Annotated in this window: 53 protein-coding genes and 1 pseudogene (1 of these 54 only partly in view); 31 read left to right on the forward strand and 23 right to left on the reverse strand. The window is 72.7% G+C overall.

Annotation, left to right across the window (positions count from 1 at the left end; genetic code table 11):
- Positions 1-160: 160 nt before the first annotated feature.
- Complete coding sequence (locus tag V1634_RS33185; protein WP_331205637.1) at positions 161-976, forward strand: SigB/SigF/SigG family RNA polymerase sigma factor; 816 nt, start codon at positions 161-163, stop codon at positions 974-976.
- A 78-nt stretch (positions 977-1,054) separates the two neighbouring features.
- Here V1634_RS33185 and V1634_RS33190 read toward each other — a convergent pair whose 3' ends face one another.
- Together V1634_RS33190 and V1634_RS33195 are read right to left on the reverse strand one after the other, a co-directional pair.
- On the reverse strand, positions 1,055-1,486 hold the full coding sequence (locus V1634_RS33190) for a VOC family protein (RefSeq protein ID WP_331211582.1): 432 nt from the start codon (positions 1,484-1,486) through the stop codon (positions 1,055-1,057).
- Complete coding sequence (locus V1634_RS33195; protein WP_331211583.1) at positions 1,483-1,953, reverse strand: AraC family transcriptional regulator; 471 nt, start codon at positions 1,951-1,953, stop codon at positions 1,483-1,485. The genes V1634_RS33190 and V1634_RS33195 overlap by 4 nt, the downstream gene beginning before the upstream one ends.
- Positions 1,954-2,323: 370 nt before the next feature.
- Between V1634_RS33195 and V1634_RS33200 the strand changes: the two genes are divergently transcribed.
- The 11 genes from V1634_RS33200 to hrpB all read left to right on the forward strand — a co-directional run bounded on the left by V1634_RS33200 (position 2,324) and on the right by hrpB (position 10,640).
- Entirely contained in the window at positions 2,324-3,217 is an 894-nt protein-coding gene (locus V1634_RS33200; protein ID WP_331211584.1) for a hypothetical protein, read from the forward strand.
- Between the two features lie 209 nt (positions 3,218-3,426).
- Complete coding sequence (locus tag V1634_RS33205; RefSeq protein ID WP_331211585.1) at positions 3,427-4,344, forward strand: SRPBCC family protein; 918 nt, start codon at positions 3,427-3,429, stop codon at positions 4,342-4,344.
- On the forward strand, positions 4,341-4,733 hold the full coding sequence (gene gvpJ / locus V1634_RS35600; protein WP_331211586.1) for a gas vesicle protein GvpJ: 393 nt from the start codon (positions 4,341-4,343) through the stop codon (positions 4,731-4,733). The genes V1634_RS33205 and gvpJ overlap by 4 nt, the downstream gene beginning before the upstream one ends.
- A 1-nt stretch (position 4,734) precedes the next feature.
- Positions 4,735-5,517 (forward strand): GvpL/GvpF family gas vesicle protein, encoded by a 783-nt coding sequence (locus V1634_RS33215; RefSeq protein WP_331211587.1) that lies wholly within the window; start codon positions 4,735-4,737, stop codon positions 5,515-5,517.
- Between the two features lie 15 nt (positions 5,518-5,532).
- Positions 5,533-5,775 (forward strand): gas vesicle protein GvpG, encoded by a 243-nt coding sequence (locus V1634_RS33220; protein ID WP_331211692.1) that lies wholly within the window; start codon positions 5,533-5,535, stop codon positions 5,773-5,775.
- 1 nt (position 5,776) lies between these two features.
- Positions 5,777-6,352, forward strand: coding sequence for a gas vesicle protein GvpO (gene gvpO / locus V1634_RS33225; protein WP_331211588.1), 576 nt, complete (start codon positions 5,777-5,779; stop codon positions 6,350-6,352).
- A gap of 11 nt (positions 6,353-6,363) precedes the next feature.
- Complete coding sequence (locus V1634_RS33230; protein ID WP_331211693.1) at positions 6,364-6,696, forward strand: gas vesicle protein; 333 nt, start codon at positions 6,364-6,366, stop codon at positions 6,694-6,696.
- Positions 6,693-7,487 carry a GvpL/GvpF family gas vesicle protein gene (locus tag V1634_RS33235; RefSeq protein ID WP_331211589.1) on the forward strand — a complete coding sequence of 265 codons (795 nt, stop codon included), beginning with the start codon at positions 6,693-6,695 and terminating at the stop codon, positions 7,485-7,487. The genes V1634_RS33230 and V1634_RS33235 overlap by 4 nt, the downstream gene beginning before the upstream one ends.
- Positions 7,484-7,690 carry a gas vesicle protein gene (locus V1634_RS33240; RefSeq protein ID WP_331211590.1) on the forward strand — a complete coding sequence of 69 codons (207 nt, stop codon included), beginning with the start codon at positions 7,484-7,486 and terminating at the stop codon, positions 7,688-7,690. The genes V1634_RS33235 and V1634_RS33240 overlap by 4 nt, the downstream gene beginning before the upstream one ends.
- Positions 7,684-7,980 (forward strand): gas vesicle protein K, encoded by a 297-nt coding sequence (locus V1634_RS33245; RefSeq protein ID WP_331211591.1) that lies wholly within the window; start codon positions 7,684-7,686, stop codon positions 7,978-7,980. The genes V1634_RS33240 and V1634_RS33245 overlap by 7 nt, the downstream gene beginning before the upstream one ends.
- 134 nt (positions 7,981-8,114) lie before the next feature.
- A complete protein-coding gene (gene hrpB, locus V1634_RS33250) occupies positions 8,115-10,640 on the forward strand; it encodes an ATP-dependent helicase HrpB (RefSeq protein ID WP_331211592.1) in 2,526 nt (841 codons plus the stop codon).
- A gap of 94 nt (positions 10,641-10,734) precedes the next feature.
- On the opposite strand, the gene V1634_RS33255 is transcribed toward hrpB, so the two are convergent.
- The gene (locus V1634_RS33255; protein WP_331211593.1) at positions 10,735-11,463 is read right to left on the reverse strand and encodes a PP2C family protein-serine/threonine phosphatase; all 729 of its coding nucleotides are present in this window, start codon (positions 11,461-11,463) and stop codon (positions 10,735-10,737) included.
- Positions 11,464-11,795: 332 nt separating this feature from the next.
- Here V1634_RS33255 and V1634_RS33260 point away from each other — a divergent pair, with 332 nt between their 5' ends.
- Positions 11,796-14,888: a glycoside hydrolase family 9 protein gene (locus V1634_RS33260; RefSeq protein ID WP_331211594.1), complete on the forward strand. Its 3,093-nt coding sequence runs from the start codon at positions 11,796-11,798 to the stop codon at positions 14,886-14,888.
- A 55-nt stretch (positions 14,889-14,943) separates the two neighbouring features.
- Here the strand turns inward: V1634_RS33260 and V1634_RS33265 are convergent, their stop codons facing one another.
- Entirely contained in the window at positions 14,944-16,368 is a 1,425-nt protein-coding gene (locus V1634_RS33265; protein WP_331211595.1) for an Nramp family divalent metal transporter, read from the reverse strand.
- A 68-nt stretch (positions 16,369-16,436) separates the two neighbouring features.
- Here V1634_RS33265 and V1634_RS33270 point away from each other — a divergent pair, with 68 nt between their 5' ends.
- The gene (locus V1634_RS33270) at positions 16,437-17,087 is read left to right on the forward strand and encodes a GNAT family N-acetyltransferase (RefSeq protein ID WP_331211596.1); all 651 of its coding nucleotides are present in this window, start codon (positions 16,437-16,439) and stop codon (positions 17,085-17,087) included.
- A 12-nt stretch (positions 17,088-17,099) separates the two neighbouring features.
- Here V1634_RS33270 and V1634_RS33275 read toward each other — a convergent pair whose 3' ends face one another.
- The 3 genes from V1634_RS33275 to V1634_RS33285 form a co-directional block, all read right to left on the reverse strand.
- Positions 17,100-18,077, reverse strand: a complete 978-nt coding sequence (locus V1634_RS33275) for a TIGR03885 family FMN-dependent LLM class oxidoreductase (protein ID WP_331211597.1) — start codon at positions 18,075-18,077, stop codon at positions 17,100-17,102.
- 100 nt (positions 18,078-18,177) lie between these two features.
- Complete coding sequence (locus V1634_RS33280; RefSeq protein WP_331211598.1) at positions 18,178-19,593, reverse strand: NADP-dependent succinic semialdehyde dehydrogenase; 1,416 nt, start codon at positions 19,591-19,593, stop codon at positions 18,178-18,180.
- A gap of 69 nt (positions 19,594-19,662) precedes the next feature.
- On the reverse strand, positions 19,663-19,932 hold the full coding sequence (locus V1634_RS33285; protein ID WP_331211599.1) for a DUF6343 family protein: 270 nt from the start codon (positions 19,930-19,932) through the stop codon (positions 19,663-19,665).
- A gap of 114 nt (positions 19,933-20,046) precedes the next feature.
- On the opposite strand from V1634_RS33285, the gene V1634_RS33290 reads away from it, so the two are divergent.
- Both V1634_RS33290 and V1634_RS33295 read left to right on the forward strand, forming a co-directional pair.
- Positions 20,047-20,469, forward strand: coding sequence for a PPOX class F420-dependent oxidoreductase (locus V1634_RS33290; protein ID WP_331211600.1), 423 nt, complete (start codon positions 20,047-20,049; stop codon positions 20,467-20,469).
- A 223-nt stretch (positions 20,470-20,692) separates the two neighbouring features.
- Entirely contained in the window at positions 20,693-21,574 is an 882-nt protein-coding gene (locus tag V1634_RS33295) for a GDSL-type esterase/lipase family protein (RefSeq protein ID WP_331211601.1), read from the forward strand.
- Positions 21,575-21,593: 19 nt separating this feature from the next.
- Here V1634_RS33295 and V1634_RS33300 read toward each other — a convergent pair whose 3' ends face one another.
- From V1634_RS33300 to V1634_RS33310, 3 genes are all read right to left on the reverse strand, one after another.
- Complete coding sequence (locus V1634_RS33300; RefSeq protein WP_407951897.1) at positions 21,594-22,340, reverse strand: EcsC family protein; 747 nt, start codon at positions 22,338-22,340, stop codon at positions 21,594-21,596.
- Positions 22,341-22,485: 145 nt separating this feature from the next.
- Positions 22,486-22,632, reverse strand: coding sequence for a hypothetical protein (locus V1634_RS33305; protein WP_331211602.1), 147 nt, complete (start codon positions 22,630-22,632; stop codon positions 22,486-22,488).
- 190 nt (positions 22,633-22,822) lie between these two features.
- Positions 22,823-24,112, reverse strand: a complete 1,290-nt coding sequence (locus V1634_RS33310; protein WP_331211603.1) for a hypothetical protein — start codon at positions 24,110-24,112, stop codon at positions 22,823-22,825.
- A gap of 293 nt (positions 24,113-24,405) precedes the next feature.
- Between V1634_RS33310 and add the strand changes: the two genes are divergently transcribed.
- The 4 genes from add to V1634_RS33330 all read left to right on the forward strand — a co-directional run bounded on the left by add (position 24,406) and on the right by V1634_RS33330 (position 27,774).
- Positions 24,406-25,449 (forward strand): adenosine deaminase, encoded by a 1,044-nt coding sequence (gene add / locus V1634_RS33315; RefSeq protein ID WP_331211604.1) that lies wholly within the window; start codon positions 24,406-24,408, stop codon positions 25,447-25,449.
- Between the two features lie 36 nt (positions 25,450-25,485).
- Positions 25,486-26,406, forward strand: a complete 921-nt coding sequence (locus V1634_RS33320) for a proteasome assembly chaperone family protein (protein ID WP_331211605.1) — start codon at positions 25,486-25,488, stop codon at positions 26,404-26,406.
- A gap of 120 nt (positions 26,407-26,526) precedes the next feature.
- A complete protein-coding gene (locus tag V1634_RS33325) occupies positions 26,527-27,312 on the forward strand; it encodes an exodeoxyribonuclease III (RefSeq protein WP_331211606.1) in 786 nt (261 codons plus the stop codon).
- A gap of 123 nt (positions 27,313-27,435) precedes the next feature.
- Positions 27,436-27,774 (forward strand): antibiotic biosynthesis monooxygenase family protein, encoded by a 339-nt coding sequence (locus V1634_RS33330; protein ID WP_331211607.1) that lies wholly within the window; start codon positions 27,436-27,438, stop codon positions 27,772-27,774.
- 32 nt (positions 27,775-27,806) lie between these two features.
- Here V1634_RS33330 and V1634_RS33335 read toward each other — a convergent pair whose 3' ends face one another.
- Genes V1634_RS33335 through V1634_RS33345 form a run of 3 tightly spaced genes read right to left on the reverse strand, consistent with a single transcriptional unit; the run spans position 27,807 to position 29,547 of the window.
- A complete protein-coding gene (locus tag V1634_RS33335) occupies positions 27,807-28,244 on the reverse strand; it encodes a hypothetical protein (RefSeq protein ID WP_331211608.1) in 438 nt (145 codons plus the stop codon).
- Positions 28,245-28,299: 55 nt separating this feature from the next.
- A complete protein-coding gene (locus V1634_RS33340) occupies positions 28,300-29,025 on the reverse strand; it encodes a class F sortase (protein ID WP_331211609.1) in 726 nt (241 codons plus the stop codon).
- 18 nt (positions 29,026-29,043) lie between these two features.
- Positions 29,044-29,547: a hypothetical protein gene (locus tag V1634_RS33345; RefSeq protein WP_331211610.1), complete on the reverse strand. Its 504-nt coding sequence runs from the start codon at positions 29,545-29,547 to the stop codon at positions 29,044-29,046.
- A gap of 260 nt (positions 29,548-29,807) precedes the next feature.
- On the opposite strand from V1634_RS33345, the gene trmB reads away from it, so the two are divergent.
- From trmB to V1634_RS33370, 5 genes are all read left to right on the forward strand, one after another.
- A complete protein-coding gene (gene trmB, locus V1634_RS33350) occupies positions 29,808-30,521 on the forward strand; it encodes a tRNA (guanosine(46)-N7)-methyltransferase TrmB (RefSeq protein WP_407951901.1) in 714 nt (237 codons plus the stop codon).
- Positions 30,522-30,622: 101 nt separating this feature from the next.
- On the forward strand, positions 30,623-33,121 hold the full coding sequence (locus V1634_RS33355) for a DEAD/DEAH box helicase (RefSeq protein ID WP_331211611.1): 2,499 nt from the start codon (positions 30,623-30,625) through the stop codon (positions 33,119-33,121).
- Between the two features lie 72 nt (positions 33,122-33,193).
- Positions 33,194-33,997: an inositol monophosphatase family protein gene (locus V1634_RS33360; RefSeq protein WP_331211612.1), complete on the forward strand. Its 804-nt coding sequence runs from the start codon at positions 33,194-33,196 to the stop codon at positions 33,995-33,997.
- Positions 33,998-34,034: 37 nt separating this feature from the next.
- Positions 34,035-35,282 (forward strand): FAD-dependent oxidoreductase, encoded by a 1,248-nt coding sequence (locus V1634_RS33365; RefSeq protein ID WP_331211613.1) that lies wholly within the window; start codon positions 34,035-34,037, stop codon positions 35,280-35,282.
- 8 nt (positions 35,283-35,290) lie between these two features.
- Positions 35,291-35,779, forward strand: coding sequence for a MarR family winged helix-turn-helix transcriptional regulator (locus V1634_RS33370; protein WP_331211614.1), 489 nt, complete (start codon positions 35,291-35,293; stop codon positions 35,777-35,779).
- A gap of 172 nt (positions 35,780-35,951) precedes the next feature.
- Here the strand turns inward: V1634_RS33370 and V1634_RS33375 are convergent, their stop codons facing one another.
- Entirely contained in the window at positions 35,952-36,815 is an 864-nt protein-coding gene (locus tag V1634_RS33375; RefSeq protein ID WP_331211615.1) for an arginase family protein, read from the reverse strand.
- An 85-nt stretch (positions 36,816-36,900) separates the two neighbouring features.
- Positions 36,901-37,434 carry a GNAT family N-acetyltransferase gene (locus tag V1634_RS33380; protein ID WP_331211616.1) on the reverse strand — a complete coding sequence of 178 codons (534 nt, stop codon included), beginning with the start codon at positions 37,432-37,434 and terminating at the stop codon, positions 36,901-36,903.
- 71 nt (positions 37,435-37,505) lie between these two features.
- Here V1634_RS33380 and V1634_RS33385 point away from each other — a divergent pair, with 71 nt between their 5' ends.
- A complete protein-coding gene (locus V1634_RS33385) occupies positions 37,506-38,093 on the forward strand; it encodes a TetR/AcrR family transcriptional regulator (RefSeq protein ID WP_331211617.1) in 588 nt (195 codons plus the stop codon).
- Between the two features lie 80 nt (positions 38,094-38,173).
- Here the strand turns inward: V1634_RS33385 and V1634_RS33390 are convergent.
- Positions 38,174-38,296: pseudogene (locus V1634_RS33390) on the reverse strand (Tn3 family transposase); the annotation flags it as partial.
- A 555-nt stretch (positions 38,297-38,851) separates the two neighbouring features.
- Between V1634_RS33390 and V1634_RS33395 the strand changes: the two are divergent.
- Positions 38,852-39,508, forward strand: a complete 657-nt coding sequence (locus V1634_RS33395; protein ID WP_331211619.1) for a hypothetical protein — start codon at positions 38,852-38,854, stop codon at positions 39,506-39,508.
- A gap of 154 nt (positions 39,509-39,662) precedes the next feature.
- On the opposite strand, the gene V1634_RS33400 is transcribed toward V1634_RS33395, so the two are convergent.
- Both V1634_RS33400 and V1634_RS33405 read right to left on the reverse strand, forming a co-directional pair.
- The gene (locus tag V1634_RS33400) at positions 39,663-41,930 is read right to left on the reverse strand and encodes a S8 family serine peptidase (RefSeq protein WP_331211620.1); all 2,268 of its coding nucleotides are present in this window, start codon (positions 41,928-41,930) and stop codon (positions 39,663-39,665) included.
- Between the two features lie 172 nt (positions 41,931-42,102).
- A complete protein-coding gene (locus V1634_RS33405) occupies positions 42,103-44,781 on the reverse strand; it encodes an MGH1-like glycoside hydrolase domain-containing protein (RefSeq protein ID WP_331211621.1) in 2,679 nt (892 codons plus the stop codon).
- Positions 44,782-44,957: 176 nt separating this feature from the next.
- Here V1634_RS33405 and V1634_RS33410 point away from each other — a divergent pair, with 176 nt between their 5' ends.
- The 4 genes from V1634_RS33410 to V1634_RS33425 all read left to right on the forward strand — a co-directional run bounded on the left by V1634_RS33410 (position 44,958) and on the right by V1634_RS33425 (position 51,509).
- A complete protein-coding gene (locus tag V1634_RS33410) occupies positions 44,958-46,892 on the forward strand; it encodes an amylo-alpha-1,6-glucosidase (RefSeq protein ID WP_331211622.1) in 1,935 nt (644 codons plus the stop codon).
- Positions 46,893-47,038: 146 nt separating this feature from the next.
- Positions 47,039-48,355, forward strand: a complete 1,317-nt coding sequence (locus tag V1634_RS33415; RefSeq protein ID WP_331211623.1) for a glycosyltransferase family 4 protein — start codon at positions 47,039-47,041, stop codon at positions 48,353-48,355.
- Positions 48,356-48,474: 119 nt separating this feature from the next.
- Positions 48,475-50,412, forward strand: a complete 1,938-nt coding sequence (locus V1634_RS33420) for a serine/threonine-protein kinase (RefSeq protein WP_331211624.1) — start codon at positions 48,475-48,477, stop codon at positions 50,410-50,412.
- 287 nt (positions 50,413-50,699) lie between these two features.
- On the forward strand, positions 50,700-51,509 hold the full coding sequence (locus V1634_RS33425; RefSeq protein WP_331211625.1) for a metal-dependent hydrolase: 810 nt from the start codon (positions 50,700-50,702) through the stop codon (positions 51,507-51,509).
- 96 nt (positions 51,510-51,605) lie between these two features.
- Here V1634_RS33425 and V1634_RS33430 read toward each other — a convergent pair whose 3' ends face one another.
- From V1634_RS33430 to V1634_RS33450, 5 genes are all read right to left on the reverse strand, one after another.
- Positions 51,606-52,205, reverse strand: coding sequence for a nucleotidyltransferase family protein (locus V1634_RS33430; protein ID WP_107262974.1), 600 nt, complete (start codon positions 52,203-52,205; stop codon positions 51,606-51,608).
- A 119-nt stretch (positions 52,206-52,324) separates the two neighbouring features.
- Positions 52,325-54,079 carry a bifunctional 3'-5' exonuclease/DNA polymerase gene (locus tag V1634_RS33435; protein WP_331211626.1) on the reverse strand — a complete coding sequence of 585 codons (1,755 nt, stop codon included), beginning with the start codon at positions 54,077-54,079 and terminating at the stop codon, positions 52,325-52,327.
- A 5-nt stretch (positions 54,080-54,084) separates the two neighbouring features.
- Entirely contained in the window at positions 54,085-54,690 is a 606-nt protein-coding gene (locus tag V1634_RS33440; protein WP_331211627.1) for a GNAT family N-acetyltransferase, read from the reverse strand.
- A 246-nt stretch (positions 54,691-54,936) separates the two neighbouring features.
- A complete protein-coding gene (locus tag V1634_RS33445; RefSeq protein WP_331211628.1) occupies positions 54,937-55,857 on the reverse strand; it encodes a carbohydrate ABC transporter permease in 921 nt (306 codons plus the stop codon).
- 12 nt (positions 55,858-55,869) lie between these two features.
- Positions 55,870-56,259, reverse strand: partial view of a carbohydrate ABC transporter permease gene (locus tag V1634_RS33450; RefSeq protein WP_331211629.1) — the 3' portion only. 519 nt of this gene lie beyond the right edge of the window; only the last 390 of its 909 coding nucleotides appear in the window; its start codon lies beyond the right edge, outside the window; it ends in the stop codon at positions 55,870-55,872.

Consider the following 56,259-nt stretch of genomic DNA (forward strand, 5'->3'; position numbering starts at 1 on the left):
TCCGTTTTATACATCAGCCGTTCGGCTAGCATCCGCCGATACCAACGGGCTAAGGTGATGCCTGAACAGCCACACGACACCTCCACCACCCGACCACCACATAACCAACCTCCACCACCGAACAACTCACACCCCCGCCCACCCAGCAGGGAGGACCACCATGACAACCACCACAGCCCCCACCACCACGGCCCCGGCCACCACCCGGACCACACACCCCACCCCCAACGACACCGCCACCGAACTCCTGCACGCCATGACCGCCCTACCCACCCACCACCCCTCCCGACCCGCCCTCCGCGACAAGGCCATCGAAGCCTGGCTCCCCCTGGCCCACCACCTCGCCCACCGCTACAGCGGACGCGGCGAACCCACCGACGACCTCACCCAGACCGCCGCCGTCGGCCTCATCAAAGCCATCGACAAATGGGACCCCACCCGCGGCGTCGATTTCGCCGGCTACGCCATCCCCACCATCATCGGCGAACTCAAACGACACTTCCGCGACCGCACCTGGGACATCCGCGTCCCCCGCCGCCTCCAGGAACTCCGCCTCGCCATCAGCGAAGCCAACAGCAACCTCCTACAAACCCTCGGCCGCTCCCCCACCATCACCGACATCGCCACCCACCTCAACCTCACCGAAGAAGAAGTCCTCGAAGGACTCGAAGGCGCCCGCGCCTACAACGCCGTCTCCCTGTCCACCCCCACCGGCGACGGCGACCGCACCACCGAACTCGGCGACCTCCTCGGCGCCGAAGACAACGAATACGAACTCGCCGAACTCCGCGTCGCCCTCGGCCCCGCCCTCGCCACCCTCGACGAACGCGAACAGAAAATCCTCACCCTCCGCTTCTACGGCAACCTCACCCAATCCCAGATCGCCGAACAGATCGGCGTCTCCCAAATGCACATCAGCCGCCTCCTCACCCGCGCCCTCACCAAACTCCGCGGCCAACTCGCCGACACGTACTGAGCGCAGGCACACCTCCGCCCTACCCGGCGGCCCGAGCGGACGACCGCGCCGGCCACCGGGTAGGGCGGTGGTGTTTGTTCAGCCGAACTCGGCGGCGGAGTACTCCCGAGGCTCGACCAGCACGATCCAGTTGCCCGAGTTGTCCCGAGCGACCGCCTCGACGCCGTACGGACGCTCCTCCGGGGTGTGGATGAACTCGACGCCCCTGGCGCGAAGCTCGTCGTACGTCCGACGGCAGTCGTCCACGTGCAGGCCGAGCCCGAACATCCCGCCGGAGTCCATCTCCCGGTCGATCGCGCTCACCATCTCCGGCGAGTACGGCGGACCCGGCACGGTCAGGTGTACCTCCAACTCAGGCTGCTTGGGGTGCTTGACGGTGCACCAGCGGTAGGAGCCGTCCGCGAGGGTGATGTCGGTGTGCTCCTCGAAGCCGAGCACGTCGAGGTAGAACGCCTTCGAAGCGTCGATATCCTTCACGAACACGCTGGTGATCGAGATGTTGGTGATCATGCGACCAGGCTAGGAGCGGTCGCCGGAACCGGCTTCTCCCCGGTTGCGGAGCCGCGCCGCTCGGCGAGTCCCCACATGAACACGAAGCAGCCCGGGATCCGGGGAGCACCGCTCGCCGCCCAGCGGCGCTGGAATTCGCTCGGCGTCTCGCCGACCAGCTCGCGGAACCGGCTGCTGAACGAGCCCAGGCTGGTGAACCCGACCGCGTGGCAGACCTCCGTGACGGTGAGGTTGGTGGACCGGAGCAGATCCTGGGCCCGCTCCACCCGCCGTCGGCTCAGGTGCACCGCCGGGGAGACCCCGTACGTCGCCGTGAAGAGGCGCTGGAAGTGGTATTTGCTGATCCCGGCGACCGCCGCCAGGGTGCCCAGGTCCAGCGGGTCGGCGTAGTGCAGGTCCGCGTGGTCGCGCGCCCGACGCAGGTGCACCAGCAGGTCTCCGGGGGCCCGGCGCGGCGGCACGCTCATGGCGGCCCAGTCTAGGGCATCGAGTCGCCGCCGGGACGACAGTCGGAGAATCGATCCTCTGCGCGAGGAATGGGCGTTCGTGTCCATTCCGCCCCCGACGGGTTCGCTCTCCCTCTCCCTTTCTCGCTCTGCCGTTTACTGCCACCGATCGCCCTTCGCGCCATTGTCGCCGGGCTGCGCCCTCTCAACGAATCCGCAGCTCATCAGCGGTATGTGCACGGTTCTCCCCCGGTCGCACGTGGCCTCCGTCACAGCAATTCGAAATGGCGTTTTCCTTCGACGGCGCCCCGGGTACGGCCTGCCGCTGACGAGGAAATGACTATGACCGAATGGCCGGCGCGCCACGGGTTCACCGAAGGGAATGACGAGAATGAACAGAGCGACGCAGATCGCCTTGGGGGCCGGCGTCGGCTATCTGGTCGGACGGCACCGGAAGCTGGGGCTGGTCGCAATGCTGGGCGGCGCGGTGGTGGCCGGCCGGTTCAGCGGTGATCGCGGGCTGCTGACCCGCGGGGTGAAGCTGCTCGGCGACTCCTCCGAGCTGGGCCGGATCGCCGAGTTGGGCGCCCCGCTGGTAGCGGCGACCCGAGCCGCCGCGACCAGCGCGGTCACCCGGCGCATCGACTCGGTCAGCGCCGGGCTGCGCGAGCGTACCGACCCGGGGCGGGCAGCCGGACCGGGGCGACCGGACGAGCCGGACCAGGCGGACGAGCCGGACCAGGCGGACGAGCCGGACCAGGCGGACGAGCCGGACCAGACGGACGAGCCGGACCAGGCGGACGAGCCGGACCAGGCGGACGAGCCGGACCAGGCGGACCGGGCGGACCGGGCGGACCAGGCAGAGCAGCCGGTCAAGCGGTCCCGCCGCAGGCTGTCCGACATCCGGACGTCGGCCCGCCGAGGTCGCCGGCCGGCGGACGACGAGGAGGAGGACGACCTCGACGAGTTCGAGGACGACGAGTTCCTCGACGACGACTCCGTCGACGAAGGACCGGAGTCCGGCGCCGACCTCCGGGACGACGACATCGAAGGTCCGGACGCCGACGAGGACGGCGCCGACGAGGACGCGGACGACAGCGACCCGGACGACGACACGGACGACAGCGACGCGGACGACGACAGCGACCCGGACGGCCCCGCCCGGCAGCGCACGGCGGCCGAGCGGGCAGGCGACCGGAGGCGGCCCAGGGCCACGTCCGGGCAGCAGCCGGCCCGGCGGCGAGCCTCGACCGAGGCCGCTCCGGTACGACGGAGGACCCGATGAACCCGGCTGACAGTGCGGCAAAGACCCGTCCCGGCCGCGGACGGGCGACCCGCTCGACCGACGGCGGAGCGGCGCCCCGGCGCAACTCGACCACCTCGACCGGACCGACGGGATCGGCTGGCTCGGCAGGATCGGCAGGACTGACCGAGGCGCTCCGGGGTCTGGCCGGCGCGGCCGGCGAACGCGTCGTCACGGCCGCGACCGGTCGGATGGGTGCTACCACCGAACGACTCGTCCGGTACGCCGAGCGCGGTGGGCCGACCGGGGCGGCCGCGAAGGCCGGCGCCGGACGGCTGGCCGAAGGTGCCTCCCCCGCGAAGGCGGGGCTGGCCGCCGGACTCGCCGCCGTGAAGGAGCGGGTACGGACCGCGCTGGGCCGGGGCGGCGGCGCGAAGGAGAAGCTGAAGGTGACCAACATCGTCGAGTCGATCGAGGTCGGCGTGCCCCGGCGGGTGGCGTACGACCAGTGGACCCGGTTCGAGGACTTCCCCCGGTTCATGAAGAAGGTGGAGCATGTCGAACGGACCTCGGCCGAGGAGCTGACCTGGAAGGCGCAGGTCTTCTGGTCGCACCGTAGCTGGCGCTCCAGCACCATCGAGCAGGTCCCGGACGAGCGGATCGTGTGGCGGTCCACCGGCGACAAGGGCTCGGTGGACGGGACGGTGACCTTCCACGAGGTCACCCCAGACCTGACCCGGATCCTGCTGGTGCTCGAGTACCACCCGCAGGGGCTCTTCGAGCGGACCGGCAATCTCTGGCGGGCCCAGGGCCGCCGGGTACGCCTCGAACTCAAGCACTTCGTCCGGCACGTGATGACCGAGACGATCCTGCACCCCGACGAGGTACAGGGCTGGCGCGGCGAGATCCGGGACGGGCGGGTCGTCCGCGACGGTGACCCGGCCGAACCGTCGAACGACGACGACGCCCGGCGCCGCCGTGGCGCGTCGCAGCCGTCCGGGGCCACCCACCGGTCCGGGACCAGCCGCGACGGCGGAGCCGGCAGCCGGGGTGAGGGCGGACGCACCGGGCGTACCGGCACCGGAGGCAGCAGCGGTGGCGGCGCGGAACGGGCCAGGGGCGAGGCCGAACAGGCCGGCCGGAGCAGTCGGGGAGGACGAGGGCGATGACCGACATCGTGCGACGGACCGACGGCGGCGGGGGCGGCGCGTCCGGCGGGGGCGGCTCGGACCTGGCCGAGGTGGTCGGGATGATCCTGGACAAGGGTGTGGTCATCGACGCCCACCTGGCGGTCAGCCTGGTCGGCATCCGGCTGCTGACCGTCGACGCCCGGGTCGTGGTCGCCAGCGTCGACACGTACCTGCGGTTCGCCGAGGCGACGAACCGGCTCGACCTCTCGGCGACCCGGGACAAGGGCCTGCCGGACCTGGTCTCCGGCCCGAAGGCCGGACTGGTGGAGAAGGCCGGCGACGCCCTCGGCGAGATCGTCGGCAACAGCGGCAACAGCGGCCGGGACCGGGAGCGGGTTCCTCGCCGCCGTCGCCGGGAGGAGGACTGAGATGACTTCACCGTCCATGGTGGACGCCGATGCTGGCGTCGGGCAGTTCGTCTACGGGCTGGTGCCGGCGGACGTCGAGGTGACCGCGCAGGCCCGGGGTCTGGGTGACCCACTCGGACCGGTAACCACGATCCGGCACGGCGACGTCGCGGCCCTGGTCAGCGAGACGCCCCTGGACGTACGACTGGGACGTCCCGAGGATCTGGTGGCCTACCGCGACCTGCTGGACGGCGTCGCGGTGACCGCCGAGGTACCGGTACTGCCGGTACGGTTCGGCACGGTTCTGCCGAGCGCGGCGGCGGTCACCGAGCTGCTGGGGCTGCGCCACGACGAGTACCGGGCCGCGCTGGCCGAGCTGGACGGCCGGGTCGAGTACGTCGTCCGGGCCCGGTACGTCGAGCGGACGCTGCTGGCCGGCGTACTGGCCGACGAGCCGGAGGCCGCCGACCTGCGCGACCGGTTGCGTGGCCGGCCCGCGGACGCCGATGTCGACCTGCGGATCCGGCTCGGTGAGATCGTCGCCCGGGCGGTGGAGGCACGCCGGGCGGCGGACACCGAGCGGCTGACCGAGGCACTCGCCCCGTACTGCCTGGCCGAGGCGCCGCTGCCGCCGCAGCACGAGCAGGACGCCGCCCGGGTCGCGTTCCTGCTGGACCGACGACGCGGAGCGGACTTCACGGACGCGGTACGCGACCTCGCCGAGGCGTGGCGGGACTGGGCGACAGTCCGGTCGATCGGCCCGACCGCACCCTGGGACTTCGTCCCCTCCGGGCCGGGGCGGTGACGGCCGGTGTTGGGCATGCTGCTCGCCCTGCCACTCAGCCCGGTACGCGGGCTGACCGGGCTGGCCCGGCTACTGCGCGACCAGGCGGAACGCGAACTCTACGACCCGGTCAACGTGCAGCGCGAACTGACCGCGCTGGCCGATGCGGCGGCGGCCGGCGAGATCTCGGAACCGGAACTCGCACAGGCACAGCAGCGGATCCTCGATCGCCTGATCGCCCGGGCCCACCCGTCGGAGACGGCACCTGAAGGGAGATGACATGGCGGAGCGCACCCAGCGCGCCGGCCGCTACCGGGAGCACGCCAACCACCCGGTCGAGAACGACGACTACGACGAGCACGAGGACTACGACGAGCACGACGACTACGACCAGGACGAGGACTACGACGAGGGCGACGACCACGACGACCACGACGCGGACGACAGCGACGTGGTCGACAGCGACGACCGCGACAGCGACGACCGCGACAGCGACGACCGGGCCGACGAGTACCACGACGACGGCCTGGCGCACCGGGCCGGGAACCGGCAGCGGGCGGCTCGGCGGCGGGCCGACCCGGCCCGGCCGATCTCCGCGCGGGTCGCGGCCCTGAACGGGGCACGACAGATCGCCGGCCTGACCGGCAAGCAGGTCACCGGGGTCACCTCGCTGGACCGCACCGAGCGGGGCTGGCTGGTCGGTGTCGAGGTCGTCGAGGACGCCCGGGTGCCCTCCTCGGCGGACATCCTCGCGGTCTATCGGACCGAACTGGACGCCAGCGGGGAGTTGACCGGCTACCGGCGGACACGGCGGTATCCGCGTGGCCGGGGCGACAGCGGAACCGGGACGGGGTGACCGACGTGACGATGCCACAACCGGTATACGGGCACGGTCAGGTCCGACCGGCGACCGGTGACACCGGCAACCTGGCGGACATCCTGGAGCGGGTACTCGACCGCGGCGTGGTGATCGCCGGCGACATCAGGGTGAACCTGCTCGACATCGAACTGCTCACCATCAAGCTGCGCCTGGTGGTCGCCTCCGTCGACACCGCTCGGGAGATGGGGATCGACTGGTGGGAGCACGACCCGTTCCTCGGCGGCCGTTCCCGCCCGTCCGTCGGGTCGGGTGCCGACGCGCGGTCGCCGGACCGGGCGCTGCCCGACGGCATTGGACGGCGGGCGGAGGAGGAACGATGAGCGGCGGCTCGGGGGTCTGGCTGCACGCCGTGACCCGATACCTGTGCGCCGACCGGCTGGCTGGGCTGACCGGGGCGGGCGGAGCACCGGTCGACGCGGTGCGGATCGGCGACCTGGACGCGGTGGTGGTGCCGGTGGACCTCGACGAGTACGGCGAGGCGGCCCTGCACCGGAACCTGGGCGACCTGCGCTGGCTGGAGGCGGCGGCGAGCGCCCACCACCGGGTCATCGAGGCGGTCTGGCGGCTCGGCCCGACCCTGCCGGCCCGGCTGGCCACGGTCTATCAGGACGGCGCCGCGCTCCGGGCCGGGTTGCACGATCGGCAGCTGGAGTTCGGCGCCGCCCTCGACCGGCTCACCGACCGGGCCGAGTGGGGTGTGAAGGCGTACTCGGTCCGCGCCTCCGAGGCAGCGGGGGCCGTGACCGTACAGCCGTCCGGGGGCAGCGGTGCCGGTGCGGAGTACCTGCGTCGTCGGCGGACCGCGCTGGCGGCGGGCGAGGCGGCTCGGCGGGCGGCGGCGGAGGGAGTCGAGGCGGTGCACGCGGCGCTGACCGGGCAGGCCGAGGCGGCCCGCCGGCACCGGCCGCAGGACAGGAGCCTGAGCGGGATACCCGACCCGATGGTGCTCAACGGCGCGTACCTGCTGCCCGCCGGGCGGGCGGCGGACTTCGCCGAGCTGGTCCGGGAGCTGGGTACCCGCCAGCCGATGCTCCGGCTGGAGCTGACCGGGCCGTGGCCGCCGTACTCGTTCGCCGCGCTCGACGAGAGCACCGACGGGGTGCCGCGGTGAGCGGGCGGGAGGTGCTGGAGAGCCAGCCGATCGCCCTGGTCGACCTCCTCGACCGGGTACTCGGCACCGGAGTCGTGGTCAGTGGCGACCTGGTGCTCTCGATCGCCGACGTGGACCTGGTGTACGTCTCGCTGCGGGCGCTGCTCGCCTCCGTACGCGCCGCCGACCGGGCGGACCCGATCGACGGCGGTACGCCGTGCTGAGCCCCGAGCAGCCCCGGTCGGGACGGGTCGAGGTGGACCGGGACGGGGTCGAGCGCGGCCTCGCCAGCCTGGTGCTCACCATCGTGGAGCTGCTGCGGCAGTTGATGGAGCGGCAGGCGCTGCGCCGGATCGACCAGGGCGACCTGACCGAGGAGCAGATCGAGCGGGTCGGGAGCACCCTGATGGCGCTGGACCAGCAGATGACCGAGCTGCGGGAGCACTTCGGCCTGTCGCCGGAGGATCTCAACCTCGACCTCGGGCCGCTCGGCCCGCTGCTGCCCCGGGACTGACCGGAGCCGGACCAGCTCCGGAGCCGGACCAGCTCCGGAGCCTGACCGGAGCCGGACCAGCCGCGGAGCGGGCCTAGGTGCCCTGGAGCGGACCGGAGCCCGACCGGTGCTGCCGGCGGTGCGACACTGGCCGGATGTCACCGCCCGGACCCGCCGCCGACCTGCCGGTCCGGCACGTGCTGCCGGCCCTGGTCGAGACGCTGGCGGAGCGCGGCGCGGCGGTGCTGGTGGCACCGCCCGGGGCCGGGAAGACCACGCTGGTCCCGCTGGCGCTGGCCGACCGGGTCGACGGGCGGATCGTCGTCGCCCAGCCGCGCCGGGTCGCGGCCCGGGCCGCCGCCCGCCGGATGGCGGAGCTGCGCGGCGAACGGGTCGGCGAAACCGTCGGGTACGCGGTGCGCGGCGAGCGCCGGACCAGTGCCCGGACCAGGATCGAGGTGGTCACCACCGGCCTGCTGGTGCAGCGGCTCCAGCACGACCCGGAGTTGCCCGGCGTCGGCGCGGTACTCCTGGACGAGGCCCACGAGCGGCAACTCGACGCCGATCTGGCCCTGGCGTTCGGCATCGAGGCCCGGGCCGCGCTCCGGCCCGACCTGTGGCTGCTGGCGATGTCCGCCACCGCCCAGGAGGAGCGACTCGGCGTGTTGCTCGGCTCGGCGGCGGAACCGGCACCGGTAGTGCGCGCCGAGGGCCGGGCGTACCCGGTCGACGTGGTCTGGGCCCCGCCGCCCCGGCCGGTGGACCCGCCGCACGGGCTGCGGGTGGATCCCCGGCTGCTCGACCACGTGGCGACCACCGTACGCCGGGCGCTGGCCGAACACGAGGGCGACCTGCTGGTCTTCCTCCCCGGCGCCGGGGAGATCAACGGTGTCGCCGGCCGGCTGGCCGGGCTGGCCGGCACCGACCTGGTCCGCCTGCACGGCCGGCAGTCCAGTGCCGAGCAGGACGCCGCACTCCGCCCGGCCACCGGTCGGCGCCGGGTCGTGCTGGCCACCGCCGTCGCGGAGACCAGCCTCACCGTGCCCGGGGTGCGGGTGGTGGTCGACGCCGGGCTGAGCCGGGTGGCCCGGACCGACCTGGCTCGGGGGCTCGGCGCGCTGGTGACGGTGCCGGTGTCCCGGGCGGCGGCGACGCAGCGTGCCGGGCGGGCCGGCCGGGAGGCGCCGGGCCGGGTCTACCGGTGCTGGTCGGCGGCGGAGCACGACCGGCTGCCGGCGCAGCCCGAGCCGGAGATCGCGGTCGCCGACCTCACCGCCTTCGCGTTGCAGCTCGCCTGCTGGGGGCGCCCGGACGGCCACGGGCTGGCGCTGCCGGATCCGCCACCGGCGGCGGCGATGCAGGTGGCCCGCTCCACCCTGGAGGCGCTCGGCGCGGTCGCCCCGGACGGCCGGGTGACCGGGCGGGGCCGGGCGATGGCGGCGGTCGGCGCCCATCCACGGCTGGCCCGGGCGCTGCTGGACGGTGCCGCCCCGGTGCGTCCGGGCCGGGCCGCCGAGGTGGTCGCGGTACTCGCCGAGTCCGCTCCCGGCGACGATCTGGTCGGCAGCTGGCGCCGGCTCCGCTCGGGTACGGATCCCGCCAGTGCCAGGTGGCGGGCGGAGGTGGACCGGCTGCGCAGCGCCCTCGACGAGTCGCCGCCCTCCGCCGCACCGCCCGCCCGCCGGGCCGGGCCGGGCCTGTCGGACGACCTGGCCGCCGGGTTGCTGGTCGGGTTGGCGTACCCGGAGCGGCTGGCCCGGGTCCGGCAGGCCGGCGCCGGGACGTACCTGATGGCCGGCGGCACCGCGGCGGACCTGGCGCCGGGCTCGCCGCTGGCCGGGGCGGAGTGGCTGGCGATCTCGGTGGCCGACCGGGCACCGGGGCGCCGGGGCGCGGCGATCCGCCAGGCCGCGGTGGTGGACGAGGCCACCGCCCGGGAGGCCGGTGCCGCGCTGCTGCGGCGGGAGCAGGAGATCGCCTGGTCCGGCGGGGACGTGCTGGCCCGCGAGGTGGAGCGGCTGGGCGCGATCGTGCTGGTGGAGCGCCCGCTGACCCGGCCCGACCCGGCCCGGGTCGCCGCCGCGCTCCGGGACGGGCTGCGTCAGGTCGGGCTCGACCTGCTGACCTGGACCCGGCAGGCGCGGGAGTTGCGCGCCCGGCTCGCGTTCTGCCGCCAGGCCCTGGGCGGGCAGTGGCCGGAGGTGACCGACGCGGCGCTGCTGGACCGGGCCGACGATTGGCTCGGCCCGGAGCTGGCCGGTGCCCGGCGCCGGGCCGATCTGGCCCGGATCGACGTCGTGGCCGCGCTGCGCCGGCTGCTGCCGTGGCGGGAGGCGGCCCGGTTGGACGAGTTGGCCCCGGAGCGGCTGGCCGTGCCGAGCGGGTCACGGCACCGGGTGGACTACTCGGATCCGGCGGCACCGGTACTGGCGGTCAAGTTGCAGGAGACCTTCGGCTGGCGGGACGTACCCCGGATCGCCGACGGGCGGGTGCCGGTGCTGCTGCACCTGCTCTCCCCGGCCGGCCGTCCGGTCGCGGTGACCCGGGACCTCGCCTCGTTCTGGCGGACCGGCTATCCGCAGGTACGCGCCGAGTTGCGCGGCCGCTATCCCCGGCACCCGTGGCCGGCGGACCCGACCGAGGCGGACCCGACCCGCGGTCTGCGACCCCGGCGCAGGTAGCGGCCCCGCCGGGCGTACCCGGGGTGGGACGGCGCCGGTCGTATTCGGCGGAGGCGCCGGTCGTACTCGCGGGTGGGAGACCGGCGCGGCGCGGTCAGGGGGTGTCGACGACGTCCGCGACCACGACGGTGATGTTGTCCGGTCCGCCGGCCCGCAGGGCGAGGTCGACCAGGCGCTGCGCGCAGCCGGCCGGGTCGGGGTAGCCGAGCAGCGCCTCGGCGAGGCTGTCCGGGCGCACCACGTTGGAGAGCCCGTCGCTGCAGAGCAGCCACCGGTCGCCGGTCTGCGGCACCACGGTGGTGTAGGTGGGGGTGACGGGCTCGCCCTGGAGGGCCCGGGTGACCACGGCCCGGCGGGGGTGGCTGTGCGCCTCCTCCGGGCTGATCACCCCCTCGTCGATCAGCATCTGCACGAACGTGTCGTCCCGGGTGAGCTGGGTCATCGTGCCGCCGCGCAGCAGGTACGCCCGGGAGTCGCCGACGTGGGCCAGGGCGAGGCAGGCACCGGTGCGGGCGAGCAGCAGCGCGGTCAGGGTGGTGCCCATGCCCTGCCGTTCCGGATCCTCGGCGACGGCCGCCCGGATGCCCGCGCTCGCCGTGTCCACGGCGCCCTGGAGGGCGGCGACCAGCCCCTCCTCCGGCGTCGCCACGTCCAGTGGCCGGATCGCGTCGATGGCGATGGTGCTGGCCAGGTCACCGGCCGCCATTCCGCCCATGCCGTCGGCCACGGCGAGCAGCCAGGGTCCGGCGTGCACGGAATCCTGGTTGGCGCCCCGGATCAGGCCACGGTCGCTGACCGCCACGGATCGCAGCTTCAGGCTCATGGCAGGCAGCCTGCCAAAAAGACGGCCAGAATGCTTGCAGTAGATCACCAACGGGCCGGAGTGGCGATCGAAATTTACCGTACGTGGCTACGGTGATCACGAACCGCGAGCCGTTCCGGCGCCGGTGACCGGCCTGCGGAGCACCGACCGGCCGGAATTCTATCCAGCCTGGTCGATTGACACGCCAGAAACGGGCTGGCAACATCGGCTCCGTATTGGGAGCGCTCCCACCAGCGCTGCCGGTTCCACCCCCGCGAACCCGAGTGCTTCGCCGCCGCGAACCCGCATGCTGCGCGGTCCGCTGGCGGCACGCCCACCGGAAGGGATCCCCCGTGCTCCAACCCCGCCACCGCCACCGCCGGTCCTCCCGCGCGGTCACCCTGCTCGCCACCGCCGCCCTGCTGCTCACCGGCACCGCCACCGGAGCGCAGGCCCGGCCCGACGGCTCCACCGGCACCCTCGCGCCGACCGAGCACATCGTCAACGGCACCTTCACCGACAGCACCGCGCCGTGGTGGTCAACCGCCAACCTCACGCTCAGCGCGACCGACGGCCAGCTCTGCACCGAGGTCCCCGGCGGCCTCGCCAACCCCTGGGACGCCAGCCTCGGCCACAACACCATCCCGCTGGGCGACGGCGCCAGCTATGCGCTGCGGTTCCGCGCCTCGGCCAGCGCACCGGTCACGGTCAAGGCGAACGTCCAGCTCAACGAGGAGCCGTACACCACGGTCTTCTCCCGGGACGTCGCGCTCGACGCCACCGCCGAGGAGTTCGGGTACGAGTTCACCGGCACCCTCGACTCGGCCAACGGCACCCTCACGTTCCAGCTCGGCGGCGCCGCCGAGGCGTACACGTTCTGCCTGGACGACGTCTCGCTGAGCAGTGACGCCGACACCGGACCGCCACCCGGCGGCGCCGAACAGTTGACCAACGGCGACTTCGCCAACGGCACCACCGGCTGGTACTCCTACGGCACCACCTCGACCGGGGTGACCGACGGCCGGCTCTGCTCCGCCGTACCGACCGGGCTGGCCAACCCGTGGGACGGCGGCGTCGGGCAGAACGACGTGACGCTGGTCAACGGCGAGTCGTACACGCTCTCCTTCGACGCCTCCGCCACCCCCGGCGCGACCGTACGGGTGGCGGTGCAGCTCGGCGTCGACCCGTACACCTCGTTCTTCGCCGAGGACGTCACCTTCGGCGCCGAGGCACAGCACGTCGAGCGGACCTTCACCGCCACCGCCGACACCGAGGTCGCCCAGGTGGCCTTCCAGGTCGGCGGCAACGCGGAGGCGTTCACGTTCTGCCTGGACAACGCCTCGCTGCTCGGCGGCGAGGAGGAACCGCCGTACGTGCCGGACACCGGGCCACGGGTCCGGGTCAACCAGGTCGGCTACCTGCCGGCGGGGCCGAAGAACGCCACGATCGTCACCGAGGCCACCGAGCCGCTGGGCTGGGAGCTGAAGTCGGCCGCGGGCGCCGTGGTCGCCAGCGGGCGGAGCACCCCGCGCGGCGTGGACCAGGCGTCGGCGCAGAACGTGCACACCGTCGACTTCTCCGCGTACCGCACCCCGGGCACCGGCTACACGCTCAGCGCCGACGGCCAGACCAGTCACCCGTTCGACATCTCGGCCGACGTCTGGAAGCAGCTCCGCTCCGACTCGCTCCAGTTCTTCTACATCCAGCGCAGCGGTATCGCCATCGACGGCGACCTGGTCGGCGAGGAGTACGCCCGGCCGGCCGGACACCTCGGCGTGGCGCCGAACAAGGGCGACACCGACGTACCGTGCCAGCCCGGAGTCTGCGACTACCGCCTCGACGTCCGGGGCGGCTGGTACGACGCCGGTGACCACGGCAAGTACGTCGTGAACGGCGGCATCGCCACCTACCAGCTACTGAACGCCTTCGAGCGGACCAAGACCGCCCCCACCGCCGGTGGCGGTGCCGCGCTCGGCGACGGAACCCTCCGGCTGCCAGAACGCGACAACGACGTGCCGGACATTCTCGACGAGGCACGCTGGGAGCTGGAGTTCCTGCTCCGGATGCAGGTGCCGGCCGGCAAGCCGCTGGCCGGGATGGCACACCACAAGATCCACGACCAGAACTGGACCGGGCTGCCCCTGCAACCCGAGGACGACCCGGAGCTGCGCGAGCTGCACCCACCGTCCACGGCGGCGACGCTCAACCTGGCCGCCACGGCCGCGCAGTGCGCCCGGCTCTTCGCCCCGTACGACGCCGCGTTCGCGCAGCGCTGCCGGACCGCGGCCAGCACGGCGTACGCGGCGGCCAAGGCGAACCCGACCCGGTACGCCGACCCGGCGGACGGCAACGGCGGCGGCTCCTACGCCGACGGTGACGTCAGCGACGAGTTCTACTGGGCCGCCGCCGAGCTCTACCTGAGCACCGGTGAAGCCTCCTACCTCGCCGACCTGACCGGCTCGCAGCACCACACCGACGACGAGGCGGTCTTCGGGGCGCACGGCTTCGGCTGGGGCAGCACCGCCGCGCTCGGCCGGCTCGACCTGGCCACCGTGCCGAGCGGCCTGCCGGCGGCCGACCGGGACCGGGTCCGCGCCTCGGTGGTGGCCGCCGCCGACCGCTATCTGGCCACCGCGCAGGGGCAGGCCTACGGGCTGCCCATGCCCGGCACCCCGAACAGCTACTTCTGGGGCGCCAACAGCAACATCATCAACAACGCCGTCGTACTGGCCACCGCCTTCGACCTGACCGGGCAGGCGAAATACCGGGACGGCGCCGTGCAGGGCATGGACTACATCTTCGGCCGCAACGCGCTGAACCAGTCGTACGTGACCGGATGGGGCGAGAAGGCGTCGAAGAACCAGCACAGCCGGATCTTCGGCAACCAGTCCGACGAGTCGCTGCCGAACCCGCCGGCCGGCTCGATCGCCGGTGGCGCCAACGCCAGCCTCGACGACCCGTTCGCCAAGGAGTTGCTGGAGGGCTGTGCGCCGATGTTCTGCTACGTCGACGACATCGCCTCGTACGCCACCAACGAAGTCGCGATCAACTGGAACTCGGCGCTCGCCTGGATCGCCTCGTTCCTGGCCGACCAGGGCGGCAGCACCTCGGTGCCGGCCGGCTCGGGCTGCCGGGTCACGTACGTCAACCACGGCGTCTGGGCCGAGGGCGGCGGGTTCACCGGGCAGGCGACCATCACCAACACCGGCACCACGCCGATCAACGGCTGGACGTTGAGCTTCGCGTTCAACGGCGACCAGAAGATCCGGGAGGCGTGGATGGCGAAGGTGACCCAGACGGGTGCCCGGGTCACCGCGCGGAACGAGTCGTACAACTCGCGGATCGCACCGGGCGCCAGCCAGATGTTCGGCTTCAACGCCACCACCGCCGGTGGCCCGAACCCGAACCCGGTGCTGTTCACCGTCAACGGCCTCCCCTGCAGCTGAGGTGCAAGGAAGGGCCCCTTCTTATACAAAAAGCGATAAGAAGGGGCCCTTCCTTTCAGCGCAGCCAGTCGAGCAGGCGGTCGCCCTGCTGCCAGACGGTCAGCGCGGAGAAGACTCCGAAGAGCAGTACCGACCAGACCAGCGCGACGACCCGATAGGACCGAGGGCGGATCTGCTCGGGCAGTACCCGACGGTTGAGCACCAGCAGCAGGATCGAGTAGAAGAACATCATCAGTCCGCCGACGCAGGCCGAGATGACCAGCAGGATCAGCGGCTGGTCGAAGCCGGCCAGCAGGATGACGCAGCCGAGCCCGACCAGGCCCCAGACCAGCGCGAAGTAGATCCGGCTCTCGGAGAACCGGGGCAGGTACGCCGTCTTGAGCACGTCGGCGGCGAGCCGGCTGGTGTAGTCGACGATGCCCATCGCGGCGGCGAAGAGCGAGAGCGCCCCGATCGCCCAGAACAGGGTGCCGAACCAGGGTCCGACGATCTCCTTGAGCCGCTCCCCCTCCACCTGGAGGAAGGAGACGCTGTTCGCCAGCCCCGGCACGCCGTACACGGTGGAGTACGCGAGCAGCGAGGTCAGCACGATGGTGACGAACGAGATCAGCGCGAAGGTGACCAACTGTTCCCGGTTGGCCAGCCGCCACCAGCGCCGCCAGCGGGCCAGGTTCTCCTCGGTCGGCTCGAAGACGAAGCCGCGGCCGTCCGGGGCCGCCTCCTCCCGACCGGTGACCGGGCTGACCAGCCGGGGGACGTACTTGCCCATCCCGTAGCCCTTGTCCCGGATCCAGTTGGACTGCAGCAGGTTCTGCCCGCCGCCGGCACCGGCGAAGACCAGCGCGGAGAGCATCAGCGCGAAGCCGAGTTCGGTGGGGAACTCGGGGGCGGTCACCGCGCTCGGCAGGTCGCCCCAGGCCCGGGCCGAGATGGCGAAGACCACCGCGACCAGGATGAAGAGGAGCACCAGGCCGACCTTGACGAACTCGATCCGCTCCAGGGCGGTGTAGACCACCGGGGCAAGGGTGAGGGTCGCGCCGATCGCCAGCAGCAGGCCGACCGCGATCCAGGTGGCGTCGCCGCCGAAGAGGTACGTCAGCATGGTGGCCGAGCTGGACGCCCAGCCCGGCCATAGGTTGGCGAAGTAGACCATGATCGCGAAGACCAGTCCCCAGTGCCGCCAGAACCGGGAGAAGCCGGTCAGCGCGGTTTCCCCGGTGGCCAGGGTGTAACGCTCGATCTCCATGTTCAGGAACCACTGGGTGACGATGCCGATTGCGGCGGCCCAGAGGAAGACCAGCCCCACCTGCGAGGCGATGTACGGAAAGAGGATGAACTCGCCGGACGCCAGGCCGACGCCGGCAGCGATCACCCCGGGCCCGATGATCGACCAGGCCGATCGGGGTGGCGGGGGTAGTTCCCGGACGGCGACGCCGGGCAGGTGCTTGGTCGGAAATCGGTCGGCGGCGGTCTGCGTCATCGGTGACCTCCTGGTGCCGGATGCGAAATCGGTTCGCAGTGGTGGTGGTAAATGCATCTTCTGCCAACATGGACGATGTGCCAACGAGCCCTACTCGACCTGAACCGCGCGACGGGTCCGACCGGAGGCCCGCCTGCGCCGCGGACGGATCCCGGGAGGAGGTCACGAATCAGCTCGTCGTCCGGCCCGGCGGCTCCGACGACGTCGCCGCGGTGCTGGCCCTGCTCGACGGCGCCACCCGCTGGCTGGTGCAGCGTGGCCGCATCGGTCAGTGGGGCAGCTCGCCGCACTCCGGCAACCCGCGCCGGATCGCCCAGGTCCGGCGCTGGGCCGCCGACGGCGAGCTCTACGTCGCCGAGGTCGCCGGGCGTCCGGTCGGGGCGCTCGTCGTCGGCACGGCGGTGCCGCACGTCCCGGCCGCGACCGAACCCGAGTTGTACGTCAATCTGCTGGTCAGCGACCGCGCCCACGCCGGGCGGCGGATCGGCGCCCGGCTGCTGGAGTACGCCGAGGATCTCGCCCGGGACCAGGGGGTCGGCCTGCTCCGGGTGGACTGCTACGCAGGTGACGACGGCGCCCTGGTCCGCTACTACGAGAGCCAGGGTTTCACCGCCACCGAACCGTTCACCGTGCCGCTGGCCGACCGGCGCTGGCCGGGCCAGCTCCTCGAACGCCGCCTGCGGCCCCGCTCCGGCGACGACGGGGCGGGCACGACCTGAGCCGGGCACGGCTCAGCTCTGGTCCGACCCGCCCGTCCGCAGCTCGGGTAGCACCTTCGCCCCGAAGGTGTCGATGAAGGCGTCCTGGTGCTGCCCCACGTGGTGCAGGTAGATCTCGTCGAAGCCGAGGTCGGCGTACTCGCGCAGCAGCGCCGCGTGCCGGCCCAGGTCGGCGGAGACGTTGACCACCTCGGCGACCCGTTCCGGCGACACCTGTTCGGAGACGACGTCGAAGTGCTCGGTCATCTCCAGATCCCAGCAGACCGGCGGGGCGAAGACGTTGCTGCGCCACTGGTCGTACGCGATCCGGGCCGCCTCCGCCTGGTCGGGGGCCCAGCTCAGGTGGACCTGGAGGTGCAGCTTGCCCCGGCCGCCCGCGTCCCGGTAGGCGTCGACCATCCGGCGCAGCCGGGAGACCGGCGCGTTCACGGTGATCAGGCCGTCCGCCCACTCGGCGCACCACCGGGCGGTCGCCTCGCTGACCGCCGCGCCGACCAGTGCGGGCGGCTCCTCGGGCCGGGTCCAGAGCCGGGCCCGGTCCACGGTGACCAGTCCGTCGTGGCTGACCTCCTCACCGGCCAGCAGCGCCCGGATCACGTCGACGCACTCCCGCAGCCGGGCCGTCCGGATCTCCTTGCGCGGCCAGCCCGCCCCGGTGATGTGCTCGTTGCTCGCCTCCCCGCTGCCCAGCGCGGCCCAGAACCGGCCGGGGTACATCGCGCCGAGGGTGCCGATCGCCTGCGCGATGATCGCCGGGTGGTAGCGCTGGCCGGGCGCGTTGACGACGCCGAACGGCAGGGTGCTGGCCTGTAACGCGGCACCCAGCCAGGACCAGGCGAAGCCGGACTGCCCCTGCCGGGCACTCCACGGCGAGAAGTGGTCGGACGACATGGCCGCGTCGAACCCCGCCTCCTGGGCCCGGACGACGGCCCGGAGCAACTCGGCGGGGTGGATCTGCTCGTGCGAGGCGTGGAGCCCGAAGACCGTCATGGCGGTCTCCCGTACCCCGTCGGCCCCGCCCCGCACACCCGGTACGGCGACGAAAATCCGCCGACCGGTACCCGGGGGCCGGCCGGGTTGTCCCGGCGGGCTACTCGCTGTGCGCGCCCGCCCCCGCGCCGCCCGAATCCCCCGCGCCGATCCAGACGGCCTTGAGGTTGCAGAACTCCCGGATGCCCTGGGCCGAGAGTTCGCGGCCGTAGCCGGAGTTGCCGACGCCGCCGAACGGCAGTTCCGGATAGGACGTGGTCATCCCGTTGACGAAAACCATCCCGGCGTCCAGGTCGGCGACGAACCGCTGCTGCTCGTCCGGGTCCCGGGTCCAGGCGTTGGAGCCGAGGCCGTAGTCGGTGCCGTTGGCCACCTCGATCGCCTCCTCGTAGGAGCCGACCCGGTAGAGGCCGGCGACGGGTCCGAAGACCTCCTCGGCGTACATCCGCATCTGCGGGGTCAACTCGGTCACGACGGTCGGCGGGTACCACCAGCCGGGCCGGTCCGGCAGCTCGCCGCCGCAGAGCACCCTCGCCCCCTTCGCCACGGCGTCCCGCACCTGCTCGGCCACCTCGTCGCGGCCCCGCTCGGTGGCGAGCGGCCCGATGTCGGTCGAGTCGTCCATCGGGTCACCCAGTCGCAGCGCCGACATCCGGGCCACGAACGCCTCGGCGAACTCGTCGTAGACCTCGGTGTGCACGATGAACCGCTTCGCCGCGATGCAGGACTGGCCGTTGTTCTGGCAGCGGGCCACCGTGGCCACCTCGGCCGCCCGGGCCACGTCGGCCGAGGGCATCACCACGAACGGGTCGCTGCCGCCGAGTTCCAGCACCGTCTTCTTGAGGTACCTGCCGGCGATCGACCCCACCGAGCGGCCGGCGCCCTCGCTGCCGGTCAGCGTCGCGGCCCGGACCCGGGGGTCGGCCAACACCTCCTCGATCCGCTCCGAACCGATCATCAGGGCCTGGAACGCACCGGCCGGGAAGCCGGCCCGGCGGAACAGCTCGTCCAGATAGAGCGCGGTCTGCGGCACGTTGGAGGCGTGCTTGAGCAGCCCGGTGTTGCCGGCCATCAGGGCCGGCGCGGCGAACCGCATGACCTGCCAGAGCGGGAAGTTCCACGGCATCACCGCCAGCACCGGACCCATCGGGAAGTAGCGGCCGTACGCCGAGGTGGCACCGATCGAACCGGCGTCGGCGGGCTCGTCGGCGAGGAACCGCTCGGCGTGCGCCGCGTAGTACCGGCAGGCGGCCGCGCACTTGGCCACCTCCGCCTTGGCCGAGGCGTACGTCTTGGCCATCTCCGTCGTCATCATCCGGGCCACGCCGTCGCACTCGACCTCGAGCAGGTCCGCGACGGCGGACATCCACCGGGCCCGGTCGGCGAAGGTGGTGGCACGCAGCTCGTCGAAGCCGGCCGCCGCCCGGGCGAGGGCGGCGGTCAACTGCTCGCCCGTCATCTCCTCGAAGGTCTTGAGCACCTGTCCGGTGGTCGGGTCGATGGTGGCGATCGACATGTCGTACTCCCTTCGATGTCGGCGGATCGGCCGGAGTGCGGGTCGCGGGCGGCCGGACCGGCTCCGTGCTCACTCGAAGAGCGAGTGCTTCGTGCCCGGCGGTTCCTCCCGGCGCCGCGCCGCCCGGCGGCGCTGGATCACCACCAGGTCGACCACGGCGACCACGGCGAGGATGCCGAGGACCGCCGCGAGGACCAGCAGGTCGGCCCGGAGCGCCAGCACGCCCAGCACCACGCAGATCACCAGACCGAAGGCGGCCAGCGCCAGGCGCAGGTTCAGCGCACTGTACGGGTGGCCAACCGTCCCTTTCGCCCGTCGGGGCTGCGATCTCGAGGCCATTTCGGCCAACTACCCGGTATGGGGGTGGGTTAACCTGGCCGGCGTCTCCGACCGCCCCGGCGCGCCGCGCCGACGGTGGGGATTCCGGCGCCCAGGATGGGTATAACGGGTGATATGACGACCGGTCCCACTCCCCCGCCCAGCCACGCGGACCTGCTGACCCGTCCGCTCTTCGCGCACCTGGCGACCACCCGCCCCGACGGCGGACCGCAGAGCAACGTGATGTGGTTCGCCTGGGACGGCGGACGGATCAGGATGACCCACACCAAGCGCCGGCAGAAGTTCCGCAACGTGCAGCGCGATCCCCGGGTGGCGCTCTCGATCGCCGACCCCGACGACCCGTACCGGTTCCTGGAGGTGCGGGGTGTGGTGGAGAAGATCGAGGACGACGACGAGGTCGCGTCCTTCTACCAGTCCCTGCAACAGCGGTACGACAACGTCTACGAGATCGGGGACGCCCCGGATCGGGTGATCGTGACCATCCGCCCGGAGAGCTTCGTCGCCGTCAGCAACGGGCAGCCGCAGCGCAGCCGCTGACCGTCACCCGGTCCCCGCGCCGCCGGACCGCTGCCGCCGGACCACTCGGACGACGTCCGCACCACTCGGACGACGTCCGCCGACGGTCCCGTCCGGAGCGGGCCGGTCCGGGCCAGGTGTCGGTGATCCGCGTGCCGCGACGGCGCCGTCGAGGGTTCCGGGCCGACGTCGGCGCCGCGTACAGTTACGGAGCGATTGCTGTCCGCTCTGTACGGAGAGAAGCATGCCCAGACGTTGGACCGCCGCCGTCACCGCCGTGCTCGCGGCCTTCGCACTGGCCTGTGAGGGCTCCGGCGGCGGTGGGGGTGGCGGCCAGCCCGATCCCCCGCCCGGCACGCCCCGGCCCGGACTGCCCGACTCGATCGCGGCACTCGGTGACTCCATGACCGCCGGCTTCGGCTCCTGCCTGGTCCTCGCCGCCTGCCAACGCAACTCGTGGTCCACCGGGGAGAGCAGCCGGGTGGAGAGCATCTACCGGCGACTGCGCGAGGTGAACCCGGCCATCCGCGGCAAGGCGCACAACGAGGCGGTGAACGGGGCCCGCGCCTCGGGCCTGACCACCCAGGCCGCCGCGGCGGTACGCGCCAGAGTGGAGTACGTGACCGTACTCATCGGAGCGAACGACGCCTGCCGGGGCGGGATCGAGGACATGACCGGCGTGACGGCGTTCCGCACCGAGATCGACCGTGGACTCGCCACCCTGAAGAAGGGCCTGCCGAAGGCCCGGGTACTGGTGGTGAGCATCCCGAACCTGTACCGCGTCTGGGAGGTCGGCCACGAGGACGCCCGGGCGGTACGCGCCTGGCGGGGTCGGATCTGCCCCGCCCTGCTGGCCAGCCCCACCTCCACCGCGCCGGCCGACCGTACCCGCCGCTCGACGTTCCGGGCCCGGATCGACGCGTACAACGAGCAGCTCGCCGCCGCCTGCAAGGCGTACGGCTCGCGCTGCCGCTACGACGGCGGCGCGGCGCACCGGGTGCGGTTCGGCCTGGATCTGCTGAACCGGCTGGACTACTTCCACCCGAACGTGGCCGGGCAGAACGAGCTGGCCGAGGTGGCCTGGCGGGCCTCCGGCCTGGCCGGCCCGGCCCGCCGCGCCGGCTGAGCCCGACCGGTGGCGGGGATTACCGGCTCGGCGGCGTGATCGCGTGGGGCCGGTACAGCTCCCGGGACCGCTCCGCCAGGCTCTTGGTGGCCGAGGAGTTCGCCCAACTGCCCAGCACCACCGCCGCGCCCGGCACCGCCTTGGCGAGCAGCCGCTTGGCGGCCCGGACACCGGCCATCTGCGCCAGCTTCAGGCCGAGGCGCAGCATCACCTGGGCCAACGGGGCTTCCGACCGGCCCCGCAGGGCGTCGATCCGCTCCCGTCCGGCGGCCACCCCGAGGGCCAGCCGCGCCGTCTCGGTGATCTTGTGGACTCGCTGTAGCACGAGCAGGTCGCTGGCCCGGTCGGCGTGCTCGGGGTCGTGACCGTACGCGGCCGCGACGTAGAGCACCATCCGGGCCTGGGTCCAGGCCAGGACACCCATGTCGAGGACCGCGCCGGGCAGGCCGGCGGCCCCGGAGATCGCTCCCGAGACCCGGGCGTGGTTGACGAACTTCCGGATCGCCGTCTCGGCCATGGCCTCCGGCGTCATCTGCGGATACCGGGCGCGGTGGCGTTCGGCCCAGGTCCGGGCCTGCGGCCCGATCCGCCGTACCGCCTCCAGGGCGAGGTGCTCCGGGGCGTACTGCGGATCGGCCCTCATCCGCTCCCACAACCCGCTGGGCGGGGCGACGACCAGCTCCGGGTCGTCGGCGGCCGGCGGCGTACGGTCGGTCGGCGGTACCGGCACGGCGGTTCCGCCGCCCGCCGGCTGGAACTCGGTCACGGGACACACTCCGGATCTTCGAGACGGACGGATTGGGGCACTACCGACCGATCCGGCCCGGCCGGGACCGGCGGGCGGCACCCATCGACGAGGAGGGGCGCCGGCCAGCCGACCCGACGGTCGACGGCGGCCGGGTGGTCGATGGTCAGCGTCGCCCGCGCAGCCGGGACATGATCTGACGCATCCGGTGCTGGTTCTGCGGCTTGGCCAGTTCCCGTCGGCCCCGTTCGACGAACTGCCGGCCCTGCGGAGATCTGAGGAACATCCGTATCCGTTGCACCAGTGACGCCATCTCGGTCCTCCTCGTGTGGTCCTGCTACCAGGTTTACCCGATCCCCGGTCCGGCCACACCGGCCTCGCGGTTCGCCACGGGTCCACGCCTCTATCGTGGCGGGACCGATCAAGTCGCCGCCCGTCGATGTCCGGCGGGTCGAGCCGGCCCGCCGTCGACGGCGGGCCGGCACTGCGGCGGGGGGCGCCCCTCAGCGGTGCGAGGACGGGATGAGCGCGTCGACGACCCTGGTCGCCTGACCCTCGTGCTTGGCGTAGTGCTCGGGGTAGGCCGAGTACTGCACCGCCTGGGCCGCCTCGGTCAGCCGCATCCGCTGCCAGCCGGGTACCTGGCGCAGCGCCTCGAAGAACCGGGCACTCGCGTACGCCGGGTCCATCAGCCGGTTCACCGGCCCCCAGCCGCTGCTGGTGCGCTGCTGGAAGAGCCCGACCGAGTCGTGGTCCCAGCCGGTGCCCTGGTGCCGGTAGCGCTTGGACTCCGGCAGTACCTCGCTGGCCCGGTTGAGCAGGTTGCTCTCCTGCATGGCGGTGGCCACGCCGATGATCAGTCCTCGCCTCGGCATCCCCATGTCCCGGCCGGTCCGGACGATCGCCCGGGCGTTGTCCATCTGGACCTCGGTCAGTCCGGCCACCGGTGCCGCGTCGTCGAGCGGCGAGGAGGTGTCCGGGTCCGCCTCGTCCGACCTGGCGGCGGCCGACCGGTCGTGGCCGCCGGAGCGGCTGGACCGCTCCGCCGAGCGGTCCGTGCCGGCCCGGTCGCCGGTGCTGTCGTCCGGTCGGGAGAGCGCCACCCGGTCCTCGGCGTTCGCGGTGCTGCTGCCGGCGGGGCCGGCCGGCGGCGAGACCGCCTCGACGGCGGCCAGCACGCCGAGGCAGCAGAGCAGCCCGGCCGCCACCGCGACCCGGCCCGGACGGCGCAGGCCGAGCCGGTCCGGCAGTCCGGTCCGGGCGGCCAGGGCGCCGGCCCGGGCGGTGATCCGACGGGCTGGTGGTGCGACCCGGGCGGCCGCCCGACGTACCCGCTGCTCGGTGCTGCGCACGGCGGGCAGCCGGCGGAACCGGGTCCACCTCGGCTCGACCACCTGGCGGAACCGGACCAACCCGGGCTCGACGGCCCGGCGCAGGCGTCGTCGCACGGTCCGGAGTCCGGCCAGGGCCGGCCCGGCGGCGACCCGCAGCCGGGCGGCCGCCACGCCGGCCAGCCGGCCGGCGGCGAGGGCGCCGGGGCGGGCGCTGCGGGCCACGGCGGCGGCGGCCCGGGCCAGCCGCCGCGTCACTGCCGGGCCGAACGGCCGGAGCTGACCGAGCAGCGCCGACAGCAGGAGTACGAGCCTGTGCAGCCCGGCCGGGGTGGGGCGGGGCGCCCCGGGCGACTGGTGCGGGGCAGCGCCGGATGTCGAGTCGGAGGAGGCGGCATCATCCGATCGGACAGTGCTGGGTACGGCGGAGTACGCGGTCTCAGAACGGTCGTCGTCAGGCATCCGACGAGGCTAGGCAGGTCGATGGCCGGCTACGGGGAGTCACCGGGTGGCCTCCGCCACATCTGAGGGGTAGGCAACCGGTCAAGGGACCGCAGGCGGTGGCGGCGCCGGTCAGATATGACAACCACGGCAAAAGGTAAACAGCACCTGTATGCCATCAACAGGGCATCTACCTTCGAATCAACCGTCACTCGACGCCACATCGGCCACCTCCTCCGATCGGCCGAGGCACGCTCGGCCGGCCGGTCCCCCACCGGTTCCCCGGACCGGTCCGTCTCGTGAGACCGTGGACTATGGCACCGGTCACCGACCCGAACCAGCGCCGCGACCTCCGTCGGCTGCCGAAGACCAACCTGCACCTGCACCTCACCGGCTCGATGCGGCCGGAGACGCTGGCCGAGCTGGCGGACCGGGACGGCCTGCCGCTGCCCGAGCCGCTGCCGACCGGCCTCCTCACCGGCTGGGCCGCGTTCCAGAGCCGCTACGACCTCGCCCGGGCGGCACTGCGGACCGCCGACGACCTGAGCCGGGTGGTGGCCGAGGCGACCGCCGACAACCTCGCCGACGGCGCGGGCTGGGTGGAGATCCAGGTCGACCCGACGACGTACGCCGACCGGCTGGGCGGGCCGGAGCCGGTGGTGGAGGCGATCCTCTCCGGTGCGGCCGGCGGGCGTACCGGAGTGGTGCTGGCGGCCAGCTGGGCCGGGCCGCCGGCCCAGGCGGAGCGGATCGCCCGGCTCGCCGCCCGGTACGCCGGGCACGGGGTCGTCGGCTTCGGCCTCTCCAACGACGAACGCCGGGGCAGGATCGCCGACTTCGTACCCGCGATGCGGACGGCTACCGGGGCCGGGTTGCTGGCCGTGCCGCACAGCGGCTTCTACGAGGCCGCCTGGCACGTCCGGGACTGCGTCACGCTGCTCGGCGCGGACCGGGTCGGGCACGGGGTGACCGCAGCGGCCGACCCGGCCACCCTCGACCTGCTGGCCGGGCGGGCGGTGGCGATGGAGGTGTGCCCCAGCTCATACCCGCCGTTCGGCGTCACCAGCGGGCTGCCGGCCACCCCGCTGCGCGCCCTGCTCACCGCCGGGGTGCCGGTGGCACTCGGCACGGACGATCCCCTGCTGTTCGGAACGAGCCTGCTCGACCAGTACGTGCTGGCCCGGGACGTGCTCGGCTGCACCGACGACGAGTTGGCCGCCCTGGCCCGGGCGTCGGTCCAGGCGTCGGCCGCGCCGGCTGAGATCCGGGCGACGATGCTGGCAGGGGTCGCGGAGTGGCTCGGTGGAATGCACCAAGATAGCGGCAGCGTTTGCTACATCGGGGCGCCCTCCGCGTGAGGCGCGTCCCGGCGTACCCCGAGGAGGTCCTGACCGGTGCTCGACCCGAACGAGCTCTACCAGCTCACCGACGATCTGCCCGAGCTGGGTCAGCCGGTGCTGATCCAGGCGCTTTCCGGCTTCGTCGACGCCGGAAACGCGACCCGGCTGGCCCGGGAACACCTGGTGTCGACCCTCGAGTCCCGGACGATCGCCACCTTCGACGTCGACCAGTTGCTCGACTACCGGTCCCGGCGACCGACGATGATCTTCGTCGAGGACCACTGGGAGCACTACGAGCAGCCGAAGCTCGAACTGCACCTGCTGCGCGACGACGAGAACACCCCGTTCCTGCTGCTCTCCGGCCCCGAGCCGGACTTCCAGTGGGAACGGTTCATCGCCGCGCTGACCAGCCTGATCCGGCGGCTCGGCGTACGGGTGACGATCGGACTGAACGCGATCCCGATGGCGGTACCGCACACCCGCCCGGTCGGGGTGACCGCGCACGCCACCCGACCGGAGCTGATCACCGGCTACGAGTCCTGGCTGCAACGCATCCAGGTGCCCGGCAGCGCCGGCAACCTGCTCGAGTTCCGTCTCGGCGAGCAGGGCCGGGACGCGGTCGGCTTCGCGGTGCACGTGCCGCACTACGTGGCCCAGACCGAATATCCGGGCGCGGCCGAACTGCTGCTGACCTCGGTCTCCCGGGCCACCGGGCTGCTGCTGCCCACCGAGTCGCTGCGTACCGCCGCCGAGGCCGTCCGGGTCGACATCGACCGCCAGGTGGCGCAGACCGACGAGGCGACCTCGCTGGTGCAGGCGCTGGAGGAGCAGTACGACGCCTTCACCCGGGGCCGGGGCGAGCCGAACCTGCTCGCCAACCAGACCGGTCCGCTGCCCACCGCCGACGAACTCGGCGCGGAACTGGAACGCTTCCTCGCCGAGCAGGGCCGCCCCGGGGACAACCCCGCCAACTGACGGCGTCCACGTACCGGTACGTGCGCACGTACCGGTACGTCGGCGCCGGGCGGACCGGCGTCACCGTCATCCGCGCGTCGCGCGCCTGCGTTTCCCGGCCCGATCGGGCAGGCTGGGCACATGCGCCTGGCGACCTGGAACGTCAACTCGGTGAAGGCCCGCCTCCCCCGGCTGCTGGACTGGCTCGCCGGCACGAAGCCGGACGTGGTCTGCCTGCAGGAGACGAAGTGCCCGGACGGATCGTTCCCGACCGCCGAGGTCGGGGAGCTGGGTTACGAGGTCGCCAGCCACAGCGACGGACGGTGGAACGGGGTGGCGATCCTCTCCCGGATCGGCCTGGCCGACGTGGCCGTCGGGTTCGCCGACGAGCCCGGGTTCCCTGAGCCGGAGGCCCGGGCCATCTCCGCGACCTGCGCCGGGCTGCGAGTCTGGTCGATCTACGTGCCGAACGGACGTACCCCGGACTCGCCGCACTACGAGTACAAGCTCGCCTGGTTCGCGGTGCTGCGCGACGCGCTCGCCGCCGAGCTGCGGACCGGGCTGCCGCTGGTGGTCTGCGGCGACTACAACGTCGCGCCGACCGACGCCGACGTCTGGGACCCGGCGCTCTTCGTCAACTCGACGCACGTGACCCCGGCGGAGCGACAGGCCTTGGCCGAGCTGCGCGCCCTGGGCCTGACCGACGTGGTGCCGACGCCGATGAAGGGCCCGCACCCGTTCACCTACTGGGACTACCGGGCCGGGATGTTCCACCAGAACAAGGGCATGCGGATCGACCTGGTCTACGCGACCGAGTCGTTCGCCGAACGCGTCACCTCGGCCTACGTGGACCGGGAGGCCCGCAAGGGCAAGGGCCCCTCCGACCACGCCCCGATCGTGGTGGACACCACCCCGAAGGCCGGGTAACCGCATGATCGCACTACTTCCCGGAGGACGAGGCCCCGGCTCGCGCGAAAGCCACTCCTTCCCGGAACGAGCGCGATCCCACCGCCGGACCGGCGCGCCGATCAGCGCGGTTAGGGTGGGTGCATGGCAGTGGTGAAGATCAACGCGATCGAGGTTCCGGAAGGCGCGGGCGCGGAGCTGGAGCGCCGGTTCGCCGCCCGGCAGGGCGCGGTCGAGAACTCCCCCGGATTCCTCGGCTTCGAACTGCTCCGCCCGGTGTCCGGCGAGAGCCGCTACTTCGTCTACACGAAGTGGGAGAGCGAGGCGGCCTACCAGGCATGGGCGAGCGGGCCGGCCCGGCAGGCGCACGCGCGCGGACCCGCCGACGGCGAATCCGGCGGCGAGCAGCCCCGACCGGTCGCCAGCGGCGCCACGCTGCTGGAGTTCGAGGTGGTCCAGCAGGCCACCCCGACCGCCCCGTAACCCTGCCGCCGGCCGCACCGCACGCCCGGCCGTCAGGCCGTCGTGCCCGGTCGTGGGCTGATCAGGAGACCGAAGCTGCCGTCGTGCTCGCGGTGCAGCTCCAGTACGTCGAACGCCTCCCGTAGCCGGCGTACCGTCCACGCCAGGTGGATCCAGACGCCCCGGTCCTGCGTCGGGTCGCCGTCGTACCTCGCCCAGCCACGCGAACGCTGCTTCGGGCTGAGATCCAGATATCGCGCCACCTCGGGCAGCGGGCGGTGGGTCACCCCGAAGGTCGCGTGCTGGTTCGTGCACTGGACGACCACCTTGACGGTCCCGCCGTCACGACCGCGCGGCCAGTCGACGACGGTGACCCGGTAGACCAGGCGGCCGTCGTCGTACATGACGCCGCCCCAGCGCAGTTCGGCGGGGCGCTCCCCGCTCGCCAGGAGCTGTCGCACCGTACGGATGACGTCGTCGCTGTCGGTCATGCGTCTCACGGTGGCACCGCTCGGCAGGTACGTCCATTCCCAGAATGCCGGCCGTTCAGGGCTTCCGGGAGTCGACCAGTGCGGCGAAGGCGACGATGTTGTCGGAGTACCCCGTGCCGCCGCCGACCCAGCGCCCGCCGCAGGTGATCAGGCGGAGCCAGGGGCGGCGGAAGTCGCCGTAGACCCGCTCGGCGGGCAGCTTGTCCTTGTCGAAGTGCTCGACCGAGTTGACCTCGAAGATCGCCACCGACCGGTCCTGCCGGGTCACCTCGATCCGGGCGCCCGGCCGGAGCTTGGCCAGGTCGTGGAAGACCGACGGTCCGGTACGGGTGTCCGCGTGCCCGACGATGATCGCCGGCCCGAACTGACCCGGGGTCGGACCCCGGTCGTACCAGCCGGCCTCGTTGTGCTTCTCCAGCGCGGGTACGGCGATCGAACCGTCGTCGGCCAGCCCGACCCGGTGCACCGGGGCGCGTACCCCGATCGACGGGACCGCGAGCTTCACCGGCCGGCTCGGCGCGAGTACCGGAAAGTCCCGGGGTGGCTCCTTGGTGCCACCGTTCAGCCAACGCCACGGACCGCCGGCCGACTGGCCCAGCCCGGCCCCGGTGGCGAAGACCCCGACGAGCACCAGGACGATCGCCAGCGGCCCGATCAGGCTCCGGCGGGGGCGGCTGCCGCCGGGCCGGGCCGCCGGATGCCGCAGGTGCACCGCCGGCTGCCGGTCGCCGATCCAGCGACGCCGGCCGGTGGCGGTACGGCCGGTGGGGGTACGGGCCATCGGGCGGGACTCCTCCCGTCAGGTCCGGCGGGGGGTGGCCGACCGGGCCCGGCGACGGATGGCGACCAGGCCGAGCACGGCACCGAGTACGGTGCTGGCCAGCCCGCCGGCCACCAGCAGTCCGCCCGGGTCGTCCCCGGCGCTGCCGCCGAAGCCGGTCGCCGGCCCCCGTTGCGGCCGGGTGGCGCCCACCACCATCAGCCGGGTGCTGGCGGTTCCGCCGTCCGGGCAGCTCAGCCGGACCCGGTAGGTGTCCGCCCGGGTCGTCTCCGGCACGTTGGCGACCGCGGTGAGGAATCCGGCCTGCGGTTGCACGGTCACCGTGCCGAAGGCCGGCGACTCGACCGTGGCGGGCTGGGTGTTGGTCCGGCAGCTCGCCTTGAGGCCGACCATGAAACCGGCCTCGACGGTGCTCGGGTTGACCTGGACGAAGACGTCGGCGGCGCGGGCCGGGGCAGGCGCGGCCAGCACCAGGGCGAGCGGGACACCGCCGAGGATCGCGATGCGTCGACGCGTTGCCACTGGTCCCCCTCCCGGCGCCTCGGGCAGGCCGGGTGCCGCGTGGCCCGTGGCCTGCCGTATGGGGAAATCCTCTCACCTGTCGCCGCCGCGCACACCCGGTCAGGCGTTCTCGGGCCAGATCGGCGCTCGTCCGACCTGGTAAAACTGGGTCGACCGCACCCATCGCGTACGCTGACGTTCCCGTGACCCTCACCAGCCAGGACCAGAGCGCCGCCACCGCACCGGCCCCGCCGCCCGCGCCCGCCGGGGCGTCGAGCCGGGTGCCGCCGGAGCGGCTGGCCCAGATCCGCACCTTCCACCCGCGCCGGGGGCGGCTCAGCGGGCGGCACCTGGACGCGCTGGACCGGCTCTGGTCCAGCTACGGCCTGACCGTCCCGATTCCCGGGCACTCCGACAACGGTGAGCGGCCCGCCGGCCACCGCCTGGACCTGGTCGAGCTGTTCGGCCGGACGGCACCGGTGGTACTGGAGATCGGTTCCGGGATGGGTGACGCCACCGTGGCGATGGCCGCCGCCGACCCGGGGCGGGACTATCTCGCCGTCGAGGTACACACACCGGGCATCGCCAACCTGCTCGCGCTGACCGAGCGGCACGGGCTGACGAATGTCCGGATCGCCCGGGGCGACGCGCTCGACCTCGTCCGGCACCTGCTGCCGGCGGACCGCCTCGACGCCGTACACGTCTTCTTCCCCGACCCCTGGCCGAAGCCCCGACACCACAAGCGCCGGCTGATCCAGCCGGGGCACGTCGCGCTGCTCCGCTCCCGGCTGGTCCCCGGCGGCACCCTGCACTGCGCCACGGACTGGCCCGAGTACGCCGAGAGCATGCGCGAGACCCTCACCGCCGACCCGGAACTGGTGAACCTGCATCCCGGTTTCGCCCCCCGCCCGGCGCACCGGCCGGTGACGAAGTTCGAGCGGCGCGGGGCGGCCGCCGGCCGCCCGATCCGCGACCTGATCTTCCGGCGTCGCTGAAGTGTTAGGAAGGGCCCCCGCATATCGTTTTCTGTTGTAGAAGGGCCCCTTCCTTACAGCGATTGGCGTTGCCGAGCCGGGCCAGGCACGATGGACCGGCTATGACGCTCACCGACCAGCTGCCGGGCAGCGCCGACCCCGACACCCTCTTCGACGCGTTCGCCGGTTGGGCGCAGGAGCGTGGCCTGAGCCTCTATCCGCACCAGGAGGAGGCGCTGATCGAGATCGTCTCCGGGGCCAACCTGATCCTGAGCACCCCGACCGGCTCCGGCAAGAGCCTGGTCGCCACCGGTGCCCACTTCGCGGCCCTGGCCGACGACCGGGTGAGTTTCTACACCGCGCCGATCAAGGCGCTGGTCTCGGAGAAGTTCTTCGCGCTCTGCGAGATCTTCGGTGCCGAGAACGTCGGGATGCTGACCGGTGACGCCAGCGTCAACGAGGACGCGCCGATCATCTGCTGTACGGCGGAGATCCTCGCCAACATCGCGCTGCGGGACGGCGAACGGGCCGACGTCGGCATGGTGATCATGGACGAGTTCCACTTCTACGCCGAACCGGACCGGGGCTGGGCCTGGCAGGTGCCGCTGATCGAGCTGCCACAGGCGCAGTTCGTGCTGATGTCCGCCACGCTGGGCGACGTCACCCGGTTCGTCGACGACCTGACCCGGCGTACCGGGCGGCCGACGGCACTGGTCCGCAACGCCGAGCGGCCGGTGCCGCTGATGTTCTCGTACGCGATGACTCCGCTGCACGAGACCCTGGAGGAGTTGCTCTCCACCCGGCAGGCACCGATCTACGTCGTGCACTTCACCCAGGCCGCCGCGCTCGAACGCGCCCAGGCGCTGATGAGCGTCAACGTCGCCACCCGGGCCGAGAAGGACATGATCGCCGAGGCGATCGGCAACTTCCGGTTCACCGCCGGGTTCGGGCGTACGCTCTCCCGGCTGGTCCGGCACGGCATCGGGGTACACCACGCGGGGATGCTGCCGAAATACCGGCGGCTGGTGGAAACGCTGGCCCAGGCGGGACTGCTCAAGGTCATCTGTGGCACCGACACCCTCGGGGTCGGAATCAACGTGCCGATCCGCACCGTCCTCTTCACCGGTCTGTCCAAGTACGACGGGGTCAAGACCCGGCTACTCAAGGCGCGTGAGTTCCACCAGATCGCCGGCCGGGCCGGCCGGGCCGGCTTCGACACCATGGGCACGGTGGTGGTGCAGGCGCCGGAGCACGTGATCGAAAACGAGAAGGCGCTCGCCAAGGCCGGCGACGACCCGAAGAAGCGCCGCAAGGTGGTCCGGAAGAAGCCGCCGGAGGGTTCGATCGGCTGGGGCCGGCCCACCTTCGAGCGGCTGGTCGAAGCCGAGCCGGAGCCGCTGACCTCCAGCTTCCAGGTCAGCCACGCGATGCTGCTCAACGTGATCAGCCGGCCCGGCGACGCCTTCGCCGCGATGCGGCACCTGCTGACCGACAACCACGAGGAACCGGCCGCGCGGCGCAGACACATCCGCCGGGCCATCGCCATCTACCGGGCGCTGCTGGCGGGGGGTGTGGTCGAGCGGCTCGCCGAGCCGGACGAGACGGGCCGGCGGGTACGCCTCACCGTCGACCTCCAGCTCGACTTCGCGCTCAACCAGCCGCTCTCGCCGTTCGCGCTGGCCGCGATCGAGCTGCTGGACACGGCGTCCCCGACCTACGCCCTGGACGTACTGTCGGTGGTCGAGTCCACACTGGACAACCCACGGCAGGTGCTCTCGGCGCAGCAGTTCAAGGCCCGGGGCGAGGCGGTCGCGGCGATGAAGGCCGACGGCATCGAATACGAGGCCCGGCTCGAACTGCTCGACGAGGTGACCCACCCGAAGCCGCTCGCCGAGTTGCTGGACGCGGCGTACGAGATGTACCGGCGTGGGCATCCCTGGGTGGCCGACTACGAGCTGCGGCCGAAGTCGGTGGTCCGGGACATGTACGAGCGGGCGATGACCTTCGTCGAGTACGTCAACTTCTACGGCCTGTCCCGCTCCGAGGGGCTGGTGCTGCGCTACCTGGCGGACGCGTACAAGGCGCTGCGGCAGAGCGTGCCCGAGGACGCCAAGACCGAGGAACTGATCGACCTGATCGAGTGGCTGGGCGAGCTGGTCCGGCAGGTCGACTCCAGCCTGATCGACGAGTGGGAGCGGTTGCGCAACCCGGCCGACCCGACCGCCGTGGTGGTGGACGAGAAGCCGCCGGCGGTCACCGGCAACGTGCGGGCGTTCCGGGTACTGGTCCGCAACGCGCTGTTCCGCCGGGTGGAGTTGGCCGCCCTGCGCCGCTTCGACGAGCTGGGCACGCTCGACGCCGAGGACGGCTGGGACGCCGACGCCTGGGCGGACGCGCTGGAGCCGTACTTCGAGACGTACGACGAGATCGGCACCGGCCCGGCGGCGCGCGGGCCGGCGCTGCTGATGATCGAGCAGGGTCGGGACCGCTGGACGGTACGGCAGATCCTCGACGACCCGGACGGCGACCACGACTGGGGGATCAGCGCGGAGGTCGACCTCGCCGCCTCCGACGCGGCGGGCACGGCGGTGCTCCGGGTGACCGAGGTCGGACAGCTCTGACGGCCGCTGGCCCGCGGCCGCCCGGCCGTCGCGGGGCCCGCCCGCTGGCTGACGGACCCTATCCTTTCCCGCATGACGATCACCGATCTTGAATTGGCCGTCGCGGCGGCGCAGGCTGGCGCCGAGGTGGCCCGTTCCCGCTTCGGCACCGTGCTGGCCCGGTTCGACAAGGCTCCGGGCGACTTCGCCACCGCCGCCGACATCGAGGCGGAGCAGGCGATCATGCAGGTGCTGCGTGCCGCCCGCCCGGACGACACCATGGTCGGTGAGGAGAGCGGCCGGACGGGATCCGGCGGGAACGGCCGGGAATGGCTGGTCGACCCGCTCTGCGGCACGCTGAACTACGCCGCCCGCGGCATGCTGGTCGCGGTGAACGTCGCGCTGCGCTCCGGCCCGGAGACCATCGTGGCGGCCTCGGCCGACCCGTTCAGCGGGGAGGTGTTCTGGACCGACGGCACCCGGGCCCGGGTACGGCACGACGGCGTGGACGCCGACCTCCGGCCGTCGGCCGACTCCTGGCTGGTGGACGTCAACCTGGATCCGCCGTTCCCGAACGATCCCGCCTTCCGGGCCGTACGGCTGCTCGCCGACCGGGGGTTCGCCGAGCGGTTCCGCCCTCGGGTGATCTCCAGCACCCTCGCGGTGGCCTGGGTCGCGGCCGGACGGCGGGCCGGGTACGTGGCCGACGGCGACCTGCGGGACAGTGTGCACTTCGCCAGCGGGATCGCGCTGTGCCGGGCCGCCGGGTGTGTGGTCACCGGTCTGCGCGGGCAGCCGCTGGACGCCGCTCCGGGCGGCCTCGTCGTGGCGGCCGACGAGCAGACCCACGCCGCCCTGCTGGCCCTGGTCGAGCAACAGTTCCGGGAGGGCCGGTGAGCCTTGCCCAAATCATCTTAGTCGTTAAGATAATCGCATGGGCATATCGACTAACTTCTCAGTGGCAATCGCCGGCGCCGGCCTCTCCGGCCTCTGCCTCGCCCAGTACCTGATGCGCGCCGGCATCGACGTGCACGTCTACGAGCGGGACCCGGGCCCCTTCGTCCGACGGCAGGGCTACCGGATCATTCTCGACCGGTACGGGCTGAAGGCGCTGCGCCAGAGCCTGCCCCGCCCGCTGTACCGCCTGGCGCTGACCACCGGCGACGAGCCCGGCGGGCACCTGCGCTTCACCGACAGCCGACTGCGGGACGCATTCACCATCACCTTCAAGGACGAGCCGCACGCGACCCGCCAGGTCGACCGGCTGACCCTGCGGTCGATCCTGCAGTCCGGGCTCAACGGGCGCATCCACTACGGCAAGGCCGCCGTCGCGGTGGAGAGCGACGGCCCGGCAGGGCTGCGGCTGCGGTTCTCCGACGGCCGGGCCGCCGCGGCAACCGTCGTCGTGGGCGCGGACGGCGTCGGCTCGGCGCTGCGCGCGCAGCTCATGCCGGACGCGGAGCCGGCGAACACCCCGATGGCGGGCATCTACGGCCGGTCGCCCCTGCGGCGCAACGGCGAGAGCGTCATCCCGGACGCGCTGCGTGACAGCGGGGTCCTGGCCATCGCCGACCGGCCGGGCCGGGCCTTCTTCTTCACCTCCATGCGGTTCGGCCAGAGCCCGCGGGAGGCGTTCGCGCGGCTGGCCCCGGGCAGCTATGCGCCCACCGGCGACGACTACGTCATGTGGGGACTGCTGCTCCGGCAGGAGGAGGTGCCCATCGGCGTCCGCGGGGACCTGCTGGCGCTGTGGAACCTGGCCGCCCGGATGAGTGCGGACTTCCACCCGCTCATCCGGCGACTGGTCGACACGGCCGAGCTGGACGCCACGGTACTCAACCTCTTCGCCACCGGCCGGCGCCCCCGCCGGTGGGCGCTGCCCCGGGCGACGATGATGGGCGACGCCGTGCACGCCATGCCGCCGTTCGGCGCTCACGGCGGCAACACCGCGCTCCGCGACGCCGCCCTGCTCGGCCAGAGGCTGGTCGAGGCCCGGGCGAGCGGTGCACCGGTGGAGGAGGCGATCGCCGGCTACCAGGACGAGATGGTGCCCTACGCCTTCCGGGCCGTGGACACCGCCGCCGGGCTGATGCGCCGCCTCACCGGGGGCGCGGCCGCACCGCACTGGGTGCTGACCCGCGTGCTACCTCGACTGCACCGGGTCACCGTACCGGAGGCATGATTGCGGGCATGTCCCACGAGCCGGCCCGGGCGTCCGCGATCGCCGACCTCATGCGCGCCGGGCGGGAGATGTCGCGGCTGTCCATGGTGTTCCGGTACGCCATCGCGGAGCGGCTGGGCCTCACCGTGAGCGACCTGGAGTGCCTGGACTACCTGGCGGACGTCGGATCCGCCACCGCGGGGCAGGTCGCCGAGCGGACCAACCTCACCACCGGGGCGGTGACCAGCATGCTCCGCCGGCTCCAGCAGGCGGGCTACGTGACGGCCGAGCGCGATGCGGCGGACCGGCGGCGGGTGATCGTCACGCTGCGGCCGGAGCGGATCGCCGAGTTGGAGCGACCGTACGAGCGGTTCGCCGAGCGGGCGGAGCGGCTCGTCGAGGGCTACGGCGTCGAGGAGGTCACGCTGCTGGTCCGGCACTACGAGCGCATGCAGGCGATGTACCTCGCCGAGTTGGACCGCCTCCGCAGCGGCGACACCGCCCAGCGGTCTGGCTGAGGCGGCGTCGCGTAACCGACCGCGCTCCCGGTCGCCACCGGAGGGCCAACTACCTCCGGACTGGGTGTCCGGTGTCGCGTCCGTTCCAAGGTTGCGGATGATCAAGGCACTGACCAGCGGCTCGCAAGGTAGTTCCGGACGGTCGCCGGCGGTGTTCCGATGGACGAACCCCTTACGGAACACCATGATCGAGAGTGTCGAGGCCCACCGCCGTGTGGAGTAGCGGCTGAAGGGCGTCGAGGAGCGAACCGGGGTGGATTGGGAGGCCATTGGCGTCTTCCCCTGCCTCGAACTCGCCGATCTCCAAGCCGACGAGATCGGACTCGCCCATGGCGAGCGCAGCGGATCTGAGTTCGCTGAGTGTGAGGCCGCCGGGAACGAGGTAGTCGGTGGGCACGATGCCGGGTTCAAGGACGTCACAGTCGATGTGCACATAGACCGGACGGCCGGCGATCGCGGCCCGCAACCTTTTCGCCAGGTTCGGTCCTGGCCCGACCAGCGTGATCACGCCATCATCGATCAGGGACTGCTCGACCGGGTCGATGTCACGTGCCCCACAAAGGATCGCGTTCTCTGGCTTCAGCCCCTGTCCCAGACCGGAGTCCCACATACCGAGCGGGCCGCTGAAGGCGAGGCCTCCGAGGTAGCCGGTGGTGCTGTTCTGGGGGGTGTTGAGGTCTGCGTGCGCGTCGAACCAGACGACCACCGCGTCTGGGCGATACCTCGCGACGACCGGAAGCGTCGCCAGAGCGACCGCGCAGCGGCTCAGCGCTGTGACCGGAAGGGCGCCGTCCCGCAACAACTCGTCGAAATGCTCCGCCATGGCGCGCAGTGCCGGCCGAGCCGCAGCCAACTCTTCTTCCCAGTTGGTGCACAGCGCGGGTTCGGGTGACCCGATGACAACCGGTGCTGAACCCAGCCGAGTGGCGAGTTCGGCTGCGATCATTCCCGACGCCTGCATGGCCCGGTCGTTGTGGTCGCCGGCTCGGGCCGCGAAATGCGTGATCACCGGCGACGGGGGGTTGGACGCTGACACGGGTTCTCGCTTTCACAAGAGCTGATGGTGGCGACCTGACCGTAAGCGCAGTCGAAGTGGTGGCAGCCGCCGTTTGGGATCCAGGTCAGGGCCGGTATGCAGGAGCGGCCACCGCGTGATCGGAGCTGCGCTGTGGGGCTGCGGCCGGGATGGCTCCATCAGGTAGGACGCGTTCGTAGCAGACGGAGTGGTCGGAGCCCACGTACGCGCCGAACAGCGGGATCTCGCGGTAGCCCTCGCGCTCGTAGAAGCGCATCGCGTCCGGCTGGCCCGGGCCGGTCTCCAGCCGGATGGTCGTCCAACCGCGCTCCCGTGCGGCCTCCTCCAGCCCTCGGAGCAAGTCGGTCGCCACCCCCGAGCCGCGACTCTTCGGTACCACGTACATCCGCTTCACCTCGACGGTGACCGGGTCGAGGCGGCGCAGCGCGGCGCAGCCGAGCGGTTGGCCGGTGGCTTCGTCGACCGCGACCAGGAACAGGTCGATGTTGTCGGCCGTCGGCGGCGTGCCGGGCTCGTGGTCATCGGTACCGTAGCGGAGGTCGAGTTCGGCTTTCTGCGCCACACGTAACGCCTCGCCCACCGGATCGGTCCACGGCCGCTGCGCGATGATCCAGGTCATGCCGCTCCTCATCAATGCTCGGTAACAAGCGTTACGGTAACATTCGTTACGACCACGAGGAGGTGAGAGTCGTGTCACTGCCTGCGGACCGAGCGGCCCAGGGCGAGGCGCTGTCGCGCGCGGTCTGGGCTGTGCTCGCGCAACAGGGCCTGGAAAAGCTGACAGTGCGCGCGGTCGCCGCGGCGGCCGGCTGCACGACGGGCCTGGTTATGCACCGCTTCCCGAACCGTCGAGCGCTGCTGCTACACGCCCGGCAACTTCTGCACGACACCACCCGGCAGCGGGTCGAGGCACTCGAGGCCGCGGCCACCTCGCCGCGGGCGGCGTTGCGCGCGGTCCTCCGCCAGGGCATGGCGACCGATCCGGAGACGACCAACTGGAGCATCGTCTGGTTGGGCTTCCTGGCTGCGGCGGTGGCGGACGCCGAACTGATCGGCATGCACCGCCGCAACAACCGAGCCTGGCGGCAACGCGTAGAGCGGCTGGTCGCCGCGGCTGCCCCGGACTGGCCGGTCGATCAGGTCGGCGTGGTCGCCCTGGGTCTGATCGCAATGACCGAGGGTGTCGCGGCTCTCGCCGCCGCGGATCCCGCTGCCTACCCGGCGGATCAGCAGGAACGCATGCTCGACGCCGCCCTTGTGGCCTACGGCCTGGGATAGCACGGCAGCCGCCGTTCGTGAGGTGACCTCGGGATGGAGATGCGGTCAAACCTCGCGGAGATTGATCAACGGCCGAACCGATGCTCGGCAATCGGCAGGTCGATGGCGTTACCCAGGAAGTCGTCCAGTACGTAATGCGCCTCGCGGGTGGTTGGCACGATTACCTTCGTGCCGTAGGTGGAATGCTGATCCGACACGTGGGGTAGGTCGACAGCCGCCTGCGATCGACCGCGCCGCGCTGACCAGCGCAGCCCGCACGGCGAACACCTCCCGCTGCACCCGTGCCAACTCGGCCCGCGTGGCTCCGGCGGCGCTACCCTGGGCATCCGCCCGGGCCGCCGCGACCGCGACCTCTCCCGCGTACCCGGTCGGAGTCAAACCCGCCCGGCGGGCCGCCGCAGAGACTTCACGCATCTCCTCGTCCGCCAGCCGGACGTTCAGGCAGTTCAACCGCCCGGCCGGCATCCGCGCCCGGTTCCGGGCCACCGGCACCACCGCCCTGGGGCCCGTCGGAGAATCGACGCTCATACCACGGCATCCTGCACTCCGTTGACGCCGTTTCCCGGCGACCAACTCGGCGCGTACGGGTGACTCGCAACCTGTTCCGGACGGCTCGCAAGATCACTCGCAGACTTTCCCGGACACTCGCAGGATTCGCGCGGACGCGACATCCGGTACGACCCATTTGGGCTGGGCGGAGCGGCGGAAATCAATTAGAATGTGTGTACTAAAACGGCTTCTGAACTGGGAGGACAGCCGTGCCAGAGTCTGTCGCCACCGCGCCCACTGCCACCCCCCTCCCCTACGCCACCCTGCTCGCCTTCACCCGCTACGTCGACCGCACCGGGCCGGCCAAGGCGACCTTCGTCGGCGGCCTGCGCAAGCAACGCGCGAGCCGCTCCGGCTTCAACCCGCACGGGCAGCTCGTCAAGGCGCTCAAGACCGACATCGCCTTCCGGACCGGTGGCCGTCACCTGACGGAGATCGCCGGGGTGGTGAAGCCGCGCTGGCGTCCGCTCTACGAGGCGCTGGTTCCGGGCGCGATCAGCTACCTGCACTCGCTCGGCGACCTGTCGACCGTCAACCTCGCCCAGACCCACGACGCCCTCGGGATGGTCGGCGACCTGCCGGTGAAGGTCAACCCGCACCTCGGGCTGCGTTACGACGACGGCCGGCGGGAGGCCGTCCGGCTGCACTTCGACGAGCAGCCGCCCAGCCAGGAGGCACTGCTGGCCACCCTGCACCTGATGGGCCGGCAGATGGAGCAGGTGCTGCCCGGTGCCGAGCCGGTGCTGGTCGACGTACGCCGGGGCGTCGTGCACCACCGCGACCCCGCCGTCCGCCCCGACCAGGTCGAACGCTGGCTGGCCGGTGAGGCGGCCGGCTTCACCGCCATCTGGTCCACCGCCGCCTGACCGGTGCGCGGCTCGCGCTACTTCCCGGAAAGAGTGCCTTCGACCAGCGGGCGAGGCCACCAATGACGGGAAGTAGCGCGATCTTCCCCGGAGCGGGCGGCGCAAGTCGCGGTGCCCCGGCGTGCGGGGGCACGCCGGGGCACCGCCACCCGCGTCAGAGGGTCAGGGACCAGGTGTCCAGGCGTCCGGAGTACGGGGCGGCCGCGTCCTGCACCCGCAGGCGCCAACTGCCGTTGCGGGCTTCGGTCGACAGGTTCACCAGGTAGACCGCGTTGATCGGTGATCCGCCGACGACCCGGTTGCGCAGCAGATAGGAGCTACCGTCCGGAGCGACCAACCGGACCACCAGGTCGGCGACCCGACCGTGCGTGATCCGCACGGCGACCACGCTGGTCGTCGAGGCATTGCCCGAGCAGCCGGCGAGGACGATGGTGCTCTGCACCGTACCGAGATCCGGAATGGCCACCGGGGTGGCGCTGCTGCCGGCGCAGGCGGTCGGCGCACCGGCTGTCAGGTTCAGTGTCCAGATGTCGATGTGACCGACGTCCGCACCGGCATTGTCCTGCACCTGGAGCCGCCACCGGCCGCTCGCCGTCTCGGTGGAGAGGTTGACCCGGAAGGTCTGTTCGATGTTGTCCTCACCGCCGCCCGTCCGGTTGTGCAGCACGTAGACGCTGCCGTCCGGCGCCAGCAGGCTGACCACCAGGTCGGCGCGGAACGTGTGCAGGATCCGTACCCGGACGGTGCTCGACGCCGATGCCCGGCCCGGGCAGCCGGTAATGGTCACCGGGCTCTGCACCGTCGACAGGTCCGGGATCGCGACGTCGGTGTTGTTGGTGCCGGTGCAGCCGACCGGGTTCGTGACGGTCACCGTGTACCGGGCGGTCCGGGTGACGTGCGGGCCGGTGCCGGTGACCGTCAGCGGGTAGCTGCCGGGCACCGCCGCCGAGCCGATCCGGATCGTCATCACCGACGACCGGCCGGCGACGACGGAGGCCGGGCTGAACGTCGCGGTGACGCCCCTCGGCAGTCCGGTGACGCTCAGCGCGACGGTCTGGGCGGAACCGGCGGTCACCCGGGTGCTCACCGTCGCGGTGACCGCGCCGCCCGGTCCGGCCGAGCCGGTGGCCGGGGCGACGGTGAGGGCGAAGTCGTGGGTGGGTGGCCGGACGTCGGCGACGTGGAGCAGGACGTTCGGCGAGCCGGGGCCGGGATCGGTGACCAGCCCGGGGGTGCCGGAGGTGACGAGCAGGTCGCGGACCTGCTGCGGGGTGTACGACGGGTTCTGCGCCAGTACGAGCGCGGCGGCACCGGCCACGTGTGGCGAGGCCATCGAGGTGCCGTCCCCCGGCCCGCTGGAGGTGTCACTGTCGATGGTGGAGGAGACGATCGCCACCCCCGGGGCGAAGATGTCGACGCAGGTGCCGTGGTTGGAGAAGGTGGCCCGGGCGTCGGTACGGCCGGGGCCGCCGGGGAAGCCGCCGGTGGCCGCCACGGTGATCGCGGCGGGGACGCTCGCCGGTGAGCCGCCGCAGGCGTCGGCGTCCTCGTTGCCGGCCGCGACGGCGTAGCTGACGCCGTCGGCGATCGAGTTCGCCACCGCCGCGTCGGCGGCGCTGTTCGCCGGGCCGCCGAGGCTCATGTTCGCCACCGCGCGCTCGCCCGGGTCGTGGTCGCCGGTGACCCAGTCGACGCCGGCGATCACCTGGGCGTAGGTGCCGCCGCCGGTGCAGTCCAGTACCCGTACCGCGACCAGGGTGACGTCCTTGGCGACCCCGTACTCCGCACCGCCGACGGTCCCGGCGACGTGGGTGCCGTGCCCCTGGCAGTCGGTGGCGGACCCGCCGTCGATCGCGTCGAAGCCGGAGACCGCCCGGCCGCCGAAGGTCTGGTGGGTGAGCCGGATCCCGGTGTCGATGATGTAGGCCCGGACCCCGCTGCCGGTGTTCGGGTAGGTGTAGCTGTTGTCCAGGGCCAGCGGGCGCTGGTCGATCCGGTCCAGACCCCAGGAGGGGGTCGGGGTCTGCGTACCGGTGAGCCGGACCCGGTGGTTCTGTTCGACGTACGCGACCGACGGGTCGGTGGCGAGCCGCCGGGCCGCCTCGGCCGAGCCGGTGAACTCGAAGCCGCGCAGCGCGTGCCGGTAGGTGCGGGCCACCTTCCCGCCGGCTTTGGCAGCGAGTACGCCGGCCCGGCCGGTCACCGAGTCGGCGCTGACGGACGCCTCCTCGAGTACCACCAGATAGCTTCCGGCGACGGCGGTGGCGCCACCGGCGTGCCGGATGGTGCCGTCGGCCGGTGCCGCGGCTGCCGGTGCCACCGCCGTGCCGAGCAGCCCGGCGCTCACCGCCACGGCCAGTCCGACGGCGAGTCTTCCCGTCCGTCGCCGCTGACCTGATGTGCTGGCAATTCTCATCGCCATTCTTCTCCCCTCCTGCCGGTGGCCGGGGCCCGCGCGACGGTGCCGCGACGCCGCCCCGGAAAACGGCTGAACGGGACACTACGAGGAGTATTTGAATCCTGGCGGACAGTAACTGACAGCAGGTCAGTCGGCATCTGGACCGGGCACGGCCGTTACCTGGGCCCGGTCGGGACTATCGGCGCAGGGTCAGGATCAGGTCGGCGACCAGCGCCGTCCAGCCGGTCTGGTGCCAGGCGCCGAGCCCGGCCCCGTTGTCCCCGTGGAAGTACTCCGGAAAGGCGATCAGGTCCTTCCAGTCCGGATGGGTCTGGAAGAGTTCGGCGATGCCGTAGATCGGCCGGCGCCCCCAGTCGTCCGGCACGAAGAGCGCGATCAGCCGGGCGGAGAGATCGTCCGCGATCTCCGTCAGGGTGTGCTTGCTGCCCGACCGGGTCGGATACTCGACCAGCAGGTCGTCGCCGAAGAACGCCGCGTGGTCCCGGAGCGCCGAGATCAGCATGAAGTTCGTCGGCATCCAGATCGGGCCGCGCCAGTTGGAGTTGCCGCCGAAGAGCCCCGAGGTCGACTCGGCCGGCTCGTAGCCGACGGTGAACTCCTGCCCGCCCAACTCCACCGCGAACGGCCGCTCCAGATGCCGCTTGGAGAGCGTACGCAGCCCGTACGGGGAGAGGAACTCCTCCTCGTCCAGCATCCGGGCGAGCAGCCGGACCACCTGGTCCGGGCCGACCATCGAGAGCAGTCGCTGCTGCCGCCCGTCCCCGCCGAGCCGCCGACCGCCGATCACCCGGGCGTACTCCGGCTTGTTGGCCAGGAACCAGCGCAGCCGGGCGGTCAGCTCCGGCAGCCGGTTCAGGGTGGCGGTGGTCAGCCGGGTGATCGCGGCCAGCGGCAGCAGGCCGACCACCGAGCGCACCTTCAGCGGCGTGCTGGTCCCGTCCGGCAGCCGGAGTACGTCGTAGAAGAAGCAGTCCTCCTCGTCCCAGAGTCCCTGGTCGTAGGCGGCCGCCGCGATGTACGCGAAGTGCTCGAAGAACTTCGTCGCGATGTCCGAGTACGTCGGGTCGTGCACGGCCAGGATCAGCGCCATGTCGAGCAGGTTCAGCGCGTACATGGCCATCCAGCCGGTGCCGTCGGACTGCTCCAGCACCCCGGCCACCGGCAGCGCGGCCGACCGGTCGAACGGGCCGACGTTGTCCAGCCCGAGGAAGCCGCCCTCGAAGACGTTGTTGCCGCCGATGTCCTTGCGATTGACCCACCAGGTGAAGTTCAGCAGCAGCTTGTGCATCATCCGGGCGAGGAAGTCGAAGTCCCGGCCACCGTCGATCTCGAAGACCTTCAGCGCCGCCCAGGCGTGCACCGGCGGATTCACGTCGCCGAACGCCCACTCGTACGCCGGGATCTGCCCGTTCGGGTGCAGATACCACTCACGCAGCAGCAACAGCAGTTGCGCCTTGGCGAAGCCGGGATCGACCCGGGCGATGGTGACGCAGTGGAACGCCAGGTCCCAGGCGGCGTACCAGGGGTACTCCCAGGGGTCCGGCATCGAGATGATGTCGAAGCTGTTCATGTGCCGCCAGGAGCTGTTCCGGCCGTGCCGGTGCCCCTCCGGCGGCGGCGCGGCGGCCGGGTCACCGGTCAGCCACTGCTGCACGTCGAAGTGGTAGAACTGCTTGCCCCACATCAGCCCGGCGATCGCCTGCCGGGCCACCAACGCCTCCTCCCGGGAGGCACCGTCCGGGATCAGCCGGGCGAAGAACTCGTCCGCCTCGGCCCGCCGGGTCGCCATCACCTGGTCGTGTTCGGCGCCGAGGTCGAGCGGGGGCGCCGGCTCGCTGGCCGGTGGCGGGGCGGTCCGGGTGAGCCGGAGTTTGATCCGCGCCTCGCTCCGGGCCGGTACCTCCAGCACGTAGTGCAGCGCCCCCTTGGTGCCCTCACCGGCCGGGTTGACCGTGTCGGCACCGTTGACCACGTGGTCGTTGATGCCGTCCTTCGGGTACGCGCTGCGGCCCGGCAGTCCCCAGAGCCGCTCGGTGTTGGTCTCGTTGTCGCAGACCAGCGCGGCCGGCCCACCGTCGCCCTCCAGCACGATCTGGCCGAGCACCCAGTGCTCGCCGACCAGCCGGCCCGGGGTGCCGCGCAGCTTCGGCACCTGGTCGCGGCCGGGCAGCCCCCAGGACCAGGTGTTGCGGAACCAGAGCATCGGCAGCACGTGCAGGGTGGCCGCCTCGTCGCCCCGGTTCGCCGCCGTGATCGAGATGCACATGTCGGTCGGGGACGCCTTGGCGTAGTCGACGGTCACCGCCCAGTACCGGTCGTCGTCGAAGATCCCGGTGTCGACCAGCTCGTACTCGACCTCGTCCCGGCCGCGCGCGGCGTTGACCGCGACCAGCTCGTCGTAGGGGAAGGCGGCCTGCGGGTAGTGGTAGCGCCAGCGCATGAAGGAGTGCGTCGGGGTGGAGTCCAGGTACCACCAGTAGTCCTTGACGTCCTCGCCGTGGTTGCCGCCGTCACCGCCGAGCCCGAACATCCGCTCCTTGAGGATCGGGTCCGCGCCGTTCCAGAGCGCCAGGCCGAAGCAGAAGGTCTGCCACTCGTCGCAGACCCCGGCCATCCCGTCCTCGTTCCAGCGGTAGGTCCGGGACCGGGCGTGGTCGTGCGGGAAGTAGTCCCAGGCGGTGCCGTGCTCGCTGTAGTCCTCCCGGACCGTGCCCCAGGCCCGCTCGGCCAGGTAGGGTCCCCAGGCCCGCCACGGCTCCCCGCCGGCGTCGGCCTCGGCCAGCCGGGCACGCTCCGGATCCAGCCCGGTACGCTCCGCGTCCTGCCCGTCGTCCATCCGACTCCCGCCCGTCATCCGACCGCTCCCCCGCGGTCGTCCTTCCGATCATTGTGATCGCTCCCGGCTCACCCGGCCAACGATCGCCCCCGGCTCACCCCGGCAACGATCGTCCCCGCTCACCCGGGCGACGATCGCGGTGACCGTCAGCACCGTCGGTGTGCCGGGTCGGCCGAGCGGGCATCATGGGCGCCATGCTGCCGATCGAGTTCGGGCCGCGGGTCTGCGGTCACCTGGAGGCCGGCGCCGACCGGGAGTGGCTGCTCCCCGACGGCCTCGGCGGGTACGCGATGGGCACGGTGAGCGGGCTGCGTACCCGGCGGTACCACGGGCTGCTGATGGTGGCCGGCCAGACCCCGGCGGCCCGCCGGCTCGGGCTGGTCAGCCTGGACCCGGAGCTGCTGCTGCCCTCCGGCGCGGTGGTCCGGCTCGGCGCGCACGAGTGGCGCTCCGGCGACGTCGACCCGCGCGGCTTCGAGCTGCTGGAACGCTTCGACCTGGTCGACGGCCTGCCGCGCTGGCGGTGGCGGATCGGCGACCTGGTGCTGGAGCGCGAGCTGGCGATGGCGTACGGCCGGTCCTGCCTGGCGGTCCGGCACCGGCTGGTCTCCGGCGGCCCGGCCCGGCTCGGCCTGGCCGCGGCGGTGACCTGGCGGGACGGCCACGCCGAGCGGCGCGCGGACGGTCCGGCACCGAAGGTGGAGCCGGTGGCCGGCGGCGCGGTGATCGAGGACGCGTTCCGGCTGGCCGGGCCGGAGTGGGTGACCGAGGGCCAGTGGTGGCACGGGGTGCACCACCGGGAGGAGGCGGCCCGGGGGCTGAATCCGGACGAGGACCTCTGGTGTGCGGGCCGGTTCACCGGCGCGCTGCACCACCCCGGCGACACCGTCTCGGTGCTCGCCTGGGCCGGCGACCTGGCCGAGGAGCCGCCGCCGGCCGACGAGCTGATCGAGGCGGCCCGGCGGCGCAACCGCCGGGTGGTGGCGGCCGGAAAGCCGGCCGACGCGGTGGCCGCGAGGCTGACCCTGGCCGCCGACGCCTTCGTGGTCGGCACCGGCAGCGGGCCGGACGTGGTGGCCGGCTACCCGTGGTTCGGCGCGTGGTCCCGGGACACGATGATCGCGTACGAGGGGCTGTTCCTCGGCACCGGCCGGGCGGACGAGGGGCGGGAGCTGCTCCGGGCGTACGCGGGGACCCTGTCGGAGGGGATGCTGGCGAACACCGCCGACACCGGGCGGGTGGAGTACAACACCGTGGACGGGACGCTGTGGTTCCTGCACGCGGTGGCCCGGCACGTGACGGTCAGCGGGGACAGCGACCTCGCCGCCGAACTGCTGCCGGCGCTGCGCGCGGTCGTCGACGGCCACCTGCGGGGCACCCGGTACGGCATCGTGGCCGACCCGGCCGACGGGCTGCTCACCCAGGGTTCCCCCGGAGAGGCGCTGACCTGGATGGACGCCCGGGTGCACGGCGAGCCGGTGACCCAGCGGGCCGGCAAGCCGGTCGAGGTCAACGCGCTCTGGGTCAACGGGCTGGCGGCGATCGCCGAGCTGGCCGGGCTGCTCGGCGAGGACGCCGGTGCCGCACCGGCCGCGCACGCGAGGGCGCGGGCGGCGTTCCGGCGGCGTTTCCCGGCCCCGAGCGGCTGGCTCCACGACGTCGTCGACGCCCCGCCGCCGGCCTATCCGCGCGGTGCCGACGGCCGGCACGACGACGACCTGCTCCGGCCGAACCAGTTGCTGGCCTGGTCGCTGCCGTACGCGCCGCTCGACCCGGATCCGGCGGCGCTGCGCCGGATCGGCGCGGCCCTGCTCACTTCGCTCGGCCCGCGCAGCCTCGCCCCGGACAGCCCCGGCTACCTGCCACGGCACCGGGGCGGCCCCGCCGAGCGGGACTCCGGCTACCACCAGGGCACCGTCTGGCCCTGGCTGATCGGCCCGTACGCGGAGGCCTGCCGCCGGGCCGGGCTGCCGGTCGGCGAACTCTTCGCCGGGCTGGAGGCGCACCTGTCCGAGTACGGGCTCGGCTCGGTGAGCGAGACCGCCGACGCCGCACCGCCGCACGGCGCCACCGGGGCGCCGTTCCAGGCCTGGTCGGTGGCGGAACTTCTACGGGTACGACGGAACTGACCGGGCGGCGTTACATACCGGCAACGGGTACGTCTTCACCGGTTTTCCCGGCACCGGCAGTATTGGCCCCAACCAATGACGCGTAGGCACCCGTAACAGGTGCCGCTACGCGCCTGCGTGGAAATCAATTCAAAGGGGGCCGGGCCATGTCACCGAATGCCGAGGTCGTCAACTTCCCCGCGGCCCGCCCGCTGAAGGTGCTCATCCTCTCCTGGGAGTACCCGCCGGTGCTGGTCGGCGGGCTCGGCCGGCACGTGCACGCGCTGGCCACCGCGCTCGCCGCCGCCGGGCACCAGGTCACCGTGGTCACCCGGCACGGCGAGGGCGCCCCGGTGGAGGCGTACGTCGACGGCGTGCACGTGCTGCGCGCCCCCGAGGACCCGGTCGGCTTCCCGCTGGCCACCCCGAGCCTGCTGGCCTGGACGATGGCCTTCAACCACACGCTGACCCGGACCGCGCTGCGGGCCGCCCGGACCGGCGACTACGACGTGATCCACGCCCACGACTGGCTGGTCGCGCACACCGCGATCAACCTCGCCGACCACCTGGACATCCCGCTGGTCACCACGATCCACGCCACCGAGGCGGGCCGGCACCAGGGCTGGCTGCCGGACGAGATGAACCGGACCATCCACTCGGTCGAGCACTGGCTCGGCCACGAGTCGCACCGGGTGATCACCTGCTCGGGCTACATGCGCGACCAGGTGAAGGCGCTGTTCGGGCTCCCGGACGGGCACGTCGAGGTGGTGCCGAACGGGGTCGACGACCGGGCCTGGTCGGCCCAGCCCCGGGCGGTCGCCGCCGCCCGCAGGCGGTACGCCGGTGCCGGGCCGCTGGTCGGCTTCGCCGGACGGCTGGTCTACGAGAAGGGCGTACAGCACCTGGTGCACGCGGTGCCGAGGTTGCGGGAGCGGCACCCGGAGCTGCGGGTGGTGATCGCCGGGGACGGGCCGTACCGGCAGGAGTTGCAGGACCAGGCGCACCGGCTCGGGCTGGACCGCAGCGTACGCTTCGCCGGGTTCATGACCGAGCGGCAGTTGCCGGCGGTGCTGGCCGCCACCGACGCCACGGTGGTGCCGAGCCTCTACGAACCGTTCGGGATGGTGGCCCTGGAGGCGGCCGCCGCCGGGGCGCCGCTGGCGGTCGCCGCCACCGGCGGGCTGGCCGAGATCGTCGAGCCGGGGGTGACCGGGGTGACCTTCCCGCACAGCGACCCGGACGCGCTGGCCGGTGCCGTCGACTCGCTCCTCGGCGACGAGGTCTTCGCCCGCGGGGTGGCCCGCCGGGCCCGCACCATGGTCGCCGAACGGTACGGCTGGGCGAGCATCGCCGCCCGGACCGCCGCCGTCTACGCCAGCGCGGCGACCGCCGGCCCGGCGCCGCGGACCCGGGCCGGGGGCGGGACGGGGCGGATCGTCGTACCCGACGGGAACCTGCTGGCCCTCGACGGCGCCGCCTGCTGACCCGCGCCCGGGTCGCCCGCCGCGCACCGTCCCCCAGCGGTGCCCATCCGTGGGAGTTGATGCGGGCGACACCCCCCGCTCGCTATCGTGTACGGCGGGTATCAGAGGGGACGCGGACGGTGTATCAGGAGCGGATCGCCGATCGTTACCTGCTGTTGCGCACCATCGGCACCGGCGGGATGGGGTGGGTCTGGCTGGCCCACGACGAGATGCTGCGCCGCCCGGTCGCGGTCAAGCAGGTGGTGCCGCCGGACTGGATGACTCCGGACGAGCGCGACGAGGTGCGCTGCCGGACGTTGCGCGAGGCGCGGATCGCCGCCCGGCTCAACCACCCCAACGTGGTCCGGATCTACGATGTCGTGCAGGACGGCGACTCCCCGTGGATCGTGATGGAGTACGTCCCGTCCCGCTCGGTCCAGCAGGTGCTGGAGGCGGACGGGCCGCTGTCCCCGGTGCGGACCGCCGAGGTCGGGTTGGCGGTACTGGCCGCGCTGTGCGCCGCGCACGCCTCCGGGGTACTGCACCGGGACGTCAAGCCGCACAACGTGCTGATCGCCGAGGACGGCCGGGTGGTACTCACCGACTTCGGGCTGGCCACAGTGGACGGTGGGGACGGGGCACTGACCCGCGACGGCGTGGTGATCGGGTCACCGCAGTACGTCTCGCCCGAGCGGGCGGCGGACGGGTCGTCCACCGTCGAGTCCGACCTCTGGTCGCTGGGCGCCACCCTGTACGCCGCGGTGGAGGGCCGGTCGCCGTACCACCGATCGACCACGATGGCCACGCTCACCGCGCTGGCGGTGGCGCCGCCGGACCCGACCCGGCTGGCCGGCCCGCTCCGCCCGGTGCTGGCCGGACTGCTCCGCCGTGATCCCCGGCAGCGCCTCACCGCCGACGAGGTGGAACGGATGCTGCGCCGGATCGCCGAGCCGCCGCCCCGCTCCGGCCGGTACCCTCTCGCCCTGGCCCGTGGTCCCGCCCCCCGGACGCCGGCCCCGCCGGACGCCGGCCGGTCCGCTCCGGAGGAAGCCCCGGGCGACCGTCCGGCTCGGCGACGGCCGCCGAACCAGCGTGCGCAGCCGCACCAGCGTGCGCGGCCGGACCGGCGCCCCCAGCCGAACCAGCGCCCCGCCTGGCCGGCGCAGCCGAACGGTCCGGTTCGACCGGACGAGCCGGTCGAGCCGGACCCCTCAACCAGTTCCGCCGGACCCTCCGACCCGGACGGCCGGCCGGAGCCGGCCGGAGCGGCTGCCGCGGAGCGGCCACGGCGGGGGTCGGAGCGGCTGCCGCACCCGGTCCGGGGTGCGCGGCGCGGCCCGGAGCCGCGACCGGATCCCGAGCGGCCGGAACCGCCGGGCGGCGACCGCCGCCCACGGCGTCTCGGCGGGCGGGTCTCGCGGATCGGGGCCACCGCGCTGGCCCTGACCCTGCTGGCCGCGCTGGGCACCGCGTTGACGGTGCGGGCCAAGCGGGTCGGCGAGGTGCCGCCGGAGGCGTCGGGCAGCCGGCCGACGGCGGAGGTGGTCCGCGCGTTCCCGTGTGCGCCGCCGCCGGAGCAGACCGTGCCGGTGACCGCCGCACCGCGCCCGCCGGGCGAACGCTTCGGACTCGTCGAGCACTGGACCTGGTACACCGACGCGGTCGGTTTCCGGATCGCCGTACCGGTCGGCTGGCGCCGGTACACCGACGGCACGGTGGTCTGCTTCCGGGAGCCGGTGGTCGGCACCGGGCGGATGATCACCATCGATCCCAGCACCCCCGCGACCCGGGACGGCGAGCGGTACTGGCTCGCGGAGGAGCGCCGACTCATCGGCGCCGGCCTGCTGGCCGGGTACGAGCAGGTCGCCATCGGGCCGCTGGACATCCGGGACGGCGGGGCGATCTGGGAGTGCCGGTGGACCAACCCGCACGGCGTCCGGGTACAGGCCGCCCGGATGCTGATCAACACGTCGGCCGGGCGGGCGTACACCGTCTCGTGGTTGACCCGGGAGTTCGACTGGGGCGTCAACCAGAGCTACCTGCGGATGGTGCAGACCAGCTTCCGGCCGGTCGGTTGAGCCCGGTCGCGCCCCGACCCGGCGACACGCCGGAGTCCGGTTGCCGACACGGTTTTCCGAGCGTCGCCGCACCGCCCGGAGCGTCCGGGCACGCACCGCCGCACACCACGGTTGACCTGCCGGGCGTTCCGAATCGAACACGCGTTTGACCACGCCGCCGCGAGGCGGTGGAGTGGACCGTGACGTCGGTGACAGCACTGTGGATCAAACGGTGATTGCCTAGCGATCTTTGGTTTGGCACAGTGTCGCCAGCCGTGCGGGATGTACCCGGGGGAGGATGCACGACGATGATGGGGCCATCCCATGCGCTGTCCGGTGCCGCGGTCTGGTTGGCCGGGTCCTGGGGGCTGGACTACTTCGCCGGCTACGAGCAGTCGCCGCTGGCGATCGCGGTCGGCACGGCGGTCTGCGCGGGCGGGGCGCTCTTCCCCGACCTCGACATGTCCGGCAAGGTCACCCGCAACCAGGGCGGGGCGACCGTCGCCCGCACCTTCGGGGTGGTGTCGCTCTTCTTCGCCGAGGTGATGGAGAAGATCTCCCTCGGCGTCTACCACGCCACCAAGCTGAGCAAGGACCCGCACCGCAACAACGGCCACCGTACGCTGACCCACACGCTGCCGTTCACCTTCCTGGTCGGCTGGGGCACCACCGCGCTCTGCACCGCGTACGGCAAGTGGGCCGTGATCGGCATCCTGTTCTTCATGATCGGTCTGGCGCTGCGCGGGCTCTTCGACGAGTGGGCGAAGCGGGCCGGCTGGGTGATCGTGACGCTGGTGTCGCTGGCCGCGGCGTACTTCACCTTCCTGCACCTGCCCGGCGACCGGGGCTATCCGATGCTGGGGCTGGCGGTCGGGGTCGGCTGCTTCGTGCACATCATGGGCGACATCATCACCAGCAACGGAGTGCCGATCCTCTGGCCGGTGCCGATCAAGCGGCGGATGTGGATGATGATCGGCATCCCGAACAAGATCGCCGTCAAGGTGGGCGGCAAGGTGGAGACGATCGTGTTGCGTGGCGCCTTCACGGTGATCTCGATCCTCTCCGCGGTCGGCCTGGTCGCACCCTCCGTGCTGGAGCGGTTCAACATCGAGGTCTGAACCCCGGGGCGGCGTCGGAGGAGGCGTCGCCCGTCGGGCGGAACCGTCGCCGCGTCCGGGGTGCCACCGCGACATCTCGCGGCGGCACCGCCGGACTCAGACCGCGACCCGCTGGGCCGGGACCGGGACGGTCAACCCCCAGGCGGCGAGCAGTTCCGGGGTGTTCGCCCGGCTGCCGTCCGCCACCGTGTCACAGGCGATGTCGACGATCTCGTCCTTGTGGGCCATCAGGTACGGTCGGGCCCCGACGTCGGCGTTGGCCAGCGCGGCGATTCCGGCCCAGTGCCGGCGGCCGAAGAGCATCGGATAGCCGCGCAACCCGTCGTAGGTGGCGCAGACCAGGGCCTCCGGATAGGGCAGCGCCGCCACCCGGCGTACCGCCGCCTCGGTCAGCCCCGGCATGTCCACCGGGACCACCACGACCGCCTCGATCCGCCGGTCCGGTACGGCGTCCAGCCCGAGTCGGATCGACGAGCCGATCCCGGTACCCCAGGAGCGGTTCACCACCACCGTCGCCCCGGAGAGGTCGGCGGTGGCCCGTACCTGCTCGGCCGCGGCCCCGAGGACCACGACCAGCGGGCCGCAGCCCGCCGCACGCATCGTGTCGAGTACCTGGTTCACCAGGGGTCGCTCCCCCTGGTGCAGCAACGCCTCCGGGCCGCCGATCCGGCGTCCCCCGCCCGCGGCGATGATCATTCCTGCGATCCGACTCAGCACTGCCACCTTCCGCCGGTCGCGCGACCCCCGCCGCGCGCACACCGGTCCCAACGAGCGGGCGACACCCAGGTATCGGCACTAATCGGACCAATTCGCAACTATGCCGCATTTGCGTAACAGTCCACCACCGATACGTCCAGCGGAAACCGCACCGGCGTCTCGCCGAAGAGCAGCCGCCCGGCCTGCCCCGCCGCCTCGTGCACCAGCGCGGCCACCTGGTCGGCCCGCTCCGCCGGACAGTGCACCAGCACCTCGTCGTGCTGGAAGAAGACCAGCTCCGGACGGCCCGCCCCCGGCTCGACACCGAGCCCGGCCAACCCGTTGCGCAGCCCGGCGAGCAGGGTCAGGGCCCACTCCGCCGCCGTCGCCTGGATCACGAAGTTGCGGGTGAACCGGCCGCGTGCCCGCGCCGCGGCCCGGGCACGCGGCCCGAACGGGTCGACGTCGGCCGACTCCACCACCGGCCCCTCCCCCTCCTCCGACTCCCGCACCGAGACCGAGGCGGGCGGGCAGGTCCGCCCCAGCCACGACCGGACCAGCCCGCCGCCCTCGCCGGTCCGGGCCGCCGCCTCGACGTACTCGAAGGCGGTCGGATAACTGCGGCGCAGCACCGCCAGCGCGGGAATCGCCTCCCCGCCGGTCTGGCCGTACATCGCGCCGAGCAGGGCCAGCTTGGCCCGGGCCCGGTCGCCGCCGAAGCTCTCCCGGGCCAGCGCGGTGTAGAGGTCGCCCGCGCCACCGGCGGCGGCGAGCCGGGCATCCCCGGAGACCGCCGCCAGCACCCTCGGCTCCAACTGGCCGGCGTCGGCGACCACGAACCGCCAACCCGGATCGGCCAGCACCGCTCGCCGGACCACCTTCGGAATCTGCAACGCGCCGCCGCCCCGGGTCGCCCACCGACCGGAGACCACCCCGGCCGGGACATATTCCGGACGGAACCGGCCGTCCCGGACCCAGGTCTCCCGCCAGGCCCAGCCGTGCGCCGTCCAGATCCGGTAGAGCTCCTTGTATTCGAGCAGCAGCGGAACCGCCGGGTGGTCGATCCCGCGCAGCACCCAGGCGCGGGTGCTGGGCAGGTCGTAGCCGGCCCGGGCAAAGGCGCGGAGCAGCTCGGCGGGCGACTCGGCGTGCAGTTGGCGTACCCCGAAGGCGGCGGCGATCCGCGCGGAGAGCTCCGCCAGCTTGCGCGGCGGCCCGCCCACCGGCGACGGCTCGCCGAGCAGGTCGACCAGGAGCGCGTCGTGCACGTCGGCCCGCCACGGCAGCCCCGTCGCGCTCATCTCGGCGGCGATCAGCGCACCCGCCGACTCGGCCGCGACCAGCAGCCGGAACCGGCCGGGCTGCGGCGTCGCCGCGATCCGGGCCTGCTGGTCGGCGTAGACCCGGACCAGCGCGTCGATGCCGAGCGGCGGCGGCCCGGAGACCACCTCGAAGAGCGCGGCCTGCGCCGCTCCGGGCGGCGCGGCGGCCCGGGGCGGCGGATCGGCCGGCACCGGTGCCCCGGTCAGCCGGGCCCACGCGGCGGCCAGGCCGCGCGGCTCTCCCCAGCGCCCGTCCCGGCCGAGCAGCAGCGCCTCGGTCAGCTCGACGTCGTGGCAGCGCTCCACCCGGTGCCCCTGGCGCAGCAACCCCGGATAGGTCGCGGCGGTGGAGGCCCAGACCCAGCGCGGCGGACCCCCCTGACCCCGGGCGGCCTCCCGGTCGGCGACCGCCGCGCCGAGGTCGGCGACCCGCTCGGCCGGGCCGGCGGGACGGCCGTCCGGGTGCAACGGCTGGAGCAGACCTCCGTCGCCGTCCTCGTCCCGGACCACCGCCACCAGCACGAAGACGATTCTGCCCGCACCGACCGACATCCCGGTCAGGCGTCCTCCGCGGGCCGGTCACCCTCGTCGCGCAGCCGGGCGTGCAGGTGTACGTCGTGCCACCCGTCCTGGTGCAGCATGGCCCGCCGCAGCAACCCCTCGGTGCGGTAGCCCGCCTTGCCGGCCACCCGGCAGGAGGCCAGGTTCGCCGCCGCGTGCAGCAGCACCAGCCGGTTCAGGCCCAGCACGTCGAAGCTCCACCGGGTCAGCACCGAGACCGCCCGCCCGGCGACGCCACCGCCCCGGGCGCTGGGCAGCACCCAGTACGACAGTTCGGCGGTCGCCTCGACCAGCGAGACGTTGCGGAGCCCGACCTGACCGACCGGCCGGTCGGCCGACCCCTCGACGACGGCCCAGCTCGCGTCCGACTCCGCCGCCCAGCGGGCCGGCCACTGGGCCGTCCAGTCCCGCGCCTCGGCGTCGCTGTCCATCCGGCGAAGGTGCCACCGCTGGATCTCCGGACAGTCGAAGGCGGCCCGCACGGTGCCGGCGTCGTCCGCGCGCCAGGGCCGCAGGGTCAGGCCGCCGTCGGCGGCGAGCCGGGGCTGACGCATCGCCCGCAGCGAGTCGGCGGGCAGGGCCGGTGGGACCAGCAGAGGCATGCGTTCATGATGACCGCTCCGGCAGGATGCCGACCCGGCCTCGCAGCATCCCCCGGGATCTTCGGTGTCGGAGTCGGACTCCGCCCAGGCAGCGAAGGCGTGCGGGTCGCCGTGACCGGTTCTGCGCGCCCCGGCACCGCAGCAGCACGGGCCCCGATCTCCTCGTGAGAGATCGGGGCCCGTGCTGGTCGGGCACCCCGGCCGGTGCCGGTCCCTCGGGGTGCCCTGGCGAGCTGGTCGGCCGGGTTACTTGATCGCGCCGGCGGTGAGGCCGGACTGGATCTGCCGCTGGAAGATCGCGTAGACCAGGATCATCGGCAGGATGGCCATGGTCAGCGCGGCGAACAGCCCGGACCAGTCCGCCTCGTAGCCGGCGTTGACCGAGATGTCGGCGATGCCCTGGGTCAGCACCCACTTGTCCTCGGCGTTGGAGAGCAGCACCAGCGGCAACTGGTACTGCGACCACTGCCCGATGATGTTGAAGATCCCGACGCTGATCAGCCCCGGCTTGGCCATCGGCATCATCACCTGGAAGAAGAGCCGGGTGTGCGAGCAGCCGTCGATCATCCCCGCCTCGGCCACCGAGGTCGGCAGCGTCTTGAAGAACGCGGCCAGGAAGAAGACCGTGAACGGCAGCGAGTACGCGATGTAGACCAGGACCAGTCCGGTGTGCGAGTTGAGCAGTCCGAGGTTGTCCACCACGAAGAAGAGCGGCACCAGGGCCAGGAAGACCGGGAAGGCCAGCCCCGAGACGAAGAGGTAGTAGATCACCCGGTTGCCGACGAACTTGTAGCGGGCCAGCACGTACGCGGCCATCGAGCCCAGCAGCATGGTGCCGAAGACACCGCAGGAGACCACGATCACGCTGTTGACGAAGAACTTGCCGACCCGGGCCTCGGTCCAGGCCCGGCCCCAGTTCTCCCAGCGCAGCTCGGCCGGGAGGGTCCACGGGCTGCTGAAGATCTCCGCCGTGTTCTTGAAGGAGGCCAGGAAGGTCCAGAGGATCGGGACGATCACGATCACCGCCCAGACCACCAGGGCCACGTGACCCAGGCTGGAGAGCAGCCGTACCTCGGACTTCACCCGACGGTCCCGGCCCCTGCCGGCCCCGGCGGCCGGCTTGCTTCGCACCGGCCCGGTCGGCGGGCGCTCGGTCTGTGTCGTCATCTGGGGTCCCATCTAGTACTCGATGCTCTCCCGCTTGGACACCCGCAGCGCGAGCGCCGCGAAGGTGATGGTCAGGAAGAACAGCGCCACTCCCATCGCCGAGGCGTAACCGGCCCGGCCGTAGACGAAGGCGTTGCGGTAGATCTCCATCGCCAGCACCGTGGTGGCGCCGTCCGGGCCGCCGCTGTCGACGGAGAGCACCGCGACGATGGCGAAGGCGTCGAACGCGGCGATGCCGAGGTAGACCCAGGCCACCTGGAGGGTGTCCCAGAGCAGCGGCAGGGTCACCCGGAAGAACAGCGTGATCTTGCTGGCCCCGTCGATCTCGGCGGCCTCGTAGATCTCGGTCGGGATCGACGCCATCCCGGCCGAGAAGAGCACCACGTAGAAGCCGACCGCCTG

The sequence above is a fragment of the Plantactinospora veratri genome, from assembly GCF_036421995.1.
Lineage (GTDB): Bacteria > Actinomycetota > Actinomycetes > Mycobacteriales > Micromonosporaceae > Plantactinospora > Plantactinospora veratri.

Bases quoted from the DNA above. Each gene is read 5' to 3' on its own strand.
- V1634_RS33185 (WP_331205637.1), top strand. From the start codon at position 161: ATGACAACCACCACAGCCCCCACCACCACGGCCCCGGCCACCACCCGG.
- V1634_RS33190 (WP_331211582.1), bottom strand. From the start codon at position 1,486: ATGATCACCAACATCTCGATCACCAGCGTGTTCGTGAAGGATATCGAC.
- V1634_RS33195 (WP_331211583.1), bottom strand. From the start codon at position 1,953: ATGAGCGTGCCGCCGCGCCGGGCCCCCGGAGACCTGCTGGTGCACCTG.
- V1634_RS33200 (WP_331211584.1), top strand. From the start codon at position 2,324: ATGAACAGAGCGACGCAGATCGCCTTGGGGGCCGGCGTCGGCTATCTG.
- V1634_RS33205 (WP_331211585.1), top strand. From the start codon at position 3,427: ATGGGTGCTACCACCGAACGACTCGTCCGGTACGCCGAGCGCGGTGGG.
- gvpJ (WP_331211586.1), top strand. From the start codon at position 4,341: ATGACCGACATCGTGCGACGGACCGACGGCGGCGGGGGCGGCGCGTCC.
- V1634_RS33215 (WP_331211587.1), top strand. From the start codon at position 4,735: ATGACTTCACCGTCCATGGTGGACGCCGATGCTGGCGTCGGGCAGTTC.
- V1634_RS33220 (WP_331211692.1), top strand. From the start codon at position 5,533: ATGCTGCTCGCCCTGCCACTCAGCCCGGTACGCGGGCTGACCGGGCTG.
- gvpO (WP_331211588.1), top strand. From the start codon at position 5,777: ATGGCGGAGCGCACCCAGCGCGCCGGCCGCTACCGGGAGCACGCCAAC.
- V1634_RS33230 (WP_331211693.1), top strand. From the start codon at position 6,364: ATGCCACAACCGGTATACGGGCACGGTCAGGTCCGACCGGCGACCGGT.
- V1634_RS33235 (WP_331211589.1), top strand. From the start codon at position 6,693: ATGAGCGGCGGCTCGGGGGTCTGGCTGCACGCCGTGACCCGATACCTG.
- hrpB (WP_331211592.1), top strand. From the start codon at position 8,115: ATGTCACCGCCCGGACCCGCCGCCGACCTGCCGGTCCGGCACGTGCTG.
- V1634_RS33255 (WP_331211593.1), bottom strand. From the start codon at position 11,463: ATGAGCCTGAAGCTGCGATCCGTGGCGGTCAGCGACCGTGGCCTGATC.
- V1634_RS33265 (WP_331211595.1), bottom strand. From the start codon at position 16,368: ATGACGCAGACCGCCGCCGACCGATTTCCGACCAAGCACCTGCCCGGC.
- V1634_RS33270 (WP_331211596.1), top strand. From the start codon at position 16,437: ATGGACGATGTGCCAACGAGCCCTACTCGACCTGAACCGCGCGACGGG.
- V1634_RS33275 (WP_331211597.1), bottom strand. From the start codon at position 18,077: ATGACGGTCTTCGGGCTCCACGCCTCGCACGAGCAGATCCACCCCGCC.
- V1634_RS33280 (WP_331211598.1), bottom strand. From the start codon at position 19,593: ATGTCGATCGCCACCATCGACCCGACCACCGGACAGGTGCTCAAGACC.
- V1634_RS33285 (WP_331211599.1), bottom strand. From the start codon at position 19,932: ATGGCCTCGAGATCGCAGCCCCGACGGGCGAAAGGGACGGTTGGCCAC.
- V1634_RS33290 (WP_331211600.1), top strand. From the start codon at position 20,047: ATGACGACCGGTCCCACTCCCCCGCCCAGCCACGCGGACCTGCTGACC.
- V1634_RS33295 (WP_331211601.1), top strand. From the start codon at position 20,693: ATGCCCAGACGTTGGACCGCCGCCGTCACCGCCGTGCTCGCGGCCTTC.
- V1634_RS33305 (WP_331211602.1), bottom strand. From the start codon at position 22,632: ATGGCGTCACTGGTGCAACGGATACGGATGTTCCTCAGATCTCCGCAG.
- V1634_RS33310 (WP_331211603.1), bottom strand. From the start codon at position 24,112: ATGCCTGACGACGACCGTTCTGAGACCGCGTACTCCGCCGTACCCAGC.
- add (WP_331211604.1), top strand. From the start codon at position 24,406: ATGGCACCGGTCACCGACCCGAACCAGCGCCGCGACCTCCGTCGGCTG.
- V1634_RS33325 (WP_331211606.1), top strand. From the start codon at position 26,527: ATGCGCCTGGCGACCTGGAACGTCAACTCGGTGAAGGCCCGCCTCCCC.
- V1634_RS33330 (WP_331211607.1), top strand. From the start codon at position 27,436: ATGGCAGTGGTGAAGATCAACGCGATCGAGGTTCCGGAAGGCGCGGGC.
- V1634_RS33335 (WP_331211608.1), bottom strand. From the start codon at position 28,244: ATGACCGACAGCGACGACGTCATCCGTACGGTGCGACAGCTCCTGGCG.
- V1634_RS33340 (WP_331211609.1), bottom strand. From the start codon at position 29,025: ATGGCCCGTACCCCCACCGGCCGTACCGCCACCGGCCGGCGTCGCTGG.
- V1634_RS33355 (WP_331211611.1), top strand. From the start codon at position 30,623: ATGACGCTCACCGACCAGCTGCCGGGCAGCGCCGACCCCGACACCCTC.
- V1634_RS33360 (WP_331211612.1), top strand. From the start codon at position 33,194: ATGACGATCACCGATCTTGAATTGGCCGTCGCGGCGGCGCAGGCTGGC.
- V1634_RS33365 (WP_331211613.1), top strand. From the start codon at position 34,035: ATGGGCATATCGACTAACTTCTCAGTGGCAATCGCCGGCGCCGGCCTC.
- V1634_RS33370 (WP_331211614.1), top strand. From the start codon at position 35,291: ATGTCCCACGAGCCGGCCCGGGCGTCCGCGATCGCCGACCTCATGCGC.
- V1634_RS33380 (WP_331211616.1), bottom strand. From the start codon at position 37,434: ATGACCTGGATCATCGCGCAGCGGCCGTGGACCGATCCGGTGGGCGAG.
- V1634_RS33400 (WP_331211620.1), bottom strand. From the start codon at position 41,930: ATGGCGATGAGAATTGCCAGCACATCAGGTCAGCGGCGACGGACGGGA.
- V1634_RS33405 (WP_331211621.1), bottom strand. From the start codon at position 44,781: ATGACGGGCGGGAGTCGGATGGACGACGGGCAGGACGCGGAGCGTACC.
- V1634_RS33410 (WP_331211622.1), top strand. From the start codon at position 44,958: ATGCTGCCGATCGAGTTCGGGCCGCGGGTCTGCGGTCACCTGGAGGCC.
- V1634_RS33415 (WP_331211623.1), top strand. From the start codon at position 47,039: ATGTCACCGAATGCCGAGGTCGTCAACTTCCCCGCGGCCCGCCCGCTG.
- V1634_RS33425 (WP_331211625.1), top strand. From the start codon at position 50,700: ATGATGGGGCCATCCCATGCGCTGTCCGGTGCCGCGGTCTGGTTGGCC.
- V1634_RS33430 (WP_107262974.1), bottom strand. From the start codon at position 52,205: ATGATCATCGCCGCGGGCGGGGGACGCCGGATCGGCGGCCCGGAGGCG.
- V1634_RS33435 (WP_331211626.1), bottom strand. From the start codon at position 54,079: ATGTCGGTCGGTGCGGGCAGAATCGTCTTCGTGCTGGTGGCGGTGGTC.
- V1634_RS33440 (WP_331211627.1), bottom strand. From the start codon at position 54,690: ATGCCTCTGCTGGTCCCACCGGCCCTGCCCGCCGACTCGCTGCGGGCG.
- V1634_RS33445 (WP_331211628.1), bottom strand. From the start codon at position 55,857: ATGACGACACAGACCGAGCGCCCGCCGACCGGGCCGGTGCGAAGCAAG.